The following is a 56,086-nucleotide window of genomic DNA, read 5'->3' as shown; positions in this document are numbered from 1 at the left end:
AGGCCCTGGGCAAGCTGCCCCCTCGCTTCAAGCAACAGCTGAACCGCCGCGTGCAGGTCAGCTGGAGCGACAACATGCCGGCCGACGCCTATGGCCAGGCATCGTTGGTGTCCACCCTCGAACTCAATCGCCGCCTGCTGCCCAGCCTCACCGATGGCAGTGCCGCCACCGAGCGCACCAACCGCCCGCATGGCACGGTGCGTGAAGAACTGCTGGCCACCGTGCTACACGAGCTCACTCATATCTACGACCGCGCCCGGCTGTGGCCCAACGCCGACAGCGCGCTGATCACCCGCTGCAAGCGCCAGCAAGGCACGTTGGGCAAGGTCGGCCTGCCCGAGGCATGCCGTGGCCAGGCCGAGCGCCGCTTTACCCTCAGCGACGACCCGCGCCTGCTCGACCTGGCCGGGTGGCAGCAGTACGTGGGCCGACGCGGCGAGCGCGAGCAGCACAACGGCCAGTTCGTGCGCAGCCCCGACAGCTATGAACTGAGCAGCCCCAAGGAGTACATCGCGGTCAACATGGAGTATTTCCTCCTCGACCCGAGCTACGGTTGCCGCCGCCCGGCGCTGAACCAGTACCTGCGTGAGCACTTCGGCTGGGCACCGCAACAGGACAGCTGCGCCAAAGGCCTGCCGTTCATCAATGCCGGCAGCGACTTCGCCCGCCAGCCGCTGGGCGAAATCGACCCCGAGCGGGTCTATGAGGTGGATTACCTGCTGGCCGAAGCCAACCAGAACCTGGTCAGCCGCTGGGGCCACAGCATGCTGCGCCTGGTGATCTGCAAGCCAGGCCGCCCACGCGGGCCGGACTGCCGCCTGGACCTCGACCAGAGCCTGGTGCTGTCGTACCGCGCCTTTGTCAACGATGTGCAGCTTTCCAGCTGGGACGGGCTGGTCGGCGCCTACCCCTCGCGACTGTTCGTGCTGCCGCTGGGCCAGGTGATCGACGAATACACCAAGACCGAGCTGCGCAGCCTGGCCTCGGTACCCTTGCGGCTCAGCCGCGAGGAGATCGAAAACCTGGTGCGCCAGGCCGCCGAAATGCACTGGAGCTACGACGGCAACTACTGGTTCCTGTCCAACAACTGCGCAGTGGAGTCGTTGAAGCTGCTGCGCAGCGGCACCGCCAACCCACGCCTGAACGACCTCGACAGCATCATGCCCAATGGCTTGCTGGCCGTGCTCAAGGGCAGGGGGCTGGCCGACACCAGCGTGCTCGACGACCCCCGCGAGGCGCTGCGCCTGGGTTATCGCTTCGACTCCTACCGCGACCGTTACCAGGCCATGTTCGAGGTGTTGAAGAAACAGTTGCCAATCAAGCAGGCCAAGGTCGAAGACTGGCTGGCTCTGGACGCCGAGCAACGTCGGGGCTGGTTCGCCCAGGCCGACCTGCGCACCAGCGCCGCCTTGCTGCTGCTTGAACAGGCCAGCTTGCGCCGGCAACTGCTGCTGGCCCAGGAAGAGGTCAAGCAGCGCTACCTGAATGCCGCCGCGCGGAACGATGGCAGCGTCAGCAAGGCCGATGCGACCCTCCGGCAGATGCTGGCCAACAGTGGCTTCCTCAGCCGCCCGGCAGAGTTGCTCGATAGCAAAGGCTACGGGCTGCCACAGCCGCAGGAGCGCAAGCACCTGGAGCAGGTCAGCAGCGAGCGGCAGGCGCAGTTGCTGCGCTTGAGCACGAGCCTGGACAAAGAGGTGAGGGCGCTGCTGGAGCCGTCGCGGGCCAGGGAAATTGCGGCGGTGGAAGCCAATGTGAAGCAGGTGGGCGAACATCTGCGGGCACTGCACAAGGCCGCCGGTGGCCTGCAATTGTAACGACCATTGTGCCGGCCTCTTCGCGGGCATGCCCGCTCCCACAGGATCTGTACAGCACCTGAGATCTGCGCCGCACCTGTGGGAGCGGGTTTACCCGTGAAAGGGCCGGCACAGACAGCACAAGGCCTACAGGTTCTCCTGCGCCTCCGAAGGCAAATCCTCATCCAGATGCAACCAAGGCAACCGGCTACCCACCCAGATATGCCGGTTGGCCCTGACCCGCTCCGGGTGGTCCAGGGTCGCCACCGTCACATCCACCGTGTCCGGGCTATGCGTGGTCAGCAGCGCTACATGCGCCCCGCAATGCCCACAGAAGTACCGGCTGCAACTGGCCGGCGCGACATAGCAGTTCGGCTCGCCCGCCAACCACCGGAACCCCGAGCGGGGCAGGGTGAGCCAGGTCACCACCAGCCCGCCGCTGACCCGCCGGCAGATCGAACAATGGCAGTGGGCAATGTCCGTCAGGTCGCCCTCCAACCGATAACGCAAGGCGCCACAATGGCAGCCACCCTCGGTCACCTCCTGCATCACCTACCTCTCGTCGCCTTTGCTTCGGCGAAAGCTGGCTGAAAGCTTGCCCTCATAGGATAGCCCCCCACTACCGGCACAAGACCGGTCAGCCAGGGCACCCGGTAACCACCGCGCCCGGCCCAATCAACAACAACAATGGTGATTCTGATGTTTTCCTGTGCCCGACTTTCCGTAGCCACCCTCCGCATGCTCCCCGCACAGCGCCATACGCGCTGATTCGCCCGAATCGACTTTCCTTTCGCCGCGCCACGCCTGGAGTACTGCCATGCTGACCTTCCTCGGCTTTGCCATGGTCATCACCTTCATGTACCTGATCATGACCAAGCGCCTGTCGGCCTTGATCGCGCTGATCCTGGTACCGATCCTGTTTGCCCTGTTCGGCGGTTTTTCCGCCAAGATCGGCCCGATGATGCTCGAGGGCATCAGCAAGCTCGCGCCTACCGGCGTGATGCTGATGTTCGCCATTCTCTACTTCGCCCTGATGATCGACTCCGGCCTGTTCGACCCGGCCGTGCGCAAGATTCTCAAGCTGGTCAAGGGCGATCCACTGAAAGTCTCCGTCGGCACCGCAGTACTGGCCCTGGTGGTCTCGCTCGACGGTGACGGCGCCACCACCTACATGATCTGCTGCGCCGCCATGTTGCCGATGTACAGCCGCCTGGGCATGAGCCCACGGATCATGGCCGGCCTGATCATCCTCGCTGGCGGGGTGATGAACATGACCCCCTGGGGCGGCCCGACCGCCCGTGCCGCCAGCGCCCTGCACGTGGACCCGTCGGACATCTTCGTGCCGATGATCCCGGCCATGCTGTTCGGCGTGCTGGCAATCCTTGCCATCGCCTACCTGTACGGCAGGCGCGAACGTGCCCGCCTGGGCGAGTTGCACCTGCCCACCGACGACATCGATCACAGCGAAATCACCGTTTCGCAGTACCCGGACGCGCGCCGGCCTAAACTGCTGTACTTCAACGGCGCCCTGACCGCTGCCCTGATGGTCGCGCTGATTGCCGGTGTGCTGCCGCTGCCGGTGCTGTTCATGATCGCCTTCAGCATCGCCATGATCGTCAACTACCCGTGCCTGCAGCAGCAGAAAGACCGCATCGCGGCCCATGCTGGCAGCGTGCTGGCGGTCACCGGGCTGATCTTCGCCGCCGGCATCTTCACCGGGATCCTGTCGGGCACCGGCATGGTCGACGCCATGTCCAAGAGCCTGCTGGCGGTCATCCCCGAGGCGCTGGGCCCTTACCTGGCAGTGATCACAGCGATCGTGAGCATGCCGTTCACGTTCTTCATGTCCAACGACGCGTTCTATTATGGCGTGCTGCCAGTGCTGGCCGAAGCCGCCAGCCATTACGGCATCAGCCCGGTGGAAATGGCCCGTGCGTCGATCGTCGGGCAGCCGGTACACCTGCTCAGCCCCTTGGTACCCTCCACCTACCTGCTGGTGGCCCTGGCCGGCATCGAGTTTGGCGATCATCAGCGCTTCACCTTGAAGTGGGCAGTGCTGGTGTGCCTGTGCATAATGCTCGCCGCGCTGCTGATGGGCATTTTCCCGCTGTTCAGTAGTCTTTAATAAACGCGTATTACCCAACGCGACGCGCCCCTGATCCGGACGCGTCGCCTTTACCGTTCGAAGGAAAACACATGGAATGGCTGACCAGCCCGGAAATCTGGGTTGCCTTTTTTACCCTTACTGCGCTTGAGATCGTCCTCGGTATCGACAACATCATCATGATCTCGATTCTGGTCAGCCGCATGCCCAAGCACATGCAGCCACGCACCCGGATCTTTGGCCTGGCCCTGGCCATGGTCACCCGTATCATGCTGTTGCTGTCGATCACCTGGGTCATGCGCCTTACCGCCGACCTGTTCGTGGTGTTTGGCCAGGGCATTTCCGGGCGTGACCTGATCCTGTTCTTTGGTGGCCTGTTCCTGCTGTGGAAAAGCTCGCAAGAGATCTACCACGGCCTGGAAGGCGAGGACGAGAACCCGGAAGAGCCGAAAGGCGCGGGTGGCAAGTTTTTCTATACCATCATCCAGATCGCCATCATCGACATCGTGTTCTCGCTGGACTCGGTGATCACGGCGGTCGGCATGGTGTCCCATGTACCGGTAATGATCGCCGCGATCATCGTCGCCGTGTTGGTGATGATGCTGTGCGCCGGCACCATCAGCGAGTTCATCGACAAGCACCCGTCGCTGAAGATGCTCGCACTGTCGTTCCTGATCGTGGTCGGTACCGTGCTGATCGCCGAAGCTTTCGACGTGCATGTGCCGAAGGGCTACGTCTACTTCGCCATGGCGTTCTCGCTGGCGGTGGAAGCCATCAACATCCGCATGCGCACCGCCCTGGCCCGCAAGAACGGCAAAGAGCATGAGCCAGTGAAACTGCGCAAGGACATTCCGGGTCAATAAGATCAGGAAGTGCAGGACACAAAGGGCCCTTCGGGGCCCTTTTTCATGCCCGGATCACTGAATTCTGCCGTTTGCTGTACTGGCCTCTTCGCGGGCACGCCCGCTCCCACAGGGATATCACAGGCCCTGAGGGTGGTGTGGTATCTGTGGGAGCGGGCGTGCCCGCGAAGAGGCCGGCACAGGCAATCATTCATTTCCCATGTGTTTCAAATCACAGACAGCCATGCGAAGCTGGCGACAGCTACGCAAAACAACTAAAGCTTTGAGTGAGCACTGAAAATTCTTCAAACGCTCACGCTTCTTCTCTTGGCCCGCTGGGCCAATGCAACAGGGGGCCGTCGCCATGCTGACCCTGCTCAACCTGCTCTCGGCCGTTACGCTTCTGGTCTGGGGCACCCACATCGTACGTACCGGCATCCTGCGGGTATTCGGCTCGAGCCTGCGGCGCATCATCGGCCAGAACATGAACAAGCGCCCGCTGGCGTTCGTCGCCGGCATTCTGGTCACGGCCATGGTGCAAAGCAGCAACGCCACTGCCATGCTGGTCACCTCGTTCGTCGGCCAGGGCCTGATGGCCATGACCCCGGCCCTGGCGATCATGCTCGGCGCCGACGTGGGTACCGCGCTGATGGCACGGGTGCTGACCCTGGACCTTTCCTGGCTGTCGCCACTGCTGATCTTCCTGGGTGTGATCTTCTTCCTCTCGCGCAAGCAGACGCGGGCTGGCCAGCTGGGCAGGGTAGGCATCGGGCTTGGCCTGATCATCCTGGCATTGGAGCTGATCGTGCAGGCAGCTACGCCGATTACCCACGCCCAGGGCGTGAAAGTGCTGTTCGCCTCGCTGACCGGCGACATCATGCTCGACGCACTGGTCGGCGCATTGTTCGCCATGATTTCCTATTCCAGCCTGGCCGCTGTGCTGCTCACCGCGACGTTGGCCGGTGCCGAGGTGATCAGCCTGCCGGTGGCCATCGGCCTGGTGGTCGGCGCCAACATCGGCAGCGGGCTGCTGGCCTTCATCAGCACCAGCATGCAAAACGCCGCCGGGCGCCGGGTGGCCCTGGGCAGCCTGCTGTACAAGCTGATCGGCCTGCTGCTGATCATCCCCGTACTGCACCCATTGGTGGGCTGGATGGACTCACTGAGCTTCAGCCCGCAGGAGCTGGTCATCGGCTTCCACCTGCTCTACAACACGCTGCGTTGCCTGATCATGCTGCCCACGGTCAAACCCATGGGCCGGCTGTGCAACGCCCTGCTGCCCGAACGGGAAAACGGCAACGGCCAGATACGCCCGCGCCACCTCGACACCTCGGCGCTGGAAACACCCAGCCTGGCCTTGGCCAACGCATCCCGCGAAACCCTGCGCCTGGGCGATATCGTCGACAGCCTGCTTGAAGCCATGCTCGGAGCCCTGCGTGGTACCCAGACTGCCTTGCCGCAGCAGGTCCGCGCTTTGGGCGAGGACGCCGAAGCCTTGTACAGCGCGATCAAGCTGTACCTGGCGCAGATGTCGCGTGAAGACCTCAGCGAACAGGACAACCGCCGCTGGGCAGAAATCATCGAGCTGGCAATCAACCTCAAGCTGGCCTGCGACCTGATCGAGCGCATGCTACGCAAGGTCCAGCAGCAGAAAACCAGCCAACGCCGGGAATTCTCCCAGGTGGGGCTGGAGGAGCTGACCGGCCTGCAGGAACAGTTGCTGGCCAACCTGCGCCTGGGCTTGTCGGTGTTCCTCAGTGCCGACCCGGAAAGCGCCCGCTTGCTGCTGCGGGAAAAACGCCGTTTTCGCGCCCAGGAACGGCGCCTTGCCCACGCCCATGTCAGCCGCCTGCAGCGCAAGGTAGTGCAAAGTATCGAGACCAGTTCGCTACACTTGGAGCTGATCGCCGACATGAAGCGGTTGAACTCTTTGTTCTGTAGCAGTGCCTATGTGGTACTGGGCGGCTCGGACACGGGCGGGCTGATGCTCGACAGCGTGCCGGACGAAGCCCGTCTGCCGTGATTTCGCCTACCTGAGGACCCGAGCTCGCCCATGCGTTGCCTGATGTTCGTTTGCCTGCTGATCTGCAGCCTGCCCTCATTCGCCCTCGACCGCTCGCGGGTTGAAGGTTACCTGTTGCCCAATGGCCTGCAGGTCATCCTGAAAAACGGCTATGAACGTGACCATGTGGCGATCCGCCTGGTGGTCGGCGTCGGCCTGGATGACTTCAATTGCGAGCAGAAAGAGCTGCCGCACCTGCTCGAACACCTGCTGTTCAGCGGCATCGACGAAACCGGCGAGGGCGGCCTGGAAGAGCGCCTGCAATCGCTGGGCGGTGAATGGAACGCCTACACCAGCAGCGCCGACACCACCTTCGTCATCGAAGCCCCGGCGCGCAACCAGCGCAAAATCCTTGACCTGCTGTTGGCGGTGATTCGTGACACCCGCATCGATGCCAAGACCCTGGCCACCGCCAAGCGCATCATCGAGCGCGAGGATGGCGGCCACTATGGCCACCTGCAGCGCTGGCTCGACCGCCAGGACATCGGCCACCCCGCCAGTGACCAGCTGGCCACCGAACTGGGCCTGAAATGCCCGGAGCGCTCCAACCTCGACGACATGACCCTGGAGCAGGTGACCACCTTGCGTGACCGCTGGTATGCGGCCAACAACATGACCCTGATCGTGGTCGGTGGTCTCGACCGCCTGCTGCCGGCCTACCTGGAGCGCACCTTTGGCGAACTGCCCGCCACCGAGCCGGAGGAACGCCGCACCCTGGAAAGCATCGGCCAGCAAGCTGAACAGCGCCGCAACCTGACCCGCGGCTGGCTGGGTGACAGCGTCAAGCTGCACTGGCTGTTCGTCGAGCCGGTGCTGGACAACGATCACCAGGCCACCCTCGACCTGCTGTCGCACTACCTGGACTGGGCGCTGTACGACCAGCTGCGCCTGCGCAACGGGCTGTCCTACGGCCCCTCGGCAAAACGCGAAAGCTTTGGCGACACAGGCCTGCTCAGCCTCAACGCCGACCTGGAGCGCGAGGACATCGACCAGGCGGTCGAGGTGATGCAGAAGTTGTTCGACCACCTGCGCAAGGAAGGCCTCGACCCGAACACCTTCGAGCGTATCAAGTACGCCAGCGTCGCCAAGGAAAGCTGGAGCACCCAGGGCAACAGCGCCTTGGCCGACTACTACTGGGGCGCGCTGAACGACTATAGCGACGGGCGTTTTGCCAACCCGGTGCGCAAGCTGCGCCAGGTCAGCCTGGCGCAGGCCAACGCGGCGCTGAAGCAGCTGCTCAAGGAAGATGGTTATGTACGTATCGAGAAGCCCTTGCTTGGCTACGATGAACTCTACGGGCTGGTTGCCTTGCTGTTGGGGCTGATCCTGGCTGCGGGGCTGTTGCGCTGGCGTCGGCATGGTCCGGAAAAGCCGAGCGGTGCTACACGCGAGTAGTGAAACGACGGTATCCTTTTGCCAGTACCGGCCTCTTCGCGGGCACGCCCGCTCCCACAAAGTGAGGTGGCAACCCGGACCCTGTGGGAGCGAGCGCGCCCGCGCGAAGAGGCCAGCACAGCCACCTCACCCATTCTGTTGTAGCCCCCAATGCCCCAAATCCCCCACATCGTCCAGCGCATCATCGAACTGCTCAAACGCTACCCCGGCATCATCGCGCTCTGCGGTTTCCTCTCCGGCATCGGTAGCTTCATCCTGGTCGACCGCCAGGCTGGCCTGGCCAGCTGGGTAGCCGTGCTCATGTTGGTCAGCTGGCTCTGGCTGATGCTGGAAAACACCCTCACCGGCCTGTTCGCGCGCACTTTCAACCGCGAAATCCCGCAGCCGCTGCTACGCTACGCTACGCAGATGATCCACCAGGAATCGCTGTTCTTCGTGCTGCCGTTCTTCTTCATCACCACCACCTGGAACAGCGGCCAGCTGGTATTCACCGGCCTGCTCGGTGCGGCCGGGCTGATTTCGATCATCGACCCGCTGTACTACAAATGGCTGGCACCGCGGCGCTGGCTGTTCCTGGCGCTGCACACCCTGACCCTGTTCGCCGCCCTGCTGACTGCGCTGCCGATCATCCTGCACCTGACCACCGCGCAAAGCTTCAAGCTGGCCCTGATCGCGGCCATGGCCCTGTCGTTCCCCAGCCTGGCCAGCAGCTTCCCGATCAACAACTGGCGCCGCGCCGTGGCCCTGGTGCTGGTCACCCTGGCGGTCGGCGGCGGGGGCTGGCTGCTGCGCTCCTGGGTACCACCGGCGACCCTGTGGATGACCGAGGTGGCGGTCAGCACCGAAGTGCTGAACCGCCAGCCGGGCGATTCGCTGCACGAAATAGCCGCCAGCCGCATCCGTAGCAGCGGCCTGTACGCCTACACCGCAATCAACGCGCCACGCGGCCTGAACGAACGGATCTACCACGTGTGGCAAAAGGACGGCCAGGAAGTCGACCGCATTGCTCTGGACATCCACGGCGGGCGCAAGGAAGGCTACCGGGCCTGGACCCACAAGCAGAACTTCCCGCCGAACCCGGTGGGCAAGTGGCAGGTGAGGGTACTGACCGAGGATGGGCAGGTCATCGGCGTGCTGCGCTTCAAGGTGATAGATGACGCGCAGGCGCAATGATTGAAAGGGGCCGCTTTGCGGCCCTCTGTCCTCAACAGACAGCACATAATCACCAAACAGCCCATGTCCGCTGCGCTATGATCAGCCCCTAAGCCTTAGCGCCGAGTCAGTAGCATGGAGCCGATGACCACCCCCAGCGCCACCCTGGACACCAGTAGCCAACCGGCCTGCCTGCGCATTACCGGTGACTGGACCCTGGCGCACTACGCCAGCCTCAAGCGTGAGAGCGAGCGCCTGCGCGCGCAGTACGCTGCCGCTGCCGATGCCGTCGCCGACCTCAGCCAACTGGGCCGCCTGGATACCGCCGGTGCCTCACTGCTGGCCGAACTGCTCGGTTCCGAACGCCTGTCACGCTGCACCCACGAGCTGCCCGACGCCAGCCGCGCACTGCTCAAGAACGTCTACTGCTCGGTGCAGGACTACTGCATACCGGTCAAGGAACCCGAGCGTAACGTGCTGCTGTTACTGCTGGAGCGCATCGGCTGCGCCGTCGGCGCCTTGTGGCAAGACACCCTGCAGGTGCTCGGCTTCGTTGGCCTGATCCTCGAAACCCTGCTGCGCCGCGCCCTGCAACCGCAGCGCTGGCGCTTCACCCCGGTGGTGGCGCACATCGAACAGACCGGCCTGGACGCCGCGCCCATCGTCGCCCTGCTGACCTTCCTGGTGGGCGCGGTGGTGGCCTTCCTCGGCGCCACGGTGCTGGCCGATTTCGGCGCGACCATCTTTACCGTCGATCTGGTGGCATTTTCGTTTCTGCGCGAGTTCGCCGTGCTGCTGACCGCCATCCTCATGGCCGGCCGCACCGCCAGCGCTTTCACCGCGCAGATCGGCTCGATGAAGGCCAACGAGGAAATCGACGCCATCCGCACCTTGGGCCTGAACCCCATGGAGCTGCTGGTGGTGCCGCGAGTACTGGCGCTGTTGATTTCGCTACCGTTGCTGACCTTCATCGCGATGATCTGCGGCATCGTCGGCGGCGCGGTGGTGTGCGCGCTGACACTGGACATCTCGCCAGCCATGTTCCTGTCGCTGCTACAAAGCGACATCGGCGTGCAGCACTTCCTGGTCGGCCTGGCCAAGGCACCGTTCTTCGCCTTTCTGATCGCTTCCATCGGCTGCCTGGAGGGCTTCAAGGTCAGTGGCAGCGCCGAATCGGTAGGGGCGCACACCACCTCGGCGGTGGTGCAGTCGATATTCGTGGTCATCGTGCTGGACGCGGTGGCCGCCCTGTTCTTCATGGAGATGGGCTGGTGAGTGGTCAGGAACGCGTGATCGAGGCCCGCGGCATCTGCAATCGCTTCGGCCGCCAGAGCGTCCACGAAAATCTCGACCTTGACCTGTACCGCGGCGAGATCCTCGCCGTGGTCGGCGGGTCGGGCAGCGGCAAATCGGTGCTGTTGCGCAGTATCATCGGCCTGCGGCGGCCCGACGAAGGGCAGATCAAGGTGTTCGGCCAGGACTTGGCCGGCCTGCGCGAAGAGCAGCGCTCACTGGTCGAGCGGCGCTTCGGCGTGCTGTTCCAGAAGGGCGCACTGTTCTCTTCTCTGACTGTCACCGAAAACGTGGCATTGCCGCTGATCGAGCACGCCGGGCTGTCCCGCGCCGATGCCGAGCACCTGGCCGGAGTGAAGCTGGCCCTGGCCGGGCTGCCGATCTCGGCCGCCGACAAATACCCGGCCTCGCTGTCGGGGGGTATGATCAAGCGTGCCGCGCTGGCTCGGGCCTTGGCACTGGACCCTGACATTCTGTTCCTCGACGAACCCACCGCCGGCCTGGACCCGATCGGCGCCGCCGCCTTCGACCAGTTGATCCTGACCCTGCGTGATGCCCTGGGCTTGTCGGTGTTCCTCATCACCCACGACCTCGACACCCTGTACACCATCACTGACCGCATCGCCGTGCTGTCACAGAAGAAGGTCCTGGTGGCCGGCCCGCTTGCCGAGGTCGAGCAGACCAACGACACCTGGATTCAAGAATACTTTCATGGCCCACGCGGGCGCGCAGCCGAGCAGGCCGCTACCCGTGCCGGGCAGGAGCGCTGAGCAATGGAAACCCGAGCCCATCACGTTCTTATCGGCCTGGTCACCGTCCTGGTGGTGGCCGGTGCCATGCTGTTCGGCCTGTGGCTGGCCAAGTCCAGTGTCGACGATGCCTTCAAGGACTACGAAGTGGTGTTCAACGAAGCGGTCTCCGGCCTGTCCCGCGGCAGCCCGGTGCAGTACAACGGCATCAAGGTGGGCGACGTGTCTACCCTGCGCCTGGACCCGAAGGACCCGCGCCGGGTACTGGCACGGGTGCGCCTGAGTGCCGACACTCCGGTAAAGGAAGACACCCAGGCCAAGCTGACCCTGGCCGGCGTGACCGGCAACTCGTTCATCCAGCTCAGCGGCGGTACCCCGCAAAGCCCAGAGCTGAAAGGCAAGGACGGCAAACTGCCGGTGATCATCGCCTCGCCCTCGCCGATTTCGCGCCTGCTCAATGACAGCAGCGACCTGGTGACCAACATCAACCTGCTGCTGCACAACGCCAACCAGATGTTCTCCGAAGACAACATTGGTCACCTCAGCAACACCTTGGCCAACCTCGACAAGACCACCGGTGCCTTCGCCGGCCAGCACGGCAGCATCGCCCAGGCCATCGAACAACTGGTGCAAGTGGGCAAGCAGGCCAGCGCCACCCTGGCCGAAACCCAGGCACTGATGCGCAACGCCAACGGCCTGCTGGGCAGCGAAGGCAAGCAGGCGATCGGCAGCGCCGAGCAGGCCATGCAGTCGCTGGCCGAGAGCACCGCCACCATCAACCGCCTGCTCCAGGAAAACCACGAAGCCATCGGCGACGGTGCCCAGGGTCTGAACCAGCTGACCCCGGCGATTCGCGAATTGCGCGAAACCCTCAACGCACTCAAAGGCATTTCCCGGCAACTGGAGGCCGACCCTGGCGGTTACCTGCTCGGCCGCGACAACAACAAGGAGTTCCAGCCATGAAACCGTCGCTGCACCTGCTGGCCCTGGCGGCCGCGCTGAGCCTGGCCAGTGCCTGCTCGATCCTGCCGCAGAGCGAACCCGTCGACCTGTACCGCCTGCCGGTGAGCCAGCCCAGCCGCGCGGTGCCGGCGCTGGACTGGTCATTGCGCCTGAACAAGCCGCTGGCCAGCGACGTGCTGGCCGGGCCACGAATTGCCGTGATTCCCCAGGGCGATGTGGTCAGCAGCTACAAGGGCGCGCGCTGGAGCGATGCAGTGCCGGTGCTGCTGCGCAACCGCCTGCTCGACGGCTTCCAGCGTGACGGCCAGGTACAACGCCTGAGCGCCGACGACAGCAACCTGCAAGCCGACTACGAGCTGGCTGGCGAGCTGCAGGCGTTCCAGACCGAATACCACGCGGGCGGGGCAGTGGAGGTGGTGATCCGCTATGACGCACGCCTGGTCCAGGGCCGCAACCAGCGTATTCTGGCCAGCAAACGCTTCGAAATCCGCCAGCCGCTGGCCGACAAGCAGGTGTCAGCGGTGGTTGCCGGCTTCGGCAAGGCCTGCGACCAGCTGACCGGGCAGGTGGTGAGTTGGACCATTGCGCAAGCAGCCAGCGTTCCGGCTCACTGACCCCTGCCTGCTTTTTGTGGGAGCGTCAGGCGAAGAACCAGTAGCAGACGAAGATCGCCGCGATCACCCCGGACAATTCCGCCAGCAATGCGCACCCGACCGCGTGACGCACCCGCTGGATACCCACGGCACCAAAGTACACCGCCAGCACGTAGAAGGTGGTTTCGGTACTGCCCTGAATCGTCGCTGCCACCAGCGCCGGGAAGCTGTCCACGCCATGGGTCTGCATGGTCTCGATCAGCATCGCCCGCGCCGCGCTGCCGGAGAACGGCTTGACCAGCGCCGTGGGCAGGCCCTCGACGAAGCGGGTGTCCAGGCCGAGCCAGGTCACCGCATGGCGGATACCGTCCAGGGCCAGTTCCAGGGCGCCTGAAGCCCGCAGCACACCCACCGCCACCAGCATCGCCACCAGGTAAGGCAACAGGCCCTTGGCCACGTCGAAGCCTTCCTTGGCGCCTTCGACAAAGGCTTCATACACCTTCACCCGCTTCAAGGCACCGACCACCAGGAACAGGATGATCACGCCAAACAACGTGAGGTTGCCCAGGATCGACGACAGGCTGGCCAGCGCGGCCGCCGACAGGGTGCCGAGGAAGGCCATGAACCCACCTAGCAACAGGGCCCCCGGGATCAGGTAGGCGAGCACTACCGGGTCCCATAGGCGCAGGCGCTGCATCACCGCCACCGACAGCAGGCCGACCAGGGTCGAGACGCTGGTGGCCAGCAGGATCGGCAGGAACACCATGGTCGGGTCCGCCGCACCTTGCTGGGCCCGGTACATGAAGATGGTCACCGGCAGCAAGGTCAGCGACGAGGCGTTGAGCACCAGGAACAGGATCTGCGCATTGCTCGCCGTGGTGCTGCTGGGGTTCAGCTCCTGCAGCGCGCGCATGGCCTTCAGGCCGATCGGCGTGGCGGCGTTATCCAGGCCCAGGCCGTTGGCGGCGAAGTTCATGGTGATCAGGCCCAGGGCCGGGTGGCCGGGTGGCACTTCCGGCATCAGCCGGGCGAACAGCGGGCCCAGCACCTTGGCCAGCCACTCGACGATGCCCGCTTTCTCGGCGATCTTGAGAAAGCCCAGCCATAGGGTCAGCGTGCCGAACAGCAGCACCATCACCTCGACCGACAGCTTGGCCATGGCGAATATGCTCTCGACCATCGCCGCGAAGATGCCGGCGTTGCCGCCTACCAGCCATTGGGCCAGGGCGGACACTGCCGCCACCAGGAAAAAGCCAAGCCAAAGGCCGTTGAGCATCCGTGTGTTCCCCCTGAAAAATGCCCGAATGATAGCGTATCGGGGCGCATGGCTGGAGACCGCAGGCGAGGGCTGCGCCCTCGTATCGCGACACAAGGCCGCTCCCACAGAGCTCGCTATACGCCGGCCATTGTGGGAGCGGCCTTGCGTCGCGAAAGGGCCGCAAAGCGGCCCCAGGATCTCGCAGGCAACAAAAAGCCCCGACAAGTCGGGGCTCTTGGTCATGCAGCAGTCAGGCTCAGCGCTTGGCGGTTTCGCCAACCATGGAGGCTTCCTGCTTGCCGGCCATCAGCGAGGCGTAGTACTTCTCGCCCTTGGCGGCGTCGTACATGCCCTCCCAGCGAGCGATGACCAGGGCTGCCAGGGCATTGCCCACAACGTTCAGGGCGGTACGGGCCATGTCCATGATGCGGTCGACACCGGCGATAAAGGCCAGGCCTTCCAGCGGGATGCCCACGCTGCCCAGGGTGGCCAGCAGGACCACGAAGGAAACACCCGGTACGCCAGCGATACCTTTGGAAGTGACCATCAGGGTCAGCACCAGCAGCAACTGCTGGCTCCACGACAGGTCGATACCGTACAGCTGGGCAATGAAGATGGCCGCAATGCTCTGGTACAGGGTCGAGCCGTCGAGGTTGAACGAGTAGCCGGTCGGTACCACGAACGAGCAGATCGACTTCGGTGCACCGTATTTCTCCATCTTCTCGATCACGCGCGGCAGCACGGTCTCCGAGCTGGAGGTGGAGTAGGCAAGGATCAGCTCATCTTTCATGATGCGCATGATCTTGATCACCGAGAAGCCGAACAGGCGGGCAACCAGGCCCAGCACCATGAAGGCGAAGAAGGCGATGGCGAAGTACACCAGCAGCACCAGCTTGGCCAGCGGCAGCAGCGAGCTGAAACCGAAGTTGGCGACGGTCACGGCGATCAGGGCGAACACGCCGATCGGAGCGTAGTTCATGATCATGTGGGTGACCTTGAACATGGTCTCGGAAACCGCCTGGAAGGTACGCACCAGAGGGTCGCGCAGCTCTGCCTGCAGGCTCGACAGGCCCAGGCCGAACATCACCGAGAAGAAGATGATCGGCAGCATTTCGCCACGCATCAGCGCTGCGAAGATGTTCGACGGGATCAGGTTCAGCAGGGTTTCGATGAACGCGTGCTCATGCTGCACTTCGGCCGCGGTGGCCTGGTACTTGGAGATGTCCACGGTACCCAGGGTGCTCATGTCGATGCCGGCGCCCGGGTGGAACAGGTTGGCCAACACCAGGCCGACGACGATGGCGATGGTGGTAACCACTTCGAAGTAGATGATGGTCTTCAGGCCGATGCTGCCAAGTTTCTTCGCGTCGCCAACCCCGGCGATACCCACGATCAGCGACGAAATCACGATCGGGACGACGATCATCTTGATCAGGCGAATGAAGATGTCACCAGCGGGCTGGAGGACGTTGCTGATCCACCATGCCTTTTCTGCACTGAAATGATTCAGTAGAGCGCCGATTGCAACACCCAGGACCAGACCGATGACGATCTGCCAGGCGAGGCTCAGTTTTGCCTTCTTCATGTCTTTACCCTTTGTTCTAGTGGTCATGGGCACCCGACGGAAACGCGCGTTACAGAGCCTTTGGCTAGGTCACGAGCAGCAGATGCTTCCGTCCGGCGACTTCATGTAAGGACACCGCAGGCGAGCGACAGGGCGCTCGGGCCAGCGAAAAAGGCGGCAACTATTGCGATGGCAAAGGGGGAAATCTAATGCCGGAAGCGCATAGCCCATGCCGTTTATGCATAACATTTCTGACCAAACCAGAAGGTTCGCAAGTGCTTGATTTACAACGTTCGGAATCCCGAACAAGACCAACCCGCCATATTTAGGCAGATTTGGCAGAGTGGAAAGGGCAAGGAAGATGGCCTGTTCGACAATCCGAATGGCTGAAATGCCACTTGTACAAGCACCGGGTTGGTCGAAAAAAAATGGATGTACGGTCGAGACAAAATGTGTCTCGAAGAGGAAATCGCGCAGGGGAAGAGACGTTTCCTACATGGCTCCTCGGAAGTCAGGTCTGGTCAGGTGCCCCTATGACACCGCCGACCTGAAACTTCCGATTCCGCCTTTCCTGACCCGGCCCATTGCTGGAGGCACTCCCTGTACCCCTAGGCCACTCCGATCCTGCAACAATCAGAACAGCCCGGCCCCTTGGTCATGCGCTGCCCCTCCTCGGGGCGGCGCATCATAGAAGCCTGAAATATAGAAAGGTTCAGCTTCTATTACGTGACAGTGCATGACTTTTCATCCGTACCGGGTGCAAACCCTCAGTACCAGTTCGGGTCACGCTTTAGCTGCTCCTTCAACATCGCCTTCATGCCGTCGTCCGGCTCACCCAGCCAGCGGTACTGCGCATGGCGGGTGGGCGACTTGTCGTTCGGCAAACCTTCGGGTACCTCCACGAGCATCCCATAGGCATCGTCCTTGTCCCAGCTGAACGCCACGATCAGGCGCTTGTAGGTGCAGTTGTCCTGGCCTTCGCACAACGGGCCGACGAGGTACTTGTCGCCGTCTTCGGTAACGGCGGACATCTGCTGCTGGGCACTGCCGGTCAGATTGACCACCCAATCGGGCAGGCGTTCCTCGCCTTTGATCGTGTCCTGCCAGGTTTCCCGGTACTCCGGGTCCGAACCGAGCAGCTGGTCGACCCGGACCTGGCCGTCATTGGCCGCCATCGCCACCGCGCTGCCACCCAGTAACAGGGCGGCAGCCAGGGCTGTCCAACGCTTACTGCCCATCTTCAACCTCGTCCACGTCCAAAGAAGAAAGAGGCCACGAACAGCACCAGGAAGACAATGAACAGAATCTTCGCGATACCCGTGGCAGCGCCCGCGATACCACCGAAGCCCAGTACGGCAGCGACAATGGCGATGATGAGGAAAGTGATAGCCCAGCTCAGCATGGTGGTTCTCCTTTCTTTATCGAAATCGGTCCGGCGAGTCAGAACACCCAGCGGTCCTGGGGTACGACATTTTCCAGGGTGCCCGGGGAGGCAGTGGCCTGGCCGGAAGGCAGCGGGTCGGCGGCCCTGACCAGATTGTTGGCACGGGTTGCCTGAATCTGCGTCAACAGGGCGGTCTGCGCCGCCACTTGCTCGGCCAGGCGCGCGGTCTGCCAGCTGTAATAGAAGAGGCCAGCGGCCAAGGTCAGCAACAGCGCCAGGCCGAGTGACAGCATCTGACGCAGGGGCAGTGCGGCGTTCTGCAAGCGGTTGACGGATTGGCGGTTCATGCCTGCTCCTCCTGCTGTAGTTCTTGTTCAAACCTGAACAGGTAACTGCAGCCTGCATGCCAGCCTTTTTCTTCCAATAAAATTCTTTTAAATCAGATAGTTATGGAAATACGGCAAACCCGGCAAGGACGTATCCTGCACGATGCCGCCCGGGTCGTCGTGCGAATTGCACGATCAGCCCTCGACCTTGGTCGCCACCTTGAGCAGGTCGGCATCCACCCCGCGCACGCCGATGATCTGCCGAGCGATCTCCACGGCTATGGTTTTCTGCTCGCTGCTGACCACCTCGCCCGAAAGCCGCACCAAACCCTCTTCGCTGGCCACTTTCAGGTTAGGGCCATCGAGGTTGCGGCTGAAGCGGTAGCTGTTCTGGATCTTGTCGATAATCCAGCTGTCACTCGGTTGCGGCCCGGTCGGCGCGCCCACCGGGACTTCCCGGGCCTTGGCCATGGCGGCGGTATCGAGGCTCACCAGGTTGTTGACCAGGTGCACACCCTCGGTAGTACGCGCCACCACCCCGGCCAGCTCCTTGGCCTCGGCGCTGTCGACCTTGCCGCGCAGGGTCACCACACCTTCGCTGCTCTGTACATCTATAGGCGCCTTCTCGGTGGCGCGGCTCCATAGCAGCCGCGCACGGATCACCGCGGCCAGGGTGGCATCCTCCAGGCGCTGGGCGTAGGCACGCAGCGCCAGCGGGCGTTCCACCAGCTGGGCATCGACCCGCAGCTGGTTGTCCACCTGCTCGATGCCACGGGTTGCCAAGGCCACATGCTCGGCCAACTGGCGTTCGACTTCGTTCTCCACCTCACCGGAAAGCCGCGCCTGCTTGCCGTTCACCTCGACCTCGATACGAAATGGGTCAAGCATGCGGTTCAGCGACAGGGCCGTTTGCAGTGCCCCCTCCAGGCGGGCGTCCTGCACCGGGCCGGCGAATGCCGGGGTGAAAACCGGCAGCAAGGTGGCGGCCAACACGGCGGCGCGAATGGAAAAAGACATGGCAGTGCCTCCTTTTGTAGAGCAAAAGCTAAAATTCCTCGCAACCAATGTGCCACCGTAGACCTCTAAGGAAATCATCGGGATATCGCAGCCTCCAGGCGTTGATTGGCCATTGGCTAGCATGCAAAGCACGGGCTCCTTCACAATTGACCATGCAACTTGCCCGATTTTTCCCACACTAAATGAAGATCTATCCTTAAGGAGCGCAGCACATGGAGTCAGCCCCGGATAACCAAGGCCGCATTCTGCTGGTGGATGACGAGTCCGCGATCCTGCGCACCTTCCGCTACTGCCTGGAAGACGAAGGCTATAGCGTGTCCACGGCCAACAGCGCCGCCCAGGCCGAAACCCTGCTGCAGCGCCAGGTATTCGACCTGTGCTTCCTTGATCTGCGCCTGGGCGAAGACAACGGCCTCGATGTGCTGGCGCAGATGCGTATCCAGGCGCCCTGGATGCGAGTAGTGATTGTCACCGCGCACTCGGCGATCGACACGGCGGTGGACGCGATCCAGGCCGGTGCCGCCGATTACCTGGTCAAGCCGTGCAGCCCCGACCAGCTGCGCCTGGCTACGGCCAAGCAGCTGGAAGTGCGTCAGCTTTCCGCTCGCCTGGAGGCCCTGGAAGGTGAGGTTCGCAAACCCAAAGACGGCCTCGACTCGCACAGCCCGGCCATGATGGCGGTGCTGGAAACCGCCCGCCAGGTCGCCACCACCGACGCCAACATCCTCATCCTGGGCGAGTCGGGCACAGGTAAAGGTGAGCTGGCCCGAGCCATCCATGGCTGGAGCAAGCGCGCGCGCAAAGCCTGCGTGACCATCAACTGCCCGTCGCTGAACGCCGAGCTGATGGAAAGCGAGTTGTTCGGCCACACCCGCGGCGCCTTCACCGGTGCCAGCGAAAGCACCCTGGGGCGAGTCAGCCAGGCTGATGGGGGCACGCTGTTCCTCGACGAAATCGGCGATTTCCCACTGACCTTGCAGCCCAAACTGTTGCGCTTCATCCAGGACAAGGAATACGAGCGCGTCGGCGACCCGGTCACCCGCCGCGCCGATGTGCGTATCCTCGCCGCCACCAACCTCAACCTCGAAGAGATGGTGCGCGAAAGCCGCTTCCGCGAAGACCTGCTGTATCGCCTGAACGTCATCACCTTGCACCTGCCGCCCCTGCGCGAGCGCAGTGAGGACATCCTGACGCTGGCAGATCGCTTTCTCGCCCGCTTCGTCAAGGAATACGCCCGGCCTGCCCGTGGCTTCAGTGACGAAGCCCGCACGGCCCTGCTCAACTACCGCTGGCCCGGCAACATTCGAGAATTGCGCAACGTGGTGGAGCGGGCCAGCATCATCTGCCCGCAGGAACGTGTGGAAATCAGCCACCTGGGCATGGGCGAACAGCCTGCAAGCAACGCCCCGCGCGTCGGCGCCGCGCTGAGCCTGGATGAGCTGGAACGCGCCCACATCGGCGCGGTGCTGGCCGCCAGCGACACCCTGGACCAGGCCGCCAAGACCCTGGGGATCGATGCCTCCACCCTGTACCGCAAACGTAAGCAGTACAACCTGTGAGGTGGCCGCCCATGAAGCTGCGCACGCGGCTTTTCCTCAGCATTTCGGCGCTGATCACCGTGGCTTTGCTCGGGCTGCTGCTGGGCCTGGTCAGTGTGCTGCAGATGGCCACAGTGCAACAGCGACTGGTGCGCGATACCACCCACGCCCTGGAAGTGGGGCTGAAGTTGCGCCAGAACCTAGGCGAACAGATGACCCTGATCCTCGATGACCAGACCTCCCCGGAGAGCCTGCGGTTGCTGCAGGACAACTTCCAGGTCCTGCTCAACCAAGGGCTGGAACAAGGCGGCGAACGCACCGGCTTCAGCAAGGCCAGCAGCAATTACCAGGCCTTCCTCCAGGCCTACCGCGACAGCCCGGCGCCGGCCCGTAGCATGGGCGTGGAGCAGCCACTGGGCGCCGCGTTCAACCAGGTGCGCACCGACCTGATCGATTCCCACAAGCAGGCCCTGGAACACATCACCCGCAGCGAGGAGCACACCCGCGACCACGCCCTGCTGGTCAGTGGCGTACTTGGCCTGATGGGCCTGGTGGTGCTGGTATTGGGCTTCATTACCGCGCACAACATCGCCCGGCGCTTCGGCCAGCCGATCGAAGCCTTGGCCAAGGCGGCCGATCAACTGGGCAAGGGCAATTTCGATGTCACCCTGCCGGTCACCCAGGCCACCGAACTGAATCAGCTGACCCGCCGCTTCGGCTTGATGGCAGAAGCCTTGCGCAAGCACCAGGCCACCAACGTTGACGAGCTGCTGGCCGGCCAGCAACGCTTGCAGGCCGTACTGGACAGCATTGACGATGGCCTGCTGATCATAAACCGCCAGGGCCGCCTGGAGCACCTCAACCCGGTTGCCCAGCGCCAGCTGGGCTGGACCGACAGCCGTGTGGGCAGCAGCCTGGCCGAAGCCCTGCAGCGCCCGGAGCTGGAACAGCAGCTACGCCAGGTACTGCGCGGCGGCAATCTCGACCGCCAGCCGGACGACCTGAGCATGGAGGTCGATGACGAAACGCGCCTGCTCGCCTACAGCCTGACCCCGGTCAGCCACCCGCAAGGGCCGATCCTTGGCGCGGTGATGGTGCTGCACGATGTCACCGAGCAGCGAGCCTTCGAACGCGTGCGCAGCGAGTTCGTGTTGCGCGCGTCCCACGAGCTGCGCACCCCGGTGACCGGCATGCACATGGCCTTCGGCCTGTTGCGCGAGCGGCTCAAGTTCCCGCCCGAGGCGCGCGAGCATGACCTGCTGGAAACCATCGGCGAGGAAATGCAGCGCCTGACCCAGTTGATCAACGACCTGCTCAACTTCAGCCGCTACCAGAGCGGGATGCAGAAGCTCGACCTGACCCCCTGCGCCATCGACGAGCTGCTGGAGCGTGTAGAACGGCGCTTTGCCGAACCGGCGGCGCACAAGCAGATCGAGTTGATCACGGAACTGGAGCCGCCGCTACCGCGTATCCAGGCCGACATCGCCCAGCTCGACCGGGTGCTGGACAACCTGTTGAATAACGCCATCCGCCATACCGCCAACGGCGGGCGTATCCGCCTGCACGCACGACGGCATGCGGAGCGAGTGATCATCAGTGTCGAGGACAACGGCGAAGGCATTGCCTATGGGCAGCAGGGGCGCATCTTCGAGCCCTTCGTACAGGTAGGGCGCAAGAAAGGCGGCGCCGGGCTGGGCCTGGCGTTGTGCAAAGAGATCGTGCAGCTGCACGGCGGGCGCATGGGCGTATTTTCCCGGCCGGGGCAGGGGACCCAGTTCTACATGGCGCTGCCGGTCTGAATGAGGCCGACGCAGGATCGCTCAATGCTCAACCCGCCGCGGCAGCCGTCCGCGGGTCACCAGTTCGGCAAACTGCCGGGCATTCAATGGCCGGGCAAACAGCCAGCCCTGGCCATAATTGACCCCTTCGCTGTTCAGCAGCACCGCCTGGTCTTCACACTCGATGCCTTCGGCAATCACCCGCAGGTGCAGGTCATGAGCCATGCGGATGATATGCGGGGCCACTCCGCTGCTGGCGGCGTCATGCCCCAAGGCATCAATAAAGGCCTTGTCGATCTTCAGGCAGTCCACCGGCAGGGTCTGCAAGTAGGCCAGGCTGCAATAACCCGTACCAAAATCGTCGATCAGCACCTGATGCCCCACCGCGCGCAGCGCCTGCAGGTTGTCGCGGGCCACCACCACGTCGATCAGGCCGCGTTCGGTCACTTCGAAGGCAATCTGGCTGGCCGCCACCCGGTGCAAAGCCAGCAAGCGCGCCGCCACCCGGCCAATGCGCGGCACCATCACATCGCAGGCCGCCAGGTTCACCGAAATGTACAGGTTGGGGTGCGAGCGCAGCAGTTGCCCTAGCTGTTCCAGCACACGCTGCAGGACAAAGTCAGTGATCTGGCGAATCTGCCCGGTGTTTTCCGCCAACGGGATGAACAGGTCCGGGCTGGTCAGGGTGCCATCCGGGCGGCGCCAGCGCACCAGGGCCTCGGCACCCACACAGCGCCGGCTGTCGAGTTCGAATATCGGCTGGTAGAGCACCTGCAGCTCGCCACGGCGCAAGGCATTCTGCAATTCGGAGCTCATCGACCGCCGCTGCAGGATCAGTTGCAGCACCAGCCAGCCGATGCAGCAGGCCGCCAGTACACTGCCGGGGAACAGAAGCCAGAGCATGCCGTTCATCCTCAACGGCAGGCTCGCCCGGGGGGCAATCAGCACCAGCTGGTAGTCCGGTGACTTGGTCGGCATACGGTAGATCAGGCGGTCGCTGAGTTCGAGCAGTGACTTGTGGCTGGTCGACCAGGCCGAGGGCGGCGGCCATACCTGCGGCGGGCCCAGTACGGGGATAGCCCTGGTGCCGTTGTCCAGCACCACCACCAGGCTGCCGCCCGGGGGCAGGTCGACCACATCGGTCAGGTGCCCACGGGAGGTGGAGACCACGAACTTGCCCCGCCCCAGCATCAGCGCGGCCAGGTTCTCGTTCGGTTCGGTCGTGGTGTTCAGCCAGTAGCTGTAGGTCGGCCCCTGGATGTCGGGGGCCCGCAGGGGTTCGAACGCGCGCTCATCACCGCGGTTGGAGCAGACGACATCACCATCCACGTAAGCGGCTTCATAAATGAAGCGTGAACTCAGGCCTACCTGCTGCAATGCCGTCAGCATCGCCGGGCTGCAGCCGCGCAAGGGCTGCGCCTGCAGCAGGTCGACGCCTTCGCGCAACTGGCCGAACACCTGCTCGAGGCGCTCAAGAAAGCGCTCGCCCTGGGCGTTCATCTGTGCACTCTCGCTTTGCTTCATCTGTTGCAGGGCAATGCCGATGCTGGCGGAGAGCAACAGTGCCGCGCTGGCCAGTGCTGCCAATGTGGCCAGCATCCAGGGACGGTAAAAAATTTGGCGCAGCAAGGCGATGAAGGCTGACATCGAAGGCATCCAGTTGATAACTAAGGTATAGCAACTGAATCGGGAATCACCTTCGCCGTTTGGCGCTTCGTTTGCTTGTTGGGAGATGGCCACCGGCCAAGACTGCGCTGTCGCAGAGAACTCGATTTGCAAGCGCTACGCGGCCCCTGTGGGAGCGGGCGTGCCCGCTCCCACAGGGGCCGCGCAGCCTCGCTGACGGCTCAACGCATCCGGTTGAGCACCTGCAGCATCGCCGCCGTCTGCGCATCCGGCATGCCATCGAAGCGCTGTGGGCGGAAACGCATCTGGAACGCGGCGATCACATGGCGGGTGGCAACATCCAGTACCCCGGTCTGCTCGATCGCATAGCCAAACCGCGCCAGTTCCTGCTGATACCAGCCAACGCTTGGCGGGTTGACGCTGAAATAGGCCTGCTGCCGTGCCACGGCATTGGCATCCGGCCAGACACCCAGCCCGGCGTCGGCCAGGCGCTTCCACGGGAACAGCGGCCCCGGGTCCAGCTTGCGCAGCGGCGCGATATCGCTATGGCCAATGATGTGCCGTGGCTCGATGTTGTTACGTTTGACGATGTCCTTCAGCAGCGCGATCAGCGACTGGACCTGCGCTTCGCTGTAAGGGTGCCAGACCCGGCCATTCGGCGTGTCGGTGAAGCCTGGGTTGACGATTTCTATACCGATGGACGAGGAGTTCAGCCAGGTTCGCCCCTGCCACTGGCTATCACCGGCATGCCAGGCACGGCGGCTTTCATCCACCAGCTGGTACACCGTCGCCGGGCCATCACCAATCAGGTAATGGCTGCTGACTTCGCCATGGGTCAGCAACGCCAGGGAACGCTCCAGTGAAGCATTGGTGTAGTGCAGGACAACGAACTGGATGCGGTTGTCCTGGTTGACCGAGGGATGGCTACGGTCGATGCGCAGGCCCGTCGAGCAACCAGCGACAGACAACAACAGGAAGGAGACCAGGGTTTTTTTAAGCGTGGAAAGCACGTCAATAGCCTCAGCGAATGAGCGCTACAGTATAACGTGCTCCCCGATAACCGTGCTTGCCGCGAGTCAGCGGCTGCCGGCTATGCCTGCTCGACGCGATTGCGCCCCAACTCCTTGGCCCGGTACAGCGCCGCATCGGCGCGCTTGAGCACCTGGTCACCGCGCTCACCGGAACGGAATGCACCCAGGCCGATGGACGTGGTGATCACTACCCGTTCGCCCTTGAAGTGGAACGGGCATGCCTCGACCGTGGCCCGCAGCACCTCGGCTATCTGGGCGGCGTCGGCCGGCGAGGTTTGCGGTAGCAGCAGGACAAACTCCTCGCCGCCAAAGCGGGCGATGAAATCACGGCCGCGCAGGCGCTTGCGCAACTGGTCGGCGACGATCTTCAAAACCTTGTCCCCGGCCAGGTGCCCATAGCTGTCGTTGATACGCTTGAAATGGTCCAGGTCGAGGATCGCCATCGCCAGATGACCGCCGTGCGCCTGCCATTCGAGTATTTCGCGCTCGACCCGCTCGCTCCAGGCCGCACGGTTGGGCAGGCCGGTAAGGGGGTCGAGCAGGGCTTTCTGGCGCTGCTCTTCCAGGTGCTCGCGGTAGCCGAGCGCCTCCTGCTCCATGCTCGCCACCCGCTCCGACAGCCCTTGCAGCCGTCCGGCCAGCTCCTGCTCGCGGCGATCGCGCTCGTGCTTGTGCTCGTCCATGGTCACCAGCAGGCCTTCCAGACGGTTTTCCAGAATGTGCTTGAGGCTGTCCACATCGGCGGCACCTTGCACACTGCTCTGCAGCCCATCGACGTGCTCACGCAGCTGGGTATCCAGCTCGCGGGCGGCCGAGCTGTTATCGGCATGACCGGCGCTGGCCTCGTGCAGGTGGCTCTGAAAACCTTCCAGGCGTTCGTTGAGCTGCTGCAGGTAGGTTTCAAATTCGTGCTGGCCGCTGTCGGTGATCGCCAGCATGAGCACAGCCAGGTCATCCAGCACCGGGATCAGCTCATACCAGTTCAGGCCGCGGGCGACCCGCTCGCGCATGTTCAGTGCCTGGGCCTTGTGCCGCTCCGGCAGGCTGAGGTCATCGAGCAGGCCGATCAGGGTTTGCTCGATGTGCGCAGCAACCTGGCTGTAGGGCGGCTCTACCGCGTAAGGCAGGGCATAAGGGCCGTCTTCACCGAAGGTTTCTTCCAGTGTTTGTACCGGTTGTGCTTTAGCCGGTGCCTCACTGGCGGCAACTTCCGGGGCTGGCACGTCGTCCGGTAGCGGCTGCGGCAGCGGGGCTGGCGACAGTTCGGCCGTTTCGATCAACGCGGGGCCAGCAACCTCCAGCTCGGGCTTGGGCGTTACCGGGGCCTCGACAACAGAGGCTGGAAAGGCTGGTAGCCGCTGTAGCGCATCCACATCGTCGGCATCGACACTGCCCGGTGCTGCCAAGGGCTGCGCCTCGGCAACAGGCGACGCCAGCGGCGCAAGCGCTGGCTCGCCTTGCACGTCATTCTCGCGGCTGCCGAACAAACGCTGCAAGAACCCCGGCCGGGCATCTTCCCCCGATTTGCCCAAGGCTGACAGCGCGCGGCCCTGCAAGCCGCTCAATTCACCCAGCAACGGTGGCAGGTCGCGTGACTGGGCCACGCCGCCGTCGAGCTTCTTCGCCAGTTTTTTCAACGGCCGCGAGACATCGTTTGGCAGCGGCAGGCCTTGCAGTTGACCGACCAGCGCGATCAGCGCATCGCTGACCTGGTTCATGCGGGTTTCCCGGCGCTGTTCGGAGTCCAGCACCGCCTTCTCAAGACGCGGAATCAGCCCGGCAAGGCCGGCGTCCATGTTGTCGCTGCGGATGACCTCGCGCATTTCCTTCATGCACTGGTCCACCACCTTGTCACTGCCTTCGGCAGCCAAGGTGCTGCGTACCAGGCCGCGGCGCAGCAGGTCGAGACGGGCGTCCCAACGGCGCTCGAGCTTTTCCTGCTGCTCGATGCTTTTAAGGTATTTCTCTTTCCAGCGCTCAGCGTCTTCAGTCATGCCCGGGTCCGCAAACGGTGATGGCAATTAGCTCAGGACCGGCAGCGTATCCACAGTCAATGCATCAGGCAATCGAATCTCGACAGCAACGGGAAGGTGGTCGGAAATTGGCTGCGCCAGCACCTCGACACGCTCCAGCGTGAGGCTTGGGCTGAGCAGGATGTGGTCCAGGCAACGCTGTGGGCGCCAGCTGGGGAAGGTGGCTTCGACTTGCGGGGCAATCAGGCCCAGGTCGCGCAGCGGCGAGTGCTCCAGCAGGTCGGTGGCATGGGTATTCATGTCGCCCATCAGCACCTGGTGGCGGTAGCCACCAATCAGCTCGCGGATGTAGCCCAGCTGCAGGGCGCGGGTCTTGGCGCCGAGGGCCAGGTGCATCATCACCACGATCAGCGCATCTTCACCCTCGCCAAAACGCACCAGGATCGCACCACGCCCAGCTGGGCCGGGCAGCGGGTGGTCTTCGAGCAGCTGCGGCTTCAGGCGGCTGAGCACGCCATTGCTGTGCTGGGCAAAACGCCCAAGGTTGCGGTTGAGTTGCTGGTACCAGTAGGGGAAGGCGCCCAGGTGGGCCAGGTGCTCGACCTGGTTGACGTAGCCCGAGCGCAGGCTGCCGCCATCGGCCTCCTGCAAGGCCACCAGGTCGAAGTCGCCCAGCAGTTGGCCAATCTTCTGCAGGTTGCCGGCACGACCGTTGTGCGGCAGCAGGTGCTGCCAGCTACGGGTCAGGTAATGCCGGTAGCGCTCGGTGCTGATGCCCACCTGGATGTTGAAACTGAGCAGCCGCAGGCGACCATCCTCCGGCAGGCCCGGGGCCTGCAGGTGATGTTCGTTGACCTGCGGCTGGTGCAGGCCAATGCCACGCGCGGTTCTGAAGCGGCGCATGGGTTACGCCGCTTACTTAGCGGCGCGCTCCTTGGCGATCAGCTGGTCGGCAACGTTCAGTACGCCTTCCGGCCCGCCGGCGGTACCCAGATCGAAGCGGTATTTGCCGTTGACCACCATGCTCGGTACGCCGGTGATCTCGTACTTCTTCGCCAGCTCCTTGGCCTGGTTGACCTGGCCTTTGATGGCGAACGAGTTGAAAGTGGCGAGGAACTTGTCCTTGTCCACGCCCTGGGTGGCGAGGAAGTCGGCCATGTCCTGCGGGTCGGTCAGGCGCTTGCGCTGGTTCTGGATGGCATCGAACACCGCGGCGTGCACCTTGTGCTCGACGCCCATGGCTTCCAGGGTCAGGAACATCTGGCCGTGGGCGTCCCACGCGCCACCGAACATGGCCGGTACGCGCTTGAAGTTGACGTCCTTGGGCAGCTTTTCAACCCATGGGTTGATGGTTGGCTCGAAGTGGTAGCAGTGTGGGCAGCCGTACCAGAACAGCTCGACCACTTCGATCTTGCCAGGCACGGAAACTTGAACAGGGTTGCTCAGCTCGAGGTATTCCTTGCCGGCAACAGGCTCGGCGGCCTGGACGGCAGTCATACCGAATACGCTGGCAGCGACCAGCGCGGCGCTGAGAATCAGTTTACGCATGCTTTACTCCTGGGCAGTCATTGTCGCCACGACGCGACCTGTACTGAGACAGGCCGGGAAGGGGCCGAGTTCTGTAGTGTAACGGCTGCGGACGGAAAAAAGGGCGGTCCGGCCGCCCTTTCATCATTGGCCTACAACATTAACTGAAAGTTAATGCGCCGCCTGTAATGGCCTCAGTGCAGGCCCTGGATGTAACTGGCCAACGCCTCGATGTCGTGGTTGCTCAGCTTGCCGGCGATGGTGCGCATGGTCATGGCATCGCCATCGTTGGTGCGGTTGCCTTCGCGGAAGTCGGTGAGCTGCTTGGTCACGTACTGCGCGTGCTGCCCGCCCAGGTGCGGGAAGCCGGCCAGGGCGATGCCGGCGCCGTTCGGCGAGTGGCAGCCGGTGCAGGCGGGCATGCCTTTTTCCAGGTCGCCGCCGTTGAACAGCGCCCGGCCACGTTCGACCAGCTTGGGATCGGCCGCGCCCACGCTGCCTTTCTGGCTGGAGAAGTAGGCGGCGATATCGGCCAGGTCCTGGTCGCTGAATGCGGCCAGCATGCCGGTCATCTCCAGCACGGTACGCTTGCCCGACTTGATATCGTGCAATTGTTTTTCGAGGTAGCGCTGGCCTTGGCCGGCCAGTTTCGGGAAGTTCGGTGCCAGGCTGTTGCCGTCGGGGTTGTGGCAGGCGCCACAGACGGCCGTCTTGGCCTGGCCGGCGGCGGCATCGCCTTTGACGGGTTGCGCAGCAGTGGCCGCACCTGCGACACCCAGGGTCAACAGCAGACTCACGACTAGTTTGTTCATCAGCTAATCCAACACGGCTAAGGGTGAAATGTTATGTATCGGGACTGCCACTCATCCAAAGGATGACCAAACGGTAGTCCTCGGCACTGCAGTCCATGCACAATCCACGCGGCGGCATAGCCTTGAAACCCTGGGTCACGTGCTTCACCAGTACATCCATGCCTTGCGCCAGCCGTGGCTCCCATGCTGCCCGGTCACCCTGCCTGGGTGCCTGTGGCAACTGCCCGGTGTGACAGGCCGCACACGTGCGGTTGTACAACACCTCGGGATCCTGTGTAGCCTGTGCGCTGAAAACCGGCAGGAACATACCGACAGCAAGCAGCCATTTCGCCATGCGGAACGACCTTCAGGGTTGGGGGCCGCGCTGCGTTCTGTTGCGCGAGCTATTGTTCGACACCCCATGCCCGTTCTCCTTCGCCGGGAGAATGAGCACACAAAAACTGGGGCATTATATACTTCCGCCATCCAAACGGAAACGACACCGCTTGCCAGGCTCGGGCCCAAAGAGTCAGGCAACACCCACATCGGATATCCCATGCAAGTCAAGAACCCCATCCTCGGCCTCTGCCAGAAAGCCAAATTCGCCCTCAGCGCTGCCAAGGTCGAACAATGCCCGGACGACCAGGGTTACGAGGTGGCTTTCGCCGGCCGCTCCAACGCCGGCAAATCCAGCGCCCTCAATACCCTGACTCATGCCAGCCTGGCGCGCACCTCGAAAACCCCCGGGCGCACCCAGCTGTTGAATTTCTTCAGTCTGGACGATGAACGGCGTTTGGTCGACCTGCCTGGCTACGGTTATGCAAAAGTCCCGATTCCGCTCAAGCAGCACTGGCAGAAACACCTGGAAGCCTACCTGGGTAGCCGGGAGTGCCTGCGTGGCGTGATCCTGATGATGGATGTGCGCCACCCGATGACCGACTTCGACAAGATGATGCTCGATTGGGCCAAGGCCAGCAGCATGCCGATGCACATCCTGCTGACCAAGGCCGACAAGCTGACCCACGGCGCAGGCAAGAACACCCTGCTCAAGGTGCAATCGGAAATCCGCAAGGGCTGGGGCGATGGCGTGACCATCCAGCTGTTCTCGGCGCCCAAGCGCCTGGGCGTGGAAGAGGCCTACCGGGTGCTGGCGGACTGGATGGAGCTGGAAGACAAGCCAGTCATTTGAAGGTCTGCTCAACCTGTGGGAGCGGGCATGCCCGCGAAGAATCCAGCGCGGAGCATGGCCTGGGCTTCGCCCAGGTTCGCGGGCGCGCCCGCTCCCACAGTGTTCCTTCACCAGACTCAAGGCAAATTCCGGGCAAAAAAAACCCCGGACTTCGTATGGGGAGGGAGAAGTTCGGGGTCCAAGTCCGGACCGCTAGGGCGGGGTCCAGATATCTGCCAACACTTAACACAACATAGGAGCATCGAAAGGCTTCACCAGCCATTCAGTTACTCTGAGTTCCGCTTCACCGGTTAAGTTCCAAAGCCCTGAAAACTATTTGCGATAGTTTCATGAAACCTCAGCACCACTGGCACTGAGCGGAGCCAGGACCCGCGTCCCCATGTCACGGATCCTGCCCAGCTTTCCCCGCTCGATCAGTGAGCTTCGTCCCAGTTCGCACCAATTCCTGCCTCGACCAGCAGCGGCACATCCAGCTGCGCAGCCCGGCTCATGTGCTGGCGAATTTCATCTTTCACCTGCGCCACCAGGTCCTCGCGCACTTCCAGCACCAGTTCATCGTGTACCTGCAGGATCACCCGGGCATCCAGCCCGCTCTCGGTCAGCCAGTTATCCACATTGACCATGGCCCGCTTGATGATGTCAGCCGCCGTGCCCTGCATCGGCGCGTTGATCGCCGTGCGCTCGGCGCCTTTGCGCAGGGCCGGGTTCTTGGCATTGATATCCGGCAGGTACAGGCGGCGGCCAAACAGGGTTTCGACAAAGCCTTGCTCCGCCGCCTGGGCGCGAGTGCGCTCCATGTAGGCCAGCACGCCCGGGTAGCGAGCAAAATAGCGGTCAATGTAGTCCTGCGACTGCTTGCGGTCGACGCCGATCTGCTTGGCCAGGCCAAAGGCGCTCATGCCGTAGATCAGGCCGAAGTTGATGGCCTTGGCGCTACGGCGCTGGTCAGTGGTGACGTCGGCCAACGCCACGCCGAACACTTCCGCCGCCGTGGCACGGTGCACGTCCAGGTCATTGCGGAACGCATGCAGCAACCCTTCGTCCTTGGCCAGGTGGGCCATGATGCGCAACTCGATCTGCGAGTAGTCCGCCGCCAGCAGCTTGTAGCCCGGGCTGGCAATGAAGGCCTGACGGATGCGCCGGCCTTCGGCAGTACGGATCGGGATGTTCTGCAGGTTCGGATCGCTCGACGACAGCCGGCCGGTGGCCGCCACCGCCTGCTGGTAGGAGGTGTGGATACGCCCGGTGCGCGGGTTGATCTGCCCCGGCAGCTTGTCGGTGTAGGTGCTCTTGAGCTTGCTCAGGCTGCGGTACTGCATCAGTACCTCCGGCAACGGGTAGCCTTGCTCGGCCAGTTCGTCGAGCACCGCTTCTGCCGTGGATGGCTGGCCCTTGGTGGTCTTGCTCAGCACCGGCATGCCCAGCTTGTCGTAGAGGATCGCGCCCAGCTGCTTGGGCGAGCCAAGGTTGAACTCCTCTCCGGCCAGCTCATAGGCACGCTGCTCCAGCTCGGCCATCTTCACCCCCAGCTCACCGCTCTGCACCTGCAGCAGCGCGGCATCGACCAGCGCCCCTTGGCGCTCGATCTTGGCCAGCACCGGCACCAGCGGCATCTCGATGTCCATCAGCACCGGCTGCACGCTCGGCGTCTGCGCCAGGCGCGCCTGTAGCGCGTGGTGCAGGCGCAGGGTGATGTCGGCGTCTTCGGCGGCGTAGGGGCCGGCCTTGTCCAGGTGGATCTGGTTGAACGTCAGCTGCTTGGCGCCCTTGCCGGCGATGTCCTCGAAGGCGATGGTGGTGTGGTCGAGGTACTTCTGCGCCAGGCTGTCCATGTCGTGACGGGTGGCGGTGGAGTTCAGCACGTACGACTCGAGCATGGTGTCGTAGGCCACGCCGCGCATTTCGATGGCGGGGGAGCCGTTGGCGAGGATGTTGATGTCGTACTTGGCGTTCTGCCCGACCTTGGCCTTGGCCGGGTCTTCCAGCAGTGGCTTCAGCGCCAGCAGTACGGCGGCGCGGTCCAGTTGAACCGGCGCCCCTTCATAGTCATGGGCCAGCGGCACATAGGCCGCTTCATGGGGATCGACAGAGAACGACAGGCCGACCAGCTGCGCCTGTTGGGCGTCCAGGCCGGTGGTCTCGGTGTCGAAGGCGAACAGTGGCGCCTGGCGCAGCTTCTCCAGCCAGAAGTCGAAACGGGCCTGGTCGAGGATGGTTTCGTACCTGGGCTCGACCTTGGCCGCCGGCTCCGCGACCGGCGCGATGTCGTCACCGGCCTTGGCCGCGTCGCGCTGTACCTCGGCGACCCAGCTCTTGAACTCCATCTCGGTGTACAGCGCCAGCAACGCTTCACGGTCCGGCTCGCCGCACACCAGGGCATCTACTTCGATGTCCAGGGGCACATCGACCTTGATGGTAGCCAGCTCATAGGACAGGAACGCCGCGTCGCGGTGCTCCTCCAGCTTGGCCGGCAGGGTCTTGGCACCACGAATGGCCAGCGTCGGGACCTTGTCCAGGTTGGCGTACAGGTCACTGAGGCCGCCGCCGATGCCGGTCAGCAGGCCGACTGCGGTTTTTTCGCCCACACCCGGTACGCCGGGGATGTTGTCGACCTTGTCGCCCATCAGTGCCAGGAAGTCGATGATGTGTTCCGGGCCGACGCCAAATTTCTCGTGCACGCCGGCCACGTCCAGCACGCTTCCGGTCATGGTGTTGACCAAGGTAATGTGCCCGTCCACCAGCTGCGCCATGTCCTTGTCACCGGTCGAGATGATGACCGGCCGGCCCAGGGCCGCACTGCTGCGCGCCAGGGTGCCGATCACGTCGTCGGCCTCGACCCCTTCGACGCACAGCAGCGGGTAGCCCAGCGCCTTGACGCTGGCATGCAGCGGCTCGATCTGCACCCGCAGGTCGTCCGGCATGCTCGGGCGGTTAGCCTTGTATTCGGCGAACATGGCATCGCGGAAGGTACCGCCCTTGGCATCGAACACCACCGCGAACAGGCTGTCGGGGTATTGCTTGCGCAGGCTCTTGAGCATGTTCAGCACCCCCTTCACCGCGCCGGTCGGCATGCCCCTGGAGGTGGTCAGCGGCGGCAGCGCGTGAAAGGCGCGGTACAGGTAGGAGGAACCGTCCACCAGGACGAGGGGCGCTTGGCTCATGAGCAGAATCAACCTTTTCGACGGGTCCGGCGCTAGAATAGCCAGAATCATTGACGACAAAGGGACAAGGTTATCATGCGTACACTCAATCGCCTGTTACTGCTCGGTCTGTTGGCAACCATGCCAGTCGTCACCCTGGCGGCGGACGACGCCCCCTCGGCCGATCCCGAGGTGACCATTCGCACGGAAGGCGACAAAACCATCCAGGAGTACCGGCAGAACGGGTTCCTGTATGCGATCAAGATCACGCCGAAAAACGGCAAGCCTTATTTCCTGGTACGCGCCGATGGCTCTGATGGCAATTTCATTCGATCCGACCAGCCGGACATGCTGATTCCGTCCTGGAAGATCTTCGAGTGGTAATCTGACGCGCACCGTTCACATCAACCCGGCACTTCCCGGCGGAAGTGCCCGTATGGGCAAATTTTCATCATGTCAGTTTTCACCCCCGTGACCCGGCCTGAGCTGGAAACCTTTCTGGCGCCGTACGCGCTGGGTCGTCTGCTCGATTTCCAGGGCATCGCCGCCGGCACCGAGAACAGCAATTTCTTCGTCAGCCTCGAACAGGGGGAGTTCGTCCTGACGCTGATCGAGCGCGGGCCCAGCGAGGACATGCCGTTCTTCATCGAACTGCTCGACACCCTGCACGCTGCCGACATGCCAGTGCCCTACGCGATACGTGACCGCGACGGCAACGGCCTGCGCGAGCTGTGCGGCAAGCCGGCGCTGCTGCAGCCACGGCTGTCGGGCAAGCACATCAAGGCACCGAACGCCCAGCACTGCGCACAGGTTGGCGAACTGCTGGCGCACATTCACCTGGCCACCCGCGAGCACATCATCGAGCGCCGCACCGACCGCGGCCTGGACTGGATGCTGGCCTCGGGTGCCGAGCTGCTGCCGCGCCTTACCGCCGAGCAAGCCACGCTGCTGCAGCCGGCGCTGGATGAAATCAGCGCGCACAAGGCACAGATCCTTGCCCTGCCACGGGCCAACCTGCATGCCGACCTGTTCCGCGACAACGTGATGTTCGAAGGCACCCATCTGACCGGTGTGATCGACTTCTACAACGCCTGTTCCGGGCCGATGCTGTATGACATCGCCATCACCGTGAACGACTGGTGCCTGGATGAACACGGCGCGATCGATGTGCCGCGCGCCCAGGCACTGCTGGCGGCCTATGCGGCGCTGCGGCCGTTTACCGCGGCCGAGGCCGAGCTGTGGCCGGAGATGCTGCGCGTGGGTTGCGTGCGCTTCTGGCTGTCGCGCCTGATTGCGGCGGAATCGTTTGCCGGGATGGATGTGATGATCCATGACCCGAGCGAGTTCGAAGTGCGCCTGGCGCAGCGCCAGCAGGTGGCTTTGCACCTGCCCTTCGCCCTCTAGAGCGTGTCTGCTTCTTCGCGGGTAAACCCGCTCCCACAGGTACGGTGACAGGCGTGAGGCTGGCGCTATCCCTGTGGGAGCGGGTTTACCCGCGAAGAGGCCGGCACAGGCTTACAGCTGCTCCAGGCACCCAGCCAGGTCGCCACCCAGCTTCTCCAGCAAGCGTTCATAGCCCTTGCCATCCACCGGGTCGGTACCGCCCAGGGCATCCAGCTCGGCCAGGCGCACCGGCAGCCCTGCTGTCAGGGTCTCGGCCAGTCGCGGCCGCAGTGGCGGTTCGCTGAACACACAGGTCTTGCCTACTTCCTGCAGGCGCTTGCGCATGGCTGCCACGTGCTGCGCACCCGGTTGCACCTCGGACGCCACGCTGAACACCCCGGTGTGCTTCAGGCCATACTCGGCCTCGAAATAGTCGAACGCTTCGTGGAACACGAAGTAGGGCTTGCCGGCAATCCCGGCCACCCGCGCCTTGATCCGCCCATCCAGTGCGTCCAGGCGTTCGTCGAAGGCCTTCAGGTTGCTCTGGTAGCGCGCCGCATTGGCCGGGTCGACCTGCGCCAGGTCAGCCGCCATTTTCGCCGCGATTACCCGCGCGTTGACCGACGATAGCCACAGATGCGCGTCCAGGCTGCCCGGGCGGTGGTCGTGGTCATGGTCGTCGTGGTCTTCTTCCTCATGGGAATGGCTGTCCTCGCCAAAGTGGCGCAGCTTCATGCCCGGCAGCGACTGCACGGCCACCGTGGGTTTGCTGCGATTGCCCAGTACCCGCGGCAGGAAGCCTTCCATGTCCGGGCCGATCCAGTACAGCAGGTCGGCATCACCCACTCGCCGAACGTCGGACGGGCGCAGTGCATAGTGATGCGGCGAAGCGCCCGGCGGCAGCAATACCTCCGGGCTGCCAACACCGTCCTGCACGGCGGCGGCAATCTGCTGCAGGGGTTTGATGCTGGTCAGCACGCGTACGTCGGCCTGGGCGGAAAATGCGATGAAAGCGACAAAAAGGACTAGGAATCGGGACACGGTGAATACTCGAGTCATCAGAAACAGGTAACATAATAACGTCTCCATCCAGAACCGTCGCTGCCCATGTCCATCACGCCGCTGGCCAACCGTCCTCACGATCACTCCCATTGCGTACACAGCGCACTGGCTGAAGCCGACGCCTTGTGCACCCGCCAGGGCTTGCGCCTGACCGCGCTGCGTCGTCGAGTGCTGGAACTGGTGTGGCAAAGCCACAAGCCGCTGGGCGCCTACGACATCCTCGCCGTGCTCAGTGAGCAGGACGGCCGCCGCGCCGCGCCACCCACGGTATACCGCGCCCTGGACTTCCTGCTGGAAAACGGCCTGGTGCACCGCATCGCCTCGCTCAACGCCTTCATCGGCTGCAGCCACCCGGAACACCTGCACCAGGGCCAGTTCCTGATCTGCCGGGCCTGCCATGTGGCCATCGAGCTGGAACAGGAGAGCATCAGCGAAGCCATCATCAGCAGCGCCAAGGGCGTGGGCTTCACGGTCGAGACCCAGACGGTGGAAGTGGTTGGCCTGTGCAGCAATTGCCGGAGCGCGGCATGAGCGATGCACTGATCCGCCTGGAGCAGGTCGGCGTCACCTTCGGCGGCGAGGCGGTGCTCGACAGCATCGACCTGTCGGTCGCACCCGGCCAGATCGTCACCCTGATCGGCCCGAACGGGGCGGGCAAGACCACCCTGGTGCGCGCCGTGCTCGGTCTGCTCAAGCCGCACCGCGGCAAGGTATGGCGCAAGCCGAAACTGCGCATTGGCTACATGCCGCAAAAGATCCAGGTCGATGCCACGCTGCCGCTGTCGGTGCTGCGCTTCCTGCGCCTGGTGCCCGGTGTAGACCGTGCGGCAGCCCTGGCGGCGTTGCAGGAAGTAGGCGCCGAACAGGTCATCGACAGCCCGATCCAGACCATTTCCGGCGGTGAGATGCAGCGCGTGCTGCTGGCCCGCGCGCTGCTGCGCGAACCCCAGCTGCTGGTGCTCGACGAGCCGGTGCAAGGCGTTGACGTGGTCGGCCAGACTGAGCTGTACAACCTCATTACCCGCCTGCGCGACCGCCACGGTTGCGGCGTGCTGATGGTTTCCCACGACCTGCACCTGGTGATGAGCGCCACCGACCAGGTGGTGTGCCTGAACCGCCACGTGTGCTGCTCGGGCCACCCCGAGCAGGTCAGCGGCGACCCGGCATTCGTCGAGCTGTTCGGCCAGACCGCAGCACCGAGCCTGGCCATCTACCATCACCATCACGACCACAGCCACGACCTGCACGGCTCGGTGGTCGCCCCTGGCACCCATGTTCACGGAGCGCACTGCAAGCATGGCTGATTTTCTTCTCTACGCCCTGCTTGCCGGTTTGTCCCTGGCGCTGGTGGCCGGCCCACTGGGCTCCTTCGTGGTGTGGCGGCGCATGGCCTACTTTGGCGACACCCTGTCCCACGCCGCGCTGCTCGGCGTGGCCCTGGGCTTTGCCCTGGACGTCAGCCCGGCGCTGGCGGTAACCGTGGGCTGCCTGTTGCTGGCGATCTTGCTGGTGACCTTGCAACAACGCCAACCGCTGGCCTCCGACACCCTGCTCGGCATCCTCGCCCCCAGCACCTTGTCGCTGGGCCTGGTGGTGCTGAGCTTCATGCACGATGTGCGCATCGACCTGATGGCCTACCTGTTCGGCGACCTGCTGGCCATCAGCACCACCGACCTGGGCTGGATCCTCGGCGGCAGCGCGCTGGTCCTGCTGCTGCTCGCTGCGCTGTGGCGGCCTTTGCTGGCAGTCACCGTGCACGAGGAGCTGGCCATGGTCGAAGGCCTGCCGGTGGCCGGCCTGCGCATGGCGCTGATGCTGCTGATCGCGGTGGTGATTGCCGTGGCCATGAAGATCGTCGGCGTGTTGCTGATCACCTCGCTGCTGATCATCCCCGCTGCTGCGGCGCAGCGTCACGCCCGCTCTCCCGAGCAGATGGCCCTGGGCGCCAGCCTGCTGGGCGTGACCGCGGTATGCGGCGGCCTGGCCATGTCCTGGTTCAAGGACACCCCCGCCGGCCCGTCGATCGTGGTCTGCGCGGCAGTGCTATTCTTGCTGAGCCTGGCCCTGCCCAAACGCTGAAAAACAGGGCGCGTGAAGGCGCGCCCTGCAACCTTTTCGCACGTAAAGGGTCTGTAAGACTTGTTTTCGAGCGTGCGCACCTGGGTGTAGACTTGCTCGCTTTTTGCGCAAATAGAGAGTCGCAGGAATGAAGCCGTTCGCCTTCCGTTATCTGCTTGTTGCCGCGTTTTCCCTGTTCCTGGTCGCGTGTTCCAGCGCGCCGGTCGAACAGGCCACCGCACCTGCCCAAGCCGATGCCTGGCAGCAGTTGCAACAGAACATTGCCAGCAACGAGCTGGCCACCGCCGAGGACCAGCTGGCAGCCCTGCAAGCCCAGGCGCCCGATGACGCGCGCCTGGTGCAATACCAGCGCCAGCTCGCCGAAGCCTACCTGCAACGCAGCCAGATCTTCCTGCAAAAGGGTGATGTGAATGCTGCCGCCACCGCCCTGGCCCGTGCCCGCGCGCTGATGCCGCAGGCCCCGGCGGTGACCGGTGGCGATGCCGTGACCCAGGCGCGCAAGGCCGAGCTGGAGAAGGCGGAAGCGGCGTTGAAAGCGGCCGAGGCCAAGCCCAAGGCGCGCATCATCGACCCGTCCGCACCGAGCACCGTGGTGGCCTTGAAGACCACCGACAGCCGCGCCATGCGCCGCCAGCTGGATGACATTGCCGCCGATGTGGTGAGCTACCAGTGCGACGTGGTGTTCCAGGTGCCGCGCACCGAGGATGCGCCTTGGCTGAAGACCTTGCTGGAGAAGCGCGTGCGCAAGATCGACAGCGGGTTCGAGTTGAAGCAGAAGCACGAGATTCAGCGGTCGCTGCCGGCGCAGGTGGTTCTGGTTCCGCATCAGCGTTAAGAATCTGGGGGCGCTGCGCGCCCCTTTCGCGACACAAGGCCGCTCCTGCAAGGGAATGCGATCTCCTGCAGGAGCGGCCTTGTGTCGCGATGGGCTGCAAAGCAGCCCCTTAGGCCGGCACAGCCTCCGCAGCCGCCTCCCGCTCCCACACTCGATGCCCTTCTACCGCTTTGACGAAGGCATCCACGGTCTTCTGCTCATCTCCCAGCAGCAACCCCTTGTCTTCTTTCAGCCCCAAGCTGCCCAAAAGCTCTTTGGTCAACACCATCGCCTTCAGGTGCTTGTAGCCCTCCAGCAGAAAATGCTTGGCCAAACCGCTGGCCGCCAGCGCATCGGTCGAAGCCTTGCCCCCAGGCACGACAATCCCGTCAAACATGATCGAGGGCATCCCTTCCATGGAAGCATCCACCGGTAGTTGCTTGCCGTCCGCAGCCTTCACCGGTGCTGAGGTCGGCCCAAGGAGCAATGGTCGGGCACTGTGTGCTTCCAGGGCTTTGACCAGCTTCTCCACGCTGCCAGCGTCTACGCCATCTGTCACCAGTACGGCGATCTTGCGGCCCTTGATGCCAACCGAGCCCGGGTGGTTCATCTGGCTCAGGGCAGGCGACTGCGCAAGCTGGCTACCCTTCACTTGCACCGTGCCTGCACTCGGCGCAGGCAAGCCGAGGTTGGCAGCCACCGCAGCCGCCAGCTTCAAGTCGATATTGGCAAGAATTTCATTCACTTCCCGAGCACGAATCGTCTCACGTTCCACTTTGCCCAGCTCAAAGCTGTAGGCCTTGATGATGTGCTGCTGCTCGGTCGGGCTCATGCTCTGGAAGAACAGCCGCGCCTGCGAGAAGTGGTCACCGAACGACTCGCTGCGCTGGCGGATCTTGTGCGCATCGATGCGTTCCTGAAAGCTCTCGAAACCACCATCCTGTGCGGCAGGTGGGGTTTCCTTTGGCCAGCCGCCATCGATGGAGTTTGGCTCGTAAGAAGCGCGCCCCTTGTGCACCACATGCTGATGCAGGGCGTCGCGCTGGTTGTTGTGATTGGGAGCGACGGGGCGGTTGACCGGGATCTGATGGAAGTTGGGCCCACCCAGGCGGCTAAGCTGGGTGTCGGTGTAGGAGAACAGCCGCCCCTGCAGCAACGGGTCGTTGGTAAAGTCGATGCCCGGTACGATATGGGCCGGGCAGAACGCCACCTGTTCCACTTCGGCGAAAAAGTTGTCCGGGTTGCGGTTCAGGACCATCTTGCCCAATGGTGTAACCGGCACCAACTCTTCCGGGATTATCTTGGTCGGGTCCAGCAGGTCGAAATCGAACCTGTGCTCGTCCGCTTCCGGCACGATCTGTACGCCCAGTTCCCATTCCGGGTAATCGCCGGTCTCGATAGCCTCCCACAAATCGCGTCGCTGGAAATCAGCGTCCTTGCCGGCCAGCTTCTGTGCTTCGTCCCATAGCAGGGAATGCACGCCCTGGCGCGGTTTCCAGTGGAACTTGACGAAACTGGCCACACCCTGGGCATTTATCAGGCGGAAGGTATGCACCCCGAAACCTTCCATCATCCGCAAGCTGCGCGGGATCGCACGGTCCGACATTGCCCACATGACCATATGGGCAGACTCCGGGACCAGCGAGACGAAATCCCAAAAGGTGTCATGGGCCGAGGCACCGGTCGGGATCTCGTTGTGCGGCTCCGGCTTTACTGCGTGGACAAAATCCGGGAATTTGATTGCATCCTGAATGAAGAACACCGGCATATTGTTGCCCACCAGATCGAAGTTGCCTTCGTCGGTGTAGAACTTGACCGCAAAACCCCGCACGTCGCGCACGGTATCGGCTGAGCCACGCGGGCCTTGCACCGTGGAAAATCGCACGAAAACGGGCGTGATTTTCTCCGGGTCCTGCAGGAAGCCAGCCTTGGTCAGCTCGGCGTGGTTGCCATAGCTCTGGAAATAGCCATGCGCTCCCGTCCCTCGCGCATGCACGATGCGCTCCGGGATGCGCTCGTGGTCAAAGTGCGTGATCTTCTCGCGCATGATGAAATCTTCGAGCAGCGAGGGGCCTCGGTCACCGGCCTTCAGCGTGTTCTGGTTGTCGGCGATGCGCACCCCCTGATTGGTACGCAACGCACGGCCTGTGGCATCGCTGCGGTCAGCCTCCAGGCTTTGCAACTTGGCGTTGGTATTGGCCCGGTCCGGGGTCTGGGTGCCGGCGGCCTCGCTGTGCTTTGGCGCGTCCGTGTTCTTGCTGGGCATGGTCGGCTCTCCTCATCAGTCTACAGGCGTGCCCGTTCGGGCTTGTTCAGGTAGTGACCGGAGCGCTTTGCCGAGCGTTCAATCAGAATTACCGGTTGTCGCGATATGCCCGAAGGATTGGTGCATTACGAAATAAATGCTAAGAACAGCTATGGGAAAAGGCTAAAATGCGCGACCCCAGCTAACCGCTGACCCAAATTCCATGCGCCCCACAAGGTTCGCTACGTGATCGAGTTCCAACAGGTACACAAGACCTACCGCGTCGCCGGTAGGGAAATCCCCGCACTGAATCCGACCAGCCTGACCATCGAAGATGGCCAGGTGTTCGGCCTGATCGGCCATTCCGGCGCCGGCAAGAGCACCATGCTGCGTCTGATCAACCGCCTGGAAGAGCCCTCCGGCGGCAAGATCATCGTCGATGGCGAAGACGTTACCGCGTTCAACGCCAGCCAGCTGCGCGGCTTCCGCCAGCAGGTCGGGATGATTTTCCAGCACTTCAACCTGCTGGCCTCCAAGACCGTCGCCGACAACGTCGCCCTGCCACTGACCCTGGCCGGCGAGCTGTCGCGCAGCGAAATCGACAAGCGCGTGACCGAGTTGCTGGCCCGTGTCGGCCTTTCCGACCATGCCAGAAAGTACCCGGCGCAGCTGTCTGGCGGCCAGAAGCAGCGCGTCGGCATCGCCCGCGCCCTGTCCACCAACCCGAAGATCCTGCTGTGCGACGAGGCCACCAGCGCCCTCGACCCGCAAACCACGGCCTCGGTCCTGCAATTGCTGGCCGAAATCAACCGTGAGCTGAAACTGACCATCGTGCTGATCACCCACGAAATGGACGTGATCCGCCGGGTCTGCGACCGCGTGGCAGTGATGGACGCGGGCCAGATCGTCGAACAAGGCTCGGTGGCCGAGGTGTTCCTGCACCCGCAGCACCCCACCACCAAGCGCTTCGTCCAGGAAGACGAGCAGGTCGACGAAGGCGAGCAGCGTGACGACTTCGCCCACGTACCAGGCCGTATCGTGCGCCTGACCTTCCAGGGCGACGCCACCTACGCGCCGCTGCTGGGCACCGTGGCCCGCGAAACCGGTGTGGACTACAGCATCCTCGCCGGGCGTATCGACCGCATCAAGGATGTCCCCTATGGCCAGCTCACCCTCGCCCTGATCGGCGGTGACATGGAAGCGGCGTTCGCCCGCTTCAAGGCAGCTGACGTACATATGGAGGTACTGCGTTGATGGACGCCCTGAATTTCTTCGCCAACGTCGACTGGGCCGAAATCTGGCTGGCCAGCGTCGATACCATGATCATGCTGTTCGGCTCGCTGTTCTTCACCGTGCTGCTGGGCCTGCCCCTGGGCGTGCTGCTGTTCCTCTGCGGGCCGCGGCAGATGTTCGAGCAAAAGGGCGTCTACGCGCTGCTGTCGCTGATCGTCAACGTCCTGCGCTCGCTGCCGTTCATCATCCTGCTGATCGTGATGATCCCGATCACCGTGCTGATCACCGGCACTTCGCTGGGCGTCGCCGGCGCCATTCCGCCGTTGGTGGTAGGTGCCACACCGTTCTTCGCGCGCCTGGTGGAAACCGCCCTGCGTGAAGTGGACCGCGGCATTATCGAAGCCACCCAGTCGATGGGCGCCACCACCCGCCAGATCATCACCAACGCGCTGCTGCCAGAGGCCCGCCCGGGCATCTTCGCGGCCATTACCGTAACCGCCATCACCCTGGTGTCGTACACCGCCATGGCCGGTGTGGTCGGTGCCGGCGGCCTGGGTGACCTGGCCATCCGTTTCGGCTACCAGCGTTTCCAGACCGACGTGATGGTCGTCACCGTGGTGCTGTTGCTGGTACTGGTTCAAGTCCTGCAGAGCGTGGGCGACAAACTGGTCGTGCATTTTTCCCGTAAGTAACCCCCGTTCGGGGGCCGTCGCGGCCCTCACAAGGAGTGATCAATGAAGAAGCTGCTTGCTGTTGTCGCCGCTGTCGCGGCCTTCTCGGCCCACGCCGAATCGCTGACTGTCGCCGCCACCCCGGTGCCGCACGCCGAAATCCTCAACTTCGTCAAACCTGCACTGGCGAAAGAGGGCGTGGAGCTGAAGGTCAAGGAATTCACCGACTACATCCAGCCGAACGTGCAGGTTGCCGAAAAGCGCCTGGACGCCAACTTCTTCCAGCACCAGCCGTACCTGGATGAGTTCAACAAGGCCAAGGGCACCAACCTGGTGAGCGTGGCTGGCGTGCACATCGAGCCGCTGGGCGTGTACTCGACCAAGATCAAGAAGCTGGACGAGCTGTCCTCCGGCGCCACCGTGGTCATACCCAACGACGCCACCAACGGCGGCCGCGCGCTGCTGCTGCTGGACAAGGCCGGCGTGATCAAGCTCAAGGACAACAAGAACATCCTGGCCACCGTGAAGGATGTTGCCGAGAACCCGAAAAGCCTGAAGTTCCGTGAGCTGGAAGCAGCCACCATTCCACGCGTGCTGACCCAGGTCGATGCAGCCCTGATCAACACCAACTACGCGCTGGAAGCCAAGCTGAACCCGGAGAAAGACGCCCTGGTCATCGAAGGCAGCGACTCGCCTTACGTGAACATCCTGGTTGCCCGCCCGGACAACAAGGACTCGGACGCGATGAAGAAGCTGGCCGCTGCACTGCACTCGCCTGAGGTGAAGCAGTTCATCGTCGAGAAGTACAAAGGCGCTGTGGTGCCGGCGTTCTAAGCCGTCACATCGCGCTGGACTCTTCGCGGGTAAACCCGCTCCCACAGGGATAGCGCAAGGCTCACGGCCTACGCTGTACCTGTGGGAGCGGGTTTACCCGCGCAGCTTTTGGGGTTAACTCAATCCCGCTTCACAAGCCCGGGCAACTGCGCCACCAGCTTCTGGTTGTTGAACGGCGCCCGAATGAACCCGCGCTGACGCCCGTCCGGCCCCACAACCGCCAGGTTGCCGCTGTGATCCACGGTATACCCGGGCTTGCTGGTATCGGCCGGAATGAACGGAATGCTCAAGGCATTGGCCAGCTTCTGGGTATCCTCGATCGACCCCACCACCCCGACGAAATCCTTGTCGAAATAACCCAGGTACTGCTTCAGCTGATTCGGCGTGTCGCGGTTCGGGTCTACGCTCACCAGCACCACCTGCAGCCGGTCGACGGCCTCCTTGGGCAACTCGCTCTTCACCTGGCGCAGCTGGGCCAGGGTGGTCGGGCAGATGTCCGGGCAGTAGGTATAACCGAAGAACAGCAGCGACCATTTGCCCTTCAGGTCATCCAGCTGCACCGGCTGGCCGTCCTGGTTGGTCATGGTCACGTCAGCCACGGTACGGCTCTGCGGCAGCAGGATGATGCCGGCATCGATCAGCTCGGTGGGGTTGGGCTGGTCGCGGCCATTGAGCACCTTGTTGACGGTCAGGCCCAGGATCAACGCGACCAGGGCAACGAGGATGAAGACGGTTTTCTGGGTTCGGGTCATAGGTTCAGCAACAGGTAGTGGTCGAGGAGCAACGCGATGAACAGCGCGAACAGGTACCCGATAGAGTACTTGAAGGTGCCGATCGCCGCGTGCGGCCGGCTGCCACGGTACAACACCCAGGCCCATTGCAGGAAGCGCAGGCCCAGCACCAGGGCGCAGGCCAGGTACAGCGGGCCGCTCATGTGGATGGCGTAGGGCAGCAGGCTCACCGCCAGCAATACCAGGGTGTACAGCAGGATATGCAGCTTGGTGTAGCGCTCGCCGTGGGTCACCGGCAGCATAGGGATATCGGCCTTGGCGTATTCCTCCTTGCGGTGAATGGCCAAGGCCCAGAAGTGTGGCGGGGTCCAGGCGAAGATGATCAGCACCAGCAGCAGGGGCTCGGCGCTGACATGGCCACTGACCGCCACCCAGCCCAGCAACGGCGGGGCGGCACCGGCCAGGCCACCGATGACGATATTCTGCGGCGTGGCACGCTTGAGAAAGCCGGTATAGAGCACCGCATAGCCGAGCAATGAGGCCAGCGTCAGCCAGGCGGTGAGGGAGTTGGTGAACACCAGCAGCAGGGCCATGCCCAGCAGCGCCAGCGCCAAGGCGAACAGCAGCGCCGGCAGCGGCTCGACCCGGCCTTGGGCCAGGGGCCGCTTGTGGGTACGCGCCATCAGTGCGTCGATGCGTCGGTCCACCACATGGTTGACCACCGCCGCGCCGCCTGCACACAAGCCAATGCCCAGGTTGCCGAACAGCAGCACGCTCCAGCTGACACCTGCACGGGTGGCCAGGAACATGCCCGCCAGCGAGGTGATCAGCATCAGCACCACCACCTTGGGCTTGGTCAGCTCCAGGTAATCACGCCAGCTGGCCCGCCGTGCGCTCAGAAGCGTCGCCACGAATCATTCCTCATGTGGTGGGAGATACCCACGCCAGCCACAGGTCGCAGGCGCCAGCCATGGCCGACACCCACGCGAACCTTGTCGACCACGCGGATGCGGTAGTTCACCAGCACCATGCTCAGCAACAACAGCGCCCCACCCGCGTTGTGTGCCACGGCCACGGCCAGCGGCAGGTGCAGCAGCACATTGCTGATGCCCAGGCCGACTTGCACCAGCAGCGCCAGCAGCACCAGCCGCGCCAGGCCAGGGAGGCCGCAGCGGTGCAGCTTCCAGCTGAGCATCAGCAGCACGCAGGTCACCAGCAATGCACCCAGGCGGTGGCTGATGTGGATGGCCGTGCGCGCATCACTGTCCAGCTGCCCGCCCAGGTAGTTGGGCCCGACGTGCTGGGTCAGGTGAAAACCGTTGCTGAAGTCCGCCGCCGGCCACCACTGGCCGTGGCAGGTGGGCAGGTCGATGCAGGCGACGGCCGCGTAGTTGGCACTGACCCAGCCGCCCAGGGCGATCTGGCCGATCACCACCAGCAAGGCCAGCGCGGCGATCCGGCGCAGGCTCAATGGCAGCTTGGGCAAGGGCGCAAAGGCCCGGGACAGACGCAGGGACAACAGGAACAACAGGCTCAGGGTAGTGAAGCCACCGAGTAGATGCGCGGTGACCACCTGCGGCCACAGCTTGAGGGTGACCGTCCACATGCCGAAGGCGGCCTGGGCCAGCACCACTCCCAGCAACAGCAAGGGCAGGCGATAAGGCTGGCCATCGCGTGTATGCCGGCGCAGCGCCTGCACGGCGAGCAGGGCTATGACCATCGCCAGGGTGCCGGCAAAGTAGCGGTGGACCATCTCGGCCCAGCCCTTGGCAGCTTCCACCGGGTGCTCGGGGAAATGCAGCTCGGCATGGGCCAGCTGCGCTTCGCTCTTGGGCACGCTGATGAAGCCGTAGCAACCCGGCCAGTCAGGGCAGCCGAGGCCGGCGTGGGTCAGGCGGGTATAGGCACCGAGCAGGACGACCAGCAGTGCCAGCAGGGTGGCGAACACAGCAAGGCGGAATCCGGGTCTGGCCATGGCAGGCTCCTAGCCAATGTTGGACAGCTTGAGCAGGTGGCGCAGGTCGTCCAGCACATGCTTGCCGTTGACCTTGGCGTCGTAGCGCAGCACCAGGTTGCCGTGCGGGTCGACGATCCACAGCTGCGGGCCGGCCTCACCGACCTGCTGCAGGTAGCGTTGCGCATCCAGCGGGTAGCGTTGCAGCTGCGGATACTCACGGCCAATCAGCGCCTGGTAGTCGGCGCTCAGCGGCTGGGCGGTCGCCAGCGCATGGCTGGCACGGCTGGCATCGCGGCCCAGACCAACCTGGATCTGCCGGGCCAGGTACACCAGGCGCTGGCAGTCCTCGGCACACACCTCGGGCGCGCTCACCAGCAGCTGCCAGTGCTCGTCCTGGCCTGCCACGCCGAGATCGGCGCGGCTTTCACCGTTGCCGATCATGGCGCCGTGGTAGCTGCGGCCTTCCGGCACCCAGAACTTGAGCTTGTACATGCTGGTGGCCAGGACCATCGGCCCGAGCACCACCAGCAGGATCAGGACAAGCTGCAAACGCCCGCGGGCTCTGGGTTTGCTACGTTCAGGCACTTCCAGTGGAGTGGCGGTGGCCATGGGGTTTCTCCTTGTTGTGGTGCCAGCCGAAGTAGAGGTAGAGCAGTACCAAAGTGGTTGCCAGGGCGAACCATTGCACGGCGTAGCCCAGGTGTTTTTCCGGGCCCATGGCAACGACCGGCCAGTCCAGGCGATAGGTCGCCGGGCCGGGCTCCAGGCGCAGCTCATGGGCGAAGCCTTCGCGATCGAGCTGTTGCCATAGCTGGGCGGCATCCACGGCGGTCAGCAGGTGCGGCCACTGGCCGCCTGCAGGGTCGGGATGCAACTGGAATGTGCTGCCAGGCGCGACATATACCGAGGCATCCAGCGCCAACGCCTGGGCAGGGGTATCGAAATGCACAGGCACGCGGCGATCCGGCCAGGGTAGCCAGCCGCGGTTGACCAACAGCCACAGGCCGCTAGCCTGGTCGTGGAAGGGTTGCAGCAGCTCGACACCGGCCTGGCCATCGCGCATGCGGTTGTCCAGCAACAGGCTGTGCCCGGCGTCGAAGCGGCCATGGAGATGCACGCGGCGGAAGGCATTGTCCTGGTTCGCGGTCAGCTGGGCCGTGGCCAAGGGCGCTTCGATCCGCCGCTCGGCATAGGCGGCCAGCAGTACGCGCTTTTCCTCGGCACGGCCGAGTTGCCAGCAGCCAAGCGCGATCAACCCCGGCAGCAGCGCAAGCACCACCAGGGTTGGTACCCAGCCCGGACGAAACGGCCTCATCGGAGCCTCGCCGGGCCGATCGCTATACTTATCCACATCACCGCATCCCCCCGGAGTATCGCCATGCTCAAGGCCGCGATTGTCCTGATGCTGTTGGCCACGATTGCCAGCCTGTTCAGTGGCCTGGTGTTTCTGGTCAAGGACGATGAAAACTCGACCCGTTTGCTGAAAGCGCTGACCGTGCGGGTGACCCTGGCGGCCCTGACCATCGGCCTGGTGGCCTGGGGCTTCATCAGCGGTCAGCTCGTCTCGCACGCCCCCTTCTGAAGTTCTCACCTACCCCTGTGGGAGCGGGTTCTTTATTCACAACACATAGACAAAGATGAACAACCCCACCCACACCACATCGACGAAATGCCAGTACCAACTGGCCGCCTCGAAACCAAAGTGTTTCTCCGGGTTGAAATGCCCGCGCAAGATGCGCACGAACATCACGATCAGGATGATCGTGCCCAAGGTAACGTGGGCGCCGTGGAAGCCGGTTAGCATGAAGAACGTCGCGCCATAGATCCCCGATCCCAGGGTCAACCCCAGCTTGGTATAGGCCTCGTGGTACTCGTAGGCCTGCAACGCGATGAAGCTGGCGCCCAGGATGATGGTCAGCGCCATCCAGAATTTCAGCGGGCCACGGTGGTCACGGCGCAGGGCATGGTGGGCGATGGTGATGGTCACGCTGGAACTGACCAGCAAGATGGTGTTGATCAGCGGCAGGTGCCACGGGTCGATCACTTCCTTGGGCGGCGGGAACAGTTTCGGGTCGGGCGTGTGCAGCAGCGGCCAGGTGAATTCGAAGGTCGGCCACAACATGTGCGCAACACCCTTGGCCCCTTCACCGCCAAGCCACGGCCCGGCCAGCACGCGCACGTAGAACAGCGCACCGAAGAAGGCCAGGAAGAACATCACCTCGGAGAAGATGAACCAGCTCATGCCCCAGCGGAACGAGCGGTCCAGCTGCGGGCTGTACAGCCCCGCGCGGCTCTCCCGTACCACCGAACCGAACCAGCCGAACAGCATGTAGGCCAGGAACAACGCGCCGATGAAGAAGATCAGCGGCCCGTGCGACTCGGGATGGCCAGCCTTCATGTCGTTGAACCAGGTACCCAGGCCGAACACCGTGATGAACATGCCGATGGTGGCGATGATCGGCCACTTGCTCTGCGCCGGGACGTAGTAGTGCTCATGACTTGCCATTGCTGTTCTCCTTCCCTTAACGGGCGCCCTGGACGTCCTGGGCCGCGACATGCGCGACCGGCGGGTGGCGAGCGGTGATGTCGAACAAGGTGTAGGCCAGTGTCAGGTGCTTCACGCTGGCCGGCAGGTCGCGGTCGACGATGAAGCGCACCGGCATCTCGATGCGTTCGCCGGGCTGCAGCACCTGCTGGGTAAAGCAGAAGCACTCGGTCTTGTGGAAGTACGCCGCGGCCTCGGCCGGGGTGATGCTGGGGATGGCTTGCGCACTCATCGGCCGGTCGGTCGGGTTGTGAGCGATGAAGATCATCTGGTTCACCGCCCCCGGGTTGACCTCCAACTGATCGGCGGTGGAGTAGAAGTCCCAGACCATGTCGCTGGCATTGGTCGACATGAACTGCACCCGCACCGACCGCGTGGGGTCGCTGATCTGGCTGCCTTCATACTGCCCACCGGTCTTGCCGTTGATGCCGAAGGCCTTGCACATCACGTCATAGATAGGCACCAGGGCAAAGCCGAAGGCGAACATCACCACCGTCAGCATCAGCAGGCGCAACACCAGGCGCTTCAGCGAAAGGCCGTTCATGGCACGGTTCCTATTTCACTTCCGGTGGCGTCTGGAAGGTGTGATACGGCGCAGGCGAAGGGATCGACCACTCCAGGCCCTCGGCGCCATCCCAGGGCTTGGCCGGTGCCGGCGCGCCGCCACGGATACACTTGATGACGATGAACAGGAAGAAGATCTGCGTGGCGCCGAACATGAACGCGCCGATCGACGACACCATGTTGAAGTCGGCGAACTGCAGGTTGTAGTCGGGAATCCGCCGTGGCATGCCGGCCAACCCCACGAAGTGCATGGGGAAGAAGGCCATGTTCATGCCGACGAACGATAGCCAGAAGTGCAGCTTGCCGAGGGTTTCGTCGTACATGTGGCCGGTCCATTTCGGCAGCCAGTAGTAGGCCGAGGCGAAGATGCCGAAGATCGCCCCAGGCACCAGCACATAGTGGAAGTGCGCCACCACGAAGTAGGTGTCGTGGTACTGGAAGTCCGCCGGGGCGATCGCCAGCATCAGCCCGCTGAAACCGCCGATGGTGAACAGGATGACGAAGGCGATGGCGAACAGCATCGGCGTCTCGAAGGTCAGCGAGCCTTCCCACATGGTGCTGACCCAGTTGAACACCTTCACCCCGGTAGGCACGGCGATCAGCATGGTGGCGTACATGAAGAACAGCTCGCCGACCACCGGGATACCGACCACGAACATGTGGTGGGCCCAGACGATGAACGACAGGAAGGCGATGGCGCCGGTGGCGTACACCATCGAGGTATAGCCGAACAGTGGTTTGCGCGAGAACGCCGGGATGATCGAACTGACCGCGCCGAAGGCCGGCAGGATCATGATGTACACCTCGGGGTGGCCGAAGAACCAGAACACGTGCTGGAACAGCACCGGGTCACCACCGCCGGCGGCACTGAAGAAGCTGGTGCCGAAGTGGATGTCCATCAGCATCATGGTCACCACGCCAGCCAGCACCGGCATCACCGCAATCAGCAGGAACGCGGTAATCAGCCAGGTCCAGACGAACAGCGGCATCTTCATCAGGGTCATGCCCGGGGCACGCAGGTTGAGGATGGTGGCAATCACGTTGATCGCGCCCATGATCGAGCTGATGCCCATCAGGTGGATGGCAAAGATGAAGAAGGTGACGCTGGCCGGCGCATAGGTGGTGGACAGCGGGGCGTAGAAGGTCCAGCCGAAGTTGGGCCCGCCGCCCGGGCTGAACAGGGTCGAGACCAGCAGCAGGAAAGCCGCCGGCAGCAGCCAGAAGCTGAAGTTGTTCATCCGCGGCAGGGCCATGTCGGGCGCGCCGATCATCAGCGGGATCATCCAGTTGGCCAGGCCGACGAAGGCCGGCATCACCGCACCGAACACCATGATCAGGCCGTGCATGGTGGTCATCTGGTTGAAGAACTCCGGCTGGACGATTTGCAGGCCGGGCTGGAACAGCTCGGCGCGGATCACCATGGCGAACGAGCCACCGAGCAGGAACATCAGGAAGCTGAACCACAGGTACATCGTGCCGATGTCCTTGTGGTTGGTGGTCAGCACCCAGCGCATCAGGCCCTTGGCCGGGCCGTGTGCATGCTCATGGCCGTGGGCGTGGTCGTCGATCACTGCACTCATGTCCTGTCTCCTGCAATCCATTGATTGCCGCGAGTAACCCGGTTCATTGCGCTTCTGCCTGCTTCAGCGCCAGCACGTCCTTCGGCGTGACCATGTCACCCTTGTTGTTGCCCCAGGCGTTGCGCTCGTAGGTGACCACGGCGGCGATATCGACTTCCGAGAGCTGCTTGCCGAACGCGGCCATGGCGGTGCCGGGCTTGCCGTGGAAGACGATGCCCAGGTGGGCTTCCTTCGGCCCGGTGGCGATCTTCGAGCCCTTGAGCGCCGGGAACATTGGCGGCAGGCCCTGGCCTTCGGCCTGGTGACAGGCAACGCAGGTGGTGTGGTAGACCTTGTCACCACGTTCCACCAGTTCTTCCAGGGTCCATTCCTTGCTGGTCAGCTCCTTGAGCTTGGCAGCTTCAGCCTTGCGCTCGCCCAGCCAGGTGTCGTAGTCGGCCTTGGACTTGACCTCGACCACCACCGGCATGAAGCCGTGGTCCTTGCCGCACAGCTCGGTGCACTGGCCGCGGTAGATGCCGGGCTTCTCGATACGGGTCCAGGCTTCGTTGACGAAGCCGGGGATGGCATCACGCTTGACCGCGAAGGCCGGCACCCACCAGGAGTGGATGACGTCGGCAGCGGTCACCAGGAAGCGCACCTTGGCGCCTACCGGCAGCACCAGCGGCTGGTCGACTTCGAGCAGGTAGTGCTCGTCCTTGGGTGCCTTGTTATGGATCTGTTCGGTGGGGGTGGCCAGGTTGCTGAAGAACTCCACGTCCTGGCCCAGGTATTTGTAGTGCCACTTCCACTGGTAGCCGGTAACCTGGATATCGATGTCCGACTCGCTGGCATCGTAGATGTCGATCAGGGTCCTGGTGGCCGGGATGGCCATGGCCACCAGGATCAGGAAGGGGACCACGGTCCAGAGGATTTCCACCCAGGTGTGCTCGTGAAAATGCGCAGCCTGCTGGCCGGTGGAGCGGCGGTGGATGACCATCGACCAGAACATCGCACCGAACACCACGATACCGATGATCACGCAGATCCAGAAGATGGTCATGTGCAGGTCGAAGACGGCGTTGGAGACTTCCGTCGCCCCCGGGTGCATGTTCACGGTCCAGGCGGCGTTGGCCTGACCAAAAACCGACCACAACAGGAGGCCCATCCAGACATGTGGATGTCGCATCATTGCGGGTTCCCCTTCTCGTTCTTGTAGTCCCGGAGGCGTGGCCTGCGGCAAGAGGGAACGGTGGTCAAGACTGCCTGGCTTCGACGACCGAGCCCCTGCTAAAAGCAGTCGGGCCTCATCAACGAATCACGTTCACCGGGAGTATAGACAGCGACCAACGGCACGCAACGAAGCCCGTGAAATGAACTCGATGAAATGGCTGAATAGCCTGAAAACCGCGCGCTTGACACGGCATGGCACAATAATGGCGTTTCGATATGCCTGAGCATGCACACGTTTGCGCGACTTATAACAAATGCGTCTTAGGTATTCTGTATACCGAGCTAATTTAGTGTCTTCCGTTTGAAACGTAATGTCCCTGGAGTTGTCATGAACATCGCTGCTGTACGCGAGCAGGTAAGCCAAGCCCATCAACACGAAGGCCAGACCGGCCAACTGAAAAAGCGTCTCGAGCTGCAACTGCCCCACCTGCACCCCTCGATCCAACTGCCTGAGCAGGACGCCCAGGGTACTTTGGCGCGCTTCGTCAGCGCCTACATCGACCAGGTTCCGGAACTGCTGGAGGCCGCCCACGCGGTTGCCCGCGAGGCCGGGATCGAATCGCAGATCAAACCTGTACTGAAAATTGCCGAAGCCTACTTCCTGCAGCCACCCAGCGTGATGCAAGGGCATGTGGGCCTGGACTGCCTGCTGGATGAGGCCTACCTGGCGCACCGCCTGGTGGAAGAGGTGAACGACCTGTACATCCGTCACTTCCAGCAGCCGCTGATCCCGGTCGACACCACCGTCGCCAACCTGATTGCCCACCAGTTGATTGGCGAGACCTTTGCCAACCAGCTGGATGAAGTGGTGCACCATTCGGTGGACGAAATGTTGAACGACGAAAGCTTCGCGGTGGAGTCGGTGGAGGCCTACCGCGAGAAACTGAGCAGCCCGGAAACCGGTGCGGCGTGGAAGCGCTGGCCGTGCCTGTCTCGTCAGCTGGGTGTGGAGTTGGGCCAGCCGGCCTGATTTCCTGTCCCGGCCTCTTCGCGGGCACGCCCGCTCCCACAGGTACTGCACAGGGTTCAAAGCCTGTGCAGTACCTGTGGGAGCGGGCGTGCCCGCGAAGAGGCCAGTTCAGGCGATACAGGCTTTCAGCTTCAAGCCCCAACCCCCGCCGTAGTCCGCATCCGCCCCTCGATCCGCCGTTTCAGGCGCCGCTGCTCGATCAGCAACCGCGACCCATTGGCCGAATTGCTGCGACCCCAGTCCTCCAGCAGCTCAAGGCACGAGTGGTCGATATAGCTCAGGTTACCCAGCGGCACGTGCAGCGTGGTCCCCGCCGGCACGCTATCCAGCACCTGAGTCAGCGCCGGCACCTTGAGGAAGGTGGCGGCACCACTAAGCCGCAGTTCCATGTGCCCAGCCTTCTCCAGGCTGACCAGGTTGATCTTCAACCGCGCCGCCTTCAGAGCCAGCTTCAGCAAGGTCAGGGCAAAGCCCAGCAGCACGCCGGTCAGCAGGTCGGTAAAGATGATCGCCAACGCCGTCGCCGCGTAGGTGAACATCGGCATACGGCCATAGCGGCCAAGGCCGCGAAACGCCTTGAAATCCACCAGCTTGACCCCGGTAAACACCAGCACACCCGCCAGGCTCGCCACCGGGATCTGCTGCAAAACGCTGCTCAGCGCAACCACGAATGCCAGCAACCAAAGGCCATGGAAGATTGCCGAAGCCCGGGTCTGTGCACCCGCCTGCACGTTGGCCGAGCTACGCACGATCACCCCGGTCATCGGCAACGCGCCCAACACCCCGCACAGCATGTTGCCGATGCCCTGGGCCGACAGCTCACGGTCGAAGTCCGAACGCTGGCCGCTGTGCATGCGGTCAACCGCTGCAGCCGACAACAAGGTTTCGGCACTGGCGATGAAGGCCAGGGCAAACGCGGCAACCAGCAGGGTAGGGTCGGCCAGTTGCATCAGGTCACCAGGGCGGATCCAGTCGATGGCCTCGGACAGGTCGGCCGGCACCTGTACGCGGTTCACCGGCAAGGCCAGCCACATACTGATTGCCGTCATGGCCGACACGCCCAGCAGGGCACCCGGGACGAAGCGCAGCCGCTGCGGCCGCAGGCGCTCCCAGCCCCACATGATGGCGATGGTGCCCAGGCCCAGCGCACCGGCCACCCAGCCGGAGCCGGCGTTTTCATGTGGCAGGGCTGCGGCCACCGTCGCCGGGAACTCCAGCAGGTTCTGCATGCCGGAAGGCTGCGGCGCGGTGTCGAACATCACATGCACCTGCGACAGCACGATCAGCACGCCAATCCCGGCCAGCATGCCGTACACAACCGCCGGCGCGGTAACCCGGAACCAGCAGCCCAGGCGCAAGCGCCCAGCCAGCAATTGCAGCAAGCCGGCCAGCAGCAGGATCGGCCCGAGCATGGCCATGCCATGCTGGCGCACCAGCTCGAACACCAGTACCGCCAGGCCCGCTGCAGGGCCACTGACCTGCAGCGGCGAACCGGCGAGGAAACCCACGACAATGCCGCCGATAATGCCGGTAATCAGGCCTTTGGCTGGCGGCATGCCCGAGGCGATCGCAATGCCCATGCACAACGGCAGGGCAACCAGGAAGACCACCACCGACGCCAGCAACTCACGCGGCAGGGCCGTTTTCAACTGTGTAATGTTCACCGTGTTTCTCCTTTCTCTGTCACACAGCCATTCCCCTGGCCGTGGGCACGTTTGCCCCTGACGAGCGCGCAGGCGCGGGCCGCCAGCGGGCGTGCCGGCAGGCAGTCAGGGAATTCAAGGCAGCCGAAGGCCGCGCCACACCCTAGGGGGTGCAGCCGGCTATCAAGGTTTCAGCGGGCGGATGGGTCGCTTAGTAGCGGCCTCTCGGAGTAGCGCAGGGGACCGGCTCGCCGGCGGCCAGGGGCAGGAAGCTATCGCTGGCGGCGTCGTAGGCTTCGATCTTGCTGGTCTCGATGTCGTAGACCCAGCCATGGATGAACAGCTCACCGGCGGCCAGGCGCGAAGCCACCGAAGGGTGGGTGCGCAGGTGATGCAGCTGGGCGATGACGTTTTCCTTGGTCAGCACTTGCATCGTTTCGTGTTCGCTGCCGCACGAGCAGTTGTTCTCGACCACGGTACGGGCCACTTCGGCGTGGCGCAACCAGGCGGATACGGTCGGCATCTTGGTCAGCGATTGCGGGTTGAGTACCGCGCGCATGGCGCCGCAGTCGGAGTGGCCGCAGACGATGATGTGATGCACTTTCAACGCCAGTACGGCGTACTCGATGGCGCTGGAAACGCCGCCGTTCATCTGGCCATAAGGCGGTACCACGTTACCGACGTTACGGGTCACGAACAGGTCGCCAGGCGAACTCTGGGTGATCAGCTCGGGAACGATGCGCGAGTCGGCGCAGGTGATGAACATGGCACGCGGTGTTTGCGCGGTGGCGAGCTTCTTGAACAGCTCTTGCTGCTCGGGGAAAACGTCATGGTGAAAACGCAGGAAGCCGTCGACGATGTGCTTAAGGGCGGCATCGGCGCTCTCCGCGGGGACCTGCGGTACGACCTTGGATGGGTCCTTGATGGGCATGATTCATCCTCTTGACGGTGTATAGGTAAATCCATTTTACCGGTGAAAGATTCTGGCTATGCAGGGATTTAGATGACACGCACGGGCCATAGATCACAGTCGGTGTGGACTGATTTCCTACGCTAGCGAGGAAAACTTAACTGAAGCTTAATTCGAAGGCTCTAGAACGGGGGTTCCAGATGAAAGAGGCGGGAACTGGATAATAGCAAAAAAACATCAACTGCCAAGAGCCATTAGTCCAATTATCAACTTGGATTAGTTGTATTGATGGCTGGCAATGCGCCCCATGCAGGAACCCGGAACCTGGCCGTGCTCTGCTCAGCATCAGAACAGCGCCATCTGCCCACCCGGCGGGCAAAACGCCGAACAATCCAGCGCCTGCGCTTCTCGCCCTTCGAAATCCAACCGCTTCATGGCCTTGGCAAAGCGCTGCGCCAGCAACTCGGCAAACACGCCTTCACCGCGCATGCGCACACCAAACCGGCTGTCATACAGCTCGCCACCGCGGCTCTGGCGGATCAGGCTCAACACATGCGCCGCC

52 protein-coding genes and 1 pseudogene (2 of these 53 running past the window's edge) are annotated in these 56,086 nt (G+C 63.4%); 24 read left to right on the top strand and 29 right to left on the bottom strand.

The genetic code is table 11. The annotated features are described in order from the left end of the window. On the top strand, positions 1 to 1,817 hold the 3' portion of the coding sequence (locus tag ACIQYU_RS23075; RefSeq protein WP_207831554.1) for a DUF4105 domain-containing protein. Its footprint begins 139 nt before the window's first position; 1,817 of the gene's 1,956 nt are visible here — the last part of the coding sequence; its start codon lies beyond the left edge, outside the window; the stop codon is at positions 1,815 to 1,817. 126 nt (positions 1,818 to 1,943) lie between these two features. Here the strand turns inward: ACIQYU_RS23075 and ACIQYU_RS23070 are convergent, their stop codons facing one another. Continuing rightward, entirely contained in the window at positions 1,944 to 2,345 is a 402-nt protein-coding gene (locus ACIQYU_RS23070) for a GFA family protein (protein WP_233688236.1), read from the bottom strand. Between the two features lie 268 nt (positions 2,346 to 2,613). Here ACIQYU_RS23070 and ACIQYU_RS23065 point away from each other — a divergent pair, with 268 nt between their 5' ends. The 9 genes from ACIQYU_RS23065 to ACIQYU_RS23025 all read left to right on the top strand — a co-directional run bounded on the left by ACIQYU_RS23065 (position 2,614) and on the right by ACIQYU_RS23025 (position 12,970). Beyond that, positions 2,614 to 3,921, top strand: coding sequence for a CitMHS family transporter (locus ACIQYU_RS23065; RefSeq protein ID WP_207831550.1), 1,308 nt, complete (start codon positions 2,614 to 2,616; stop codon positions 3,919 to 3,921). A 71-nt stretch (positions 3,922 to 3,992) separates the two neighbouring features. Beyond that, entirely contained in the window at positions 3,993 to 4,763 is a 771-nt protein-coding gene (locus ACIQYU_RS23060; protein WP_207831548.1) for a TerC family protein, read from the top strand. Positions 4,764 to 5,106: 343 nt separating this feature from the next. Continuing rightward, complete coding sequence (locus ACIQYU_RS23055; RefSeq protein ID WP_207831545.1) at positions 5,107 to 6,765, top strand: Na/Pi cotransporter family protein; 1,659 nt, start codon at positions 5,107 to 5,109, stop codon at positions 6,763 to 6,765. A 30-nt stretch (positions 6,766 to 6,795) separates the two neighbouring features. Further along, entirely contained in the window at positions 6,796 to 8,199 is a 1,404-nt protein-coding gene (locus ACIQYU_RS23050) for a pitrilysin family protein (RefSeq protein WP_333956818.1), read from the top strand. Between the two features lie 150 nt (positions 8,200 to 8,349). Next, positions 8,350 to 9,372 carry a DUF5924 family protein gene (locus tag ACIQYU_RS23045; protein WP_207831540.1) on the top strand — a complete coding sequence of 341 codons (1,023 nt, stop codon included), beginning with the start codon at positions 8,350 to 8,352 and terminating at the stop codon, positions 9,370 to 9,372. A gap of 114 nt (positions 9,373 to 9,486) precedes the next feature. After that, positions 9,487 to 10,626, top strand: a complete 1,140-nt coding sequence (locus ACIQYU_RS23040; protein ID WP_207831538.1) for an ABC transporter permease — start codon at positions 9,487 to 9,489, stop codon at positions 10,624 to 10,626. Beyond that, positions 10,623 to 11,414: an ABC transporter ATP-binding protein gene (locus ACIQYU_RS23035; protein WP_207831536.1), complete on the top strand. Its 792-nt coding sequence runs from the start codon at positions 10,623 to 10,625 to the stop codon at positions 11,412 to 11,414. Before ACIQYU_RS23040 ends, ACIQYU_RS23035 begins: the two co-directional genes overlap by 4 nt. Before the next feature lie 3 nt (positions 11,415 to 11,417). After that, complete coding sequence (locus tag ACIQYU_RS23030) at positions 11,418 to 12,356, top strand: MlaD family protein (protein WP_207831533.1); 939 nt, start codon at positions 11,418 to 11,420, stop codon at positions 12,354 to 12,356. Then, positions 12,353 to 12,970 carry an ABC-type transport auxiliary lipoprotein family protein gene (locus ACIQYU_RS23025; protein WP_207831531.1) on the top strand — a complete coding sequence of 206 codons (618 nt, stop codon included), beginning with the start codon at positions 12,353 to 12,355 and terminating at the stop codon, positions 12,968 to 12,970. The genes ACIQYU_RS23030 and ACIQYU_RS23025 overlap by 4 nt, the downstream gene beginning before the upstream one ends. 25 nt (positions 12,971 to 12,995) lie before the next feature. Here ACIQYU_RS23025 and ACIQYU_RS23020 read toward each other — a convergent pair whose 3' ends face one another. The 6 genes from ACIQYU_RS23020 to ACIQYU_RS22995 form a co-directional block, all read right to left on the bottom strand. Next, complete coding sequence (locus ACIQYU_RS23020) at positions 12,996 to 14,225, bottom strand: nucleoside recognition domain-containing protein (protein ID WP_063912382.1); 1,230 nt, start codon at positions 14,223 to 14,225, stop codon at positions 12,996 to 12,998. Positions 14,226 to 14,463: 238 nt separating this feature from the next. Next, positions 14,464 to 15,792 (bottom strand): glutamate/aspartate:proton symporter GltP, encoded by a 1,329-nt coding sequence (gene gltP / locus ACIQYU_RS23015; RefSeq protein ID WP_207831529.1) that lies wholly within the window; start codon positions 15,790 to 15,792, stop codon positions 14,464 to 14,466. A gap of 746 nt (positions 15,793 to 16,538) precedes the next feature. Then, a complete protein-coding gene (locus ACIQYU_RS23010) occupies positions 16,539 to 17,009 on the bottom strand; it encodes an inhibitor of vertebrate lysozyme family protein (RefSeq protein WP_233688234.1) in 471 nt (156 codons plus the stop codon). Between the two features lie 2 nt (positions 17,010 to 17,011). After that, positions 17,012 to 17,173: a DUF1328 domain-containing protein gene (locus ACIQYU_RS23005; protein WP_003252966.1), complete on the bottom strand. Its 162-nt coding sequence runs from the start codon at positions 17,171 to 17,173 to the stop codon at positions 17,012 to 17,014. Positions 17,174 to 17,211: 38 nt separating this feature from the next. Further along, positions 17,212 to 17,502 carry a hypothetical protein gene (locus ACIQYU_RS23000; RefSeq protein WP_233688233.1) on the bottom strand — a complete coding sequence of 97 codons (291 nt, stop codon included), beginning with the start codon at positions 17,500 to 17,502 and terminating at the stop codon, positions 17,212 to 17,214. Positions 17,503 to 17,676: 174 nt separating this feature from the next. Then, positions 17,677 to 18,498, bottom strand: a complete 822-nt coding sequence (locus tag ACIQYU_RS22995) for a BON domain-containing protein (RefSeq protein WP_207831523.1) — start codon at positions 18,496 to 18,498, stop codon at positions 17,677 to 17,679. A gap of 212 nt (positions 18,499 to 18,710) precedes the next feature. On the opposite strand from ACIQYU_RS22995, the gene algB reads away from it, so the two are divergent. After that, positions 18,711 to 20,057, top strand: a complete 1,347-nt coding sequence (gene algB / locus ACIQYU_RS22990) for a sigma-54-dependent response regulator transcription factor AlgB (protein WP_207831521.1) — start codon at positions 18,711 to 18,713, stop codon at positions 20,055 to 20,057. 11 nt (positions 20,058 to 20,068) lie between these two features. After that, entirely contained in the window at positions 20,069 to 21,835 is a 1,767-nt protein-coding gene (locus tag ACIQYU_RS22985) for a KinB sensor domain-containing domain (RefSeq protein ID WP_207831519.1), read from the top strand. Between the two features lie 21 nt (positions 21,836 to 21,856). On the opposite strand, the gene ACIQYU_RS22980 is transcribed toward ACIQYU_RS22985, so the two are convergent. From ACIQYU_RS22980 to ACIQYU_RS22950, 7 genes and pseudogenes are all read right to left on the bottom strand, one after another. Then, positions 21,857 to 23,461: an EAL domain-containing protein gene (locus tag ACIQYU_RS22980; protein ID WP_207831517.1), complete on the bottom strand. Its 1,605-nt coding sequence runs from the start codon at positions 23,459 to 23,461 to the stop codon at positions 21,857 to 21,859. A 200-nt stretch (positions 23,462 to 23,661) separates the two neighbouring features. Then, positions 23,662 to 24,450, bottom strand: coding sequence for an N-acetylmuramoyl-L-alanine amidase (locus tag ACIQYU_RS22975; RefSeq protein WP_207831515.1), 789 nt, complete (start codon positions 24,448 to 24,450; stop codon positions 23,662 to 23,664). Between the two features lie 80 nt (positions 24,451 to 24,530). After that, positions 24,531 to 26,465, bottom strand: a complete 1,935-nt coding sequence (locus tag ACIQYU_RS22970; RefSeq protein WP_207831513.1) for a diguanylate cyclase — start codon at positions 26,463 to 26,465, stop codon at positions 24,531 to 24,533. Positions 26,466 to 26,492: 27 nt separating this feature from the next. After that, positions 26,493 to 27,325 (bottom strand): annotated as a pseudogene (locus tag ACIQYU_RS22965) (endonuclease/exonuclease/phosphatase family protein). A 34-nt stretch (positions 27,326 to 27,359) separates the two neighbouring features. Next, on the bottom strand, positions 27,360 to 27,992 hold the full coding sequence (gene dsbA, locus ACIQYU_RS22960; protein ID WP_063912372.1) for a thiol:disulfide interchange protein DsbA: 633 nt from the start codon (positions 27,990 to 27,992) through the stop codon (positions 27,360 to 27,362). A 173-nt stretch (positions 27,993 to 28,165) separates the two neighbouring features. Further along, positions 28,166 to 28,783: a cytochrome c gene (locus ACIQYU_RS22955; RefSeq protein WP_003256951.1), complete on the bottom strand. Its 618-nt coding sequence runs from the start codon at positions 28,781 to 28,783 to the stop codon at positions 28,166 to 28,168. 31 nt (positions 28,784 to 28,814) lie between these two features. After that, positions 28,815 to 29,117 carry a cytochrome c5 family protein gene (locus tag ACIQYU_RS22950; RefSeq protein ID WP_016484276.1) on the bottom strand — a complete coding sequence of 101 codons (303 nt, stop codon included), beginning with the start codon at positions 29,115 to 29,117 and terminating at the stop codon, positions 28,815 to 28,817. Between the two features lie 201 nt (positions 29,118 to 29,318). Here ACIQYU_RS22950 and yihA point away from each other — a divergent pair, with 201 nt between their 5' ends. Next, a complete protein-coding gene (gene yihA / locus ACIQYU_RS22945) occupies positions 29,319 to 29,951 on the top strand; it encodes a ribosome biogenesis GTP-binding protein YihA/YsxC (RefSeq protein WP_085665602.1) in 633 nt (210 codons plus the stop codon). 413 nt (positions 29,952 to 30,364) lie between these two features. Here the strand turns inward: yihA and polA are convergent, their stop codons facing one another. Beyond that, positions 30,365 to 33,112 (bottom strand): DNA polymerase I, encoded by a 2,748-nt coding sequence (gene polA / locus ACIQYU_RS22940; protein WP_233688232.1) that lies wholly within the window; start codon positions 33,110 to 33,112, stop codon positions 30,365 to 30,367. Positions 33,113 to 33,187: 75 nt separating this feature from the next. Between polA and ACIQYU_RS22935 the strand changes: the two genes are divergently transcribed. Both ACIQYU_RS22935 and ACIQYU_RS22930 read left to right on the top strand, forming a co-directional pair. After that, positions 33,188 to 33,475 carry a DUF2782 domain-containing protein gene (locus ACIQYU_RS22935; protein ID WP_013970316.1) on the top strand — a complete coding sequence of 96 codons (288 nt, stop codon included), beginning with the start codon at positions 33,188 to 33,190 and terminating at the stop codon, positions 33,473 to 33,475. A gap of 69 nt (positions 33,476 to 33,544) precedes the next feature. Further along, positions 33,545 to 34,495, top strand: a complete 951-nt coding sequence (locus ACIQYU_RS22930; protein ID WP_063912369.1) for a homoserine kinase — start codon at positions 33,545 to 33,547, stop codon at positions 34,493 to 34,495. 111 nt (positions 34,496 to 34,606) lie between these two features. Here the strand turns inward: ACIQYU_RS22930 and ACIQYU_RS22925 are convergent, their stop codons facing one another. Continuing rightward, positions 34,607 to 35,563, bottom strand: a complete 957-nt coding sequence (locus ACIQYU_RS22925) for a zinc ABC transporter substrate-binding protein (protein WP_233688231.1) — start codon at positions 35,561 to 35,563, stop codon at positions 34,607 to 34,609. An 18-nt stretch (positions 35,564 to 35,581) separates the two neighbouring features. Between ACIQYU_RS22925 and zur the strand changes: the two genes are divergently transcribed. The 4 genes from zur to ACIQYU_RS22905 all read left to right on the top strand — a co-directional run bounded on the left by zur (position 35,582) and on the right by ACIQYU_RS22905 (position 38,450). Next, a complete protein-coding gene (zur, locus tag ACIQYU_RS22920; protein ID WP_207831503.1) occupies positions 35,582 to 36,067 on the top strand; it encodes a zinc uptake transcriptional repressor Zur in 486 nt (161 codons plus the stop codon). After that, complete coding sequence (znuC, locus tag ACIQYU_RS22915) at positions 36,064 to 36,840, top strand: zinc ABC transporter ATP-binding protein ZnuC (RefSeq protein WP_207831501.1); 777 nt, start codon at positions 36,064 to 36,066, stop codon at positions 36,838 to 36,840. Before zur ends, znuC begins: the two co-directional genes overlap by 4 nt. Then, entirely contained in the window at positions 36,833 to 37,615 is a 783-nt protein-coding gene (gene znuB / locus ACIQYU_RS22910; RefSeq protein WP_207831499.1) for a zinc ABC transporter permease subunit ZnuB, read from the top strand. The genes znuC and znuB overlap by 8 nt, the downstream gene beginning before the upstream one ends. Positions 37,616 to 37,742: 127 nt before the next feature. Next, positions 37,743 to 38,450 (top strand): PA5502 family lipoprotein, encoded by a 708-nt coding sequence (locus ACIQYU_RS22905; protein ID WP_207831497.1) that lies wholly within the window; start codon positions 37,743 to 37,745, stop codon positions 38,448 to 38,450. A 109-nt stretch (positions 38,451 to 38,559) separates the two neighbouring features. Here the strand turns inward: ACIQYU_RS22905 and katE are convergent, their stop codons facing one another. Then, entirely contained in the window at positions 38,560 to 40,695 is a 2,136-nt protein-coding gene (gene katE, locus ACIQYU_RS22900; protein ID WP_402802356.1) for a catalase HPII, read from the bottom strand. A 225-nt stretch (positions 40,696 to 40,920) separates the two neighbouring features. Here katE and ACIQYU_RS22895 point away from each other — a divergent pair, with 225 nt between their 5' ends. The 3 genes from ACIQYU_RS22895 to ACIQYU_RS22885 are packed head-to-tail and all read left to right on the top strand — an operon-like array spanning position 40,921 to position 43,412. After that, positions 40,921 to 41,928 carry a methionine ABC transporter ATP-binding protein gene (locus ACIQYU_RS22895; RefSeq protein ID WP_003256960.1) on the top strand — a complete coding sequence of 336 codons (1,008 nt, stop codon included), beginning with the start codon at positions 40,921 to 40,923 and terminating at the stop codon, positions 41,926 to 41,928. Beyond that, a complete protein-coding gene (locus ACIQYU_RS22890; protein WP_063912363.1) occupies positions 41,928 to 42,599 on the top strand; it encodes a methionine ABC transporter permease in 672 nt (223 codons plus the stop codon). Before ACIQYU_RS22895 ends, ACIQYU_RS22890 begins: the two co-directional genes overlap by 1 nt. 42 nt (positions 42,600 to 42,641) lie before the next feature. Continuing rightward, entirely contained in the window at positions 42,642 to 43,412 is a 771-nt protein-coding gene (locus ACIQYU_RS22885; RefSeq protein ID WP_063912362.1) for a MetQ/NlpA family ABC transporter substrate-binding protein, read from the top strand. Between the two features lie 119 nt (positions 43,413 to 43,531). On the opposite strand, the gene ACIQYU_RS22880 is transcribed toward ACIQYU_RS22885, so the two are convergent. The 5 genes from ACIQYU_RS22880 to ACIQYU_RS22860 are packed head-to-tail and all read right to left on the bottom strand — an operon-like array spanning position 43,532 to position 47,415. After that, positions 43,532 to 44,164, bottom strand: coding sequence for an SCO family protein (locus ACIQYU_RS22880; protein ID WP_233688229.1), 633 nt, complete (start codon positions 44,162 to 44,164; stop codon positions 43,532 to 43,534). Next, a complete protein-coding gene (gene cyoE, locus ACIQYU_RS22875) occupies positions 44,161 to 45,054 on the bottom strand; it encodes a heme o synthase (RefSeq protein ID WP_233688228.1) in 894 nt (297 codons plus the stop codon). The genes ACIQYU_RS22880 and cyoE overlap by 4 nt, the downstream gene beginning before the upstream one ends. Further along, complete coding sequence (locus ACIQYU_RS22870; RefSeq protein WP_207831488.1) at positions 45,039 to 46,118, bottom strand: heme A synthase; 1,080 nt, start codon at positions 46,116 to 46,118, stop codon at positions 45,039 to 45,041. The genes cyoE and ACIQYU_RS22870 overlap by 16 nt, the downstream gene beginning before the upstream one ends. Positions 46,119 to 46,127: 9 nt before the next feature. Next, the gene (locus tag ACIQYU_RS22865; protein ID WP_063912358.1) at positions 46,128 to 46,709 is read right to left on the bottom strand and encodes a hypothetical protein; all 582 of its coding nucleotides are present in this window, start codon (positions 46,707 to 46,709) and stop codon (positions 46,128 to 46,130) included. After that, the gene (locus ACIQYU_RS22860) at positions 46,678 to 47,415 is read right to left on the bottom strand and encodes an SURF1 family protein (protein ID WP_207831484.1); all 738 of its coding nucleotides are present in this window, start codon (positions 47,413 to 47,415) and stop codon (positions 46,678 to 46,680) included. The genes ACIQYU_RS22865 and ACIQYU_RS22860 overlap by 32 nt, the downstream gene beginning before the upstream one ends. A 63-nt stretch (positions 47,416 to 47,478) precedes the next feature. On the opposite strand from ACIQYU_RS22860, the gene ACIQYU_RS22855 reads away from it, so the two are divergent. Further along, positions 47,479 to 47,682, top strand: a complete 204-nt coding sequence (locus tag ACIQYU_RS22855) for a twin transmembrane helix small protein (protein ID WP_003258925.1) — start codon at positions 47,479 to 47,481, stop codon at positions 47,680 to 47,682. A gap of 36 nt (positions 47,683 to 47,718) precedes the next feature. On the opposite strand, the gene ACIQYU_RS22850 is transcribed toward ACIQYU_RS22855, so the two are convergent. From ACIQYU_RS22850 to coxB, 4 genes are read right to left on the bottom strand one after another with little or no spacing between them, the layout of a single operon-like run. Further along, positions 47,719 to 48,606 (bottom strand): cytochrome c oxidase subunit 3, encoded by an 888-nt coding sequence (locus tag ACIQYU_RS22850; protein ID WP_087501037.1) that lies wholly within the window; start codon positions 48,604 to 48,606, stop codon positions 47,719 to 47,721. 16 nt (positions 48,607 to 48,622) lie between these two features. Continuing rightward, positions 48,623 to 49,189, bottom strand: coding sequence for a cytochrome c oxidase assembly protein (locus tag ACIQYU_RS22845; RefSeq protein ID WP_063912355.1), 567 nt, complete (start codon positions 49,187 to 49,189; stop codon positions 48,623 to 48,625). A gap of 10 nt (positions 49,190 to 49,199) precedes the next feature. Then, complete coding sequence (gene ctaD / locus ACIQYU_RS22840) at positions 49,200 to 50,789, bottom strand: cytochrome c oxidase subunit I (protein ID WP_207831482.1); 1,590 nt, start codon at positions 50,787 to 50,789, stop codon at positions 49,200 to 49,202. A 43-nt stretch (positions 50,790 to 50,832) separates the two neighbouring features. After that, positions 50,833 to 51,960 carry a cytochrome c oxidase subunit II gene (gene coxB, locus ACIQYU_RS22835; RefSeq protein ID WP_207831480.1) on the bottom strand — a complete coding sequence of 376 codons (1,128 nt, stop codon included), beginning with the start codon at positions 51,958 to 51,960 and terminating at the stop codon, positions 50,833 to 50,835. A gap of 369 nt (positions 51,961 to 52,329) precedes the next feature. Between coxB and ACIQYU_RS22830 the strand changes: the two genes are divergently transcribed. Beyond that, positions 52,330 to 52,971: a hypothetical protein gene (locus tag ACIQYU_RS22830; protein WP_207831478.1), complete on the top strand. Its 642-nt coding sequence runs from the start codon at positions 52,330 to 52,332 to the stop codon at positions 52,969 to 52,971. A gap of 131 nt (positions 52,972 to 53,102) precedes the next feature. Here ACIQYU_RS22830 and ACIQYU_RS22825 read toward each other — a convergent pair whose 3' ends face one another. The 3 genes from ACIQYU_RS22825 to ACIQYU_RS22815 all read right to left on the bottom strand — a co-directional run. Further along, complete coding sequence (locus ACIQYU_RS22825) at positions 53,103 to 54,635, bottom strand: SulP family inorganic anion transporter (RefSeq protein WP_207831476.1); 1,533 nt, start codon at positions 54,633 to 54,635, stop codon at positions 53,103 to 53,105. Positions 54,636 to 54,825: 190 nt separating this feature from the next. Next, positions 54,826 to 55,545, bottom strand: coding sequence for a carbonic anhydrase (locus ACIQYU_RS22820; RefSeq protein WP_063912352.1), 720 nt, complete (start codon positions 55,543 to 55,545; stop codon positions 54,826 to 54,828). Between the two features lie 324 nt (positions 55,546 to 55,869). Continuing rightward, positions 55,870 to 56,086 carry the 3' end of a PA0069 family radical SAM protein gene (locus ACIQYU_RS22815; protein WP_207831474.1) on the bottom strand. The gene runs 842 nt beyond the window's last position, so 217 of the gene's 1,059 nt are visible here — the last part of the coding sequence; its start codon lies off the right edge, out of view; the stop codon is at positions 55,870 to 55,872.

Source organism: Pseudomonas sp. NPDC096925, from assembly GCF_044762545.1.
Taxonomy (GTDB): Bacteria; Pseudomonadota; Gammaproteobacteria; order Pseudomonadales; family Pseudomonadaceae; genus Aquipseudomonas.
The sequence above is the reverse complement of the archived record's forward strand: the minus strand, read 5'-3'. Positions and strand labels throughout refer to the sequence as shown.

Coding starts and splice junctions, on each gene's coding strand:
- ACIQYU_RS23005 (WP_003252966.1), bottom strand. CDS start 17,173: ATGCTGAGCTGGGCTATCACTTTCCTCATCATCGCCATTGTCGCTGCC.
- ACIQYU_RS22850 (WP_087501037.1), bottom strand. CDS start 48,606: ATGGCAAGTCATGAGCACTACTACGTCCCGGCGCAGAGCAAGTGGCCG.
- ACIQYU_RS22950 (WP_016484276.1), bottom strand. CDS start 29,117: ATGGCGAAATGGCTGCTTGCTGTCGGTATGTTCCTGCCGGTTTTCAGC.
- ACIQYU_RS23050 (WP_333956818.1), top strand. CDS start 6,796: ATGCGTTGCCTGATGTTCGTTTGCCTGCTGATCTGCAGCCTGCCCTCA.
- polA (WP_233688232.1), bottom strand. CDS start 33,112: ATGAGCCAAGCGCCCCTCGTCCTGGTGGACGGTTCCTCCTACCTGTAC.
- yihA (WP_085665602.1), top strand. CDS start 29,319: ATGCAAGTCAAGAACCCCATCCTCGGCCTCTGCCAGAAAGCCAAATTC.
- ACIQYU_RS22935 (WP_013970316.1), top strand. CDS start 33,188: ATGCGTACACTCAATCGCCTGTTACTGCTCGGTCTGTTGGCAACCATG.
- ACIQYU_RS23025 (WP_207831531.1), top strand. CDS start 12,353: ATGAAACCGTCGCTGCACCTGCTGGCCCTGGCGGCCGCGCTGAGCCTG.
- dsbA (WP_063912372.1), bottom strand. CDS start 27,992: ATGCGTAAACTGATTCTCAGCGCCGCGCTGGTCGCTGCCAGCGTATTC.
- ACIQYU_RS23010 (WP_233688234.1), bottom strand. CDS start 17,009: ATGGGCAGTAAGCGTTGGACAGCCCTGGCTGCCGCCCTGTTACTGGGT.
- ACIQYU_RS22885 (WP_063912362.1), top strand. CDS start 42,642: ATGAAGAAGCTGCTTGCTGTTGTCGCCGCTGTCGCGGCCTTCTCGGCC.
- znuB (WP_207831499.1), top strand. CDS start 36,833: ATGGCTGATTTTCTTCTCTACGCCCTGCTTGCCGGTTTGTCCCTGGCG.
- ACIQYU_RS23040 (WP_207831538.1), top strand. CDS start 9,487: ATGGAGCCGATGACCACCCCCAGCGCCACCCTGGACACCAGTAGCCAA.
- coxB (WP_207831480.1), bottom strand. CDS start 51,960: ATGATGCGACATCCACATGTCTGGATGGGCCTCCTGTTGTGGTCGGTT.
- ACIQYU_RS22860 (WP_207831484.1), bottom strand. CDS start 47,415: ATGAGGCCGTTTCGTCCGGGCTGGGTACCAACCCTGGTGGTGCTTGCG.
- ACIQYU_RS22855 (WP_003258925.1), top strand. CDS start 47,479: ATGCTCAAGGCCGCGATTGTCCTGATGCTGTTGGCCACGATTGCCAGC.
- algB (WP_207831521.1), top strand. CDS start 18,711: ATGGAGTCAGCCCCGGATAACCAAGGCCGCATTCTGCTGGTGGATGAC.
- zur (WP_207831503.1), top strand. CDS start 35,582: ATGTCCATCACGCCGCTGGCCAACCGTCCTCACGATCACTCCCATTGC.
- ACIQYU_RS23045 (WP_207831540.1), top strand. CDS start 8,350: ATGCCCCAAATCCCCCACATCGTCCAGCGCATCATCGAACTGCTCAAA.
- ACIQYU_RS22820 (WP_063912352.1), bottom strand. CDS start 55,545: ATGCCCATCAAGGACCCATCCAAGGTCGTACCGCAGGTCCCCGCGGAG.
- znuC (WP_207831501.1), top strand. CDS start 36,064: ATGAGCGATGCACTGATCCGCCTGGAGCAGGTCGGCGTCACCTTCGGC.
- katE (WP_402802356.1), bottom strand. CDS start 40,695: ATGCCCAGCAAGAACACGGACGCGCCAAAGCACAGCGAGGCCGCCGGC.
- ACIQYU_RS22925 (WP_233688231.1), bottom strand. CDS start 35,563: ATGGAGACGTTATTATGTTACCTGTTTCTGATGACTCGAGTATTCACC.
- ACIQYU_RS22890 (WP_063912363.1), top strand. CDS start 41,928: ATGGACGCCCTGAATTTCTTCGCCAACGTCGACTGGGCCGAAATCTGG.
- ACIQYU_RS22995 (WP_207831523.1), bottom strand. CDS start 18,498: ATGTCTTTTTCCATTCGCGCCGCCGTGTTGGCCGCCACCTTGCTGCCG.
- ACIQYU_RS22865 (WP_063912358.1), bottom strand. CDS start 46,709: ATGGCCACCGCCACTCCACTGGAAGTGCCTGAACGTAGCAAACCCAGA.
- gltP (WP_207831529.1), bottom strand. CDS start 15,792: ATGAAGAAGGCAAAACTGAGCCTCGCCTGGCAGATCGTCATCGGTCTG.
- ACIQYU_RS22980 (WP_207831517.1), bottom strand. CDS start 23,461: ATGTCAGCCTTCATCGCCTTGCTGCGCCAAATTTTTTACCGTCCCTGG.
- ACIQYU_RS23060 (WP_207831548.1), top strand. CDS start 3,993: ATGGAATGGCTGACCAGCCCGGAAATCTGGGTTGCCTTTTTTACCCTT.
- ACIQYU_RS22955 (WP_003256951.1), bottom strand. CDS start 28,783: ATGAACAAACTAGTCGTGAGTCTGCTGTTGACCCTGGGTGTCGCAGGT.
- ACIQYU_RS22845 (WP_063912355.1), bottom strand. CDS start 49,189: ATGAACGGCCTTTCGCTGAAGCGCCTGGTGTTGCGCCTGCTGATGCTG.
- ACIQYU_RS22905 (WP_207831497.1), top strand. CDS start 37,743: ATGAAGCCGTTCGCCTTCCGTTATCTGCTTGTTGCCGCGTTTTCCCTG.
- ACIQYU_RS23030 (WP_207831533.1), top strand. CDS start 11,418: ATGGAAACCCGAGCCCATCACGTTCTTATCGGCCTGGTCACCGTCCTG.
- ACIQYU_RS22930 (WP_063912369.1), top strand. CDS start 33,545: ATGTCAGTTTTCACCCCCGTGACCCGGCCTGAGCTGGAAACCTTTCTG.
- ACIQYU_RS23055 (WP_207831545.1), top strand. CDS start 5,107: ATGCTGACCCTGCTCAACCTGCTCTCGGCCGTTACGCTTCTGGTCTGG.
- ACIQYU_RS22870 (WP_207831488.1), bottom strand. CDS start 46,118: ATGGCCAGACCCGGATTCCGCCTTGCTGTGTTCGCCACCCTGCTGGCA.
- ACIQYU_RS23070 (WP_233688236.1), bottom strand. CDS start 2,345: ATGCAGGAGGTGACCGAGGGTGGCTGCCATTGTGGCGCCTTGCGTTAT.
- ACIQYU_RS23020 (WP_063912382.1), bottom strand. CDS start 14,225: ATGCTCAACGGCCTTTGGCTTGGCTTTTTCCTGGTGGCGGCAGTGTCC.
- ACIQYU_RS22880 (WP_233688229.1), bottom strand. CDS start 44,164: ATGACCCGAACCCAGAAAACCGTCTTCATCCTCGTTGCCCTGGTCGCG.
- ACIQYU_RS22830 (WP_207831478.1), top strand. CDS start 52,330: ATGAACATCGCTGCTGTACGCGAGCAGGTAAGCCAAGCCCATCAACAC.
- ctaD (WP_207831482.1), bottom strand. CDS start 50,789: ATGAGTGCAGTGATCGACGACCACGCCCACGGCCATGAGCATGCACAC.
- ACIQYU_RS22985 (WP_207831519.1), top strand. CDS start 20,069: ATGAAGCTGCGCACGCGGCTTTTCCTCAGCATTTCGGCGCTGATCACC.
- ACIQYU_RS23000 (WP_233688233.1), bottom strand. CDS start 17,502: ATGAACCGCCAATCCGTCAACCGCTTGCAGAACGCCGCACTGCCCCTG.
- ACIQYU_RS23065 (WP_207831550.1), top strand. CDS start 2,614: ATGCTGACCTTCCTCGGCTTTGCCATGGTCATCACCTTCATGTACCTG.
- ACIQYU_RS22970 (WP_207831513.1), bottom strand. CDS start 26,465: ATGACTGAAGACGCTGAGCGCTGGAAAGAGAAATACCTTAAAAGCATC.